Origin of the sequence: Nocardiopsis sp. LOL_012 (assembly GCF_048060475.1) — a bacterium.
In the GTDB taxonomy this organism is placed as follows: Bacteria; Actinomycetota; Actinomycetes; order Streptosporangiales; family Streptosporangiaceae; genus Nocardiopsis.
The window spans coordinates 1-56053 of record NZ_JBHMIV010000021.1 but is presented as its reverse complement, the minus strand read 5'-3'; the positions used below and the strand labels follow the sequence as shown (position 1 = coordinate 56053).

53 protein-coding genes and 1 pseudogene (1 of these 54 cut by a window edge) are annotated in these 56053 nt (G+C 72.1%); 28 read left to right on the top strand and 26 right to left on the bottom strand.

All coding sequences use genetic code 11. From position 1 onward, the window contains the following. On the bottom strand, positions 1-225 hold the 5' end (the start) of the coding sequence (locus tag ACFHWE_RS15150) for a methyltransferase domain-containing protein (protein WP_416602271.1). It extends 876 nt beyond the left edge of the window; only the first 225 of its 1101 coding nucleotides appear in the window; the start codon lies at positions 223-225; its stop codon lies off the left edge, out of view. A 267-nt stretch (positions 226-492) separates the two neighbouring features. Here ACFHWE_RS15150 and ACFHWE_RS15145 point away from each other — a divergent pair, with 267 nt between their 5' ends. Next, a complete protein-coding gene (locus tag ACFHWE_RS15145) occupies positions 493-1284 on the top strand; it encodes a GntR family transcriptional regulator (RefSeq protein ID WP_416602269.1) in 792 nt (263 codons plus the stop codon). A gap of 1 nt (position 1285) precedes the next feature. After that, positions 1286-1807: a GNAT family N-acetyltransferase gene (locus tag ACFHWE_RS15140; RefSeq protein ID WP_416602267.1), complete on the top strand. Its 522-nt coding sequence runs from the start codon at positions 1286-1288 to the stop codon at positions 1805-1807. A 350-nt stretch (positions 1808-2157) separates the two neighbouring features. Here the strand turns inward: ACFHWE_RS15140 and ACFHWE_RS15135 are convergent, their stop codons facing one another. After that, the gene (locus tag ACFHWE_RS15135; protein ID WP_416602265.1) at positions 2158-2931 is read right to left on the bottom strand and encodes an SDR family NAD(P)-dependent oxidoreductase; all 774 of its coding nucleotides are present in this window, start codon (positions 2929-2931) and stop codon (positions 2158-2160) included. Positions 2932-2984: 53 nt separating this feature from the next. Between ACFHWE_RS15135 and ACFHWE_RS15130 the strand changes: the two genes are divergently transcribed. Then, complete coding sequence (locus ACFHWE_RS15130; protein WP_416602262.1) at positions 2985-3350, top strand: ArsR/SmtB family transcription factor; 366 nt, start codon at positions 2985-2987, stop codon at positions 3348-3350. Positions 3351-3698: 348 nt separating this feature from the next. Here ACFHWE_RS15130 and ACFHWE_RS15125 read toward each other — a convergent pair whose 3' ends face one another. Beyond that, the gene (locus ACFHWE_RS15125) at positions 3699-3962 is read right to left on the bottom strand and encodes a hypothetical protein (RefSeq protein ID WP_416602260.1); all 264 of its coding nucleotides are present in this window, start codon (positions 3960-3962) and stop codon (positions 3699-3701) included. Positions 3963-4399: 437 nt separating this feature from the next. Here ACFHWE_RS15125 and ACFHWE_RS15120 point away from each other — a divergent pair, with 437 nt between their 5' ends. The 10 genes from ACFHWE_RS15120 to ACFHWE_RS15075 are packed head-to-tail and all read left to right on the top strand — an operon-like array spanning position 4400 to position 12302. Next, positions 4400-4867, top strand: coding sequence for a hotdog fold thioesterase (locus tag ACFHWE_RS15120; protein WP_416602258.1), 468 nt, complete (start codon positions 4400-4402; stop codon positions 4865-4867). Beyond that, positions 4864-5874 carry an AvrD family protein gene (locus tag ACFHWE_RS15115; protein ID WP_416602256.1) on the top strand — a complete coding sequence of 337 codons (1011 nt, stop codon included), beginning with the start codon at positions 4864-4866 and terminating at the stop codon, positions 5872-5874. The genes ACFHWE_RS15120 and ACFHWE_RS15115 overlap by 4 nt, the downstream gene beginning before the upstream one ends. Positions 5875-5890: 16 nt before the next feature. Further along, positions 5891-6892, top strand: coding sequence for a beta-ketoacyl-ACP synthase III (locus tag ACFHWE_RS15110; protein ID WP_416602254.1), 1002 nt, complete (start codon positions 5891-5893; stop codon positions 6890-6892). A 47-nt stretch (positions 6893-6939) separates the two neighbouring features. Further along, positions 6940-7176: an acyl carrier protein gene (locus ACFHWE_RS15105; protein WP_416602252.1), complete on the top strand. Its 237-nt coding sequence runs from the start codon at positions 6940-6942 to the stop codon at positions 7174-7176. 4 nt (positions 7177-7180) lie between these two features. Continuing rightward, complete coding sequence (locus tag ACFHWE_RS15100; protein ID WP_416602250.1) at positions 7181-7858, top strand: histidine phosphatase family protein; 678 nt, start codon at positions 7181-7183, stop codon at positions 7856-7858. Further along, entirely contained in the window at positions 7855-8148 is a 294-nt protein-coding gene (locus ACFHWE_RS15095; RefSeq protein ID WP_416602248.1) for a putative quinol monooxygenase, read from the top strand. Before ACFHWE_RS15100 ends, ACFHWE_RS15095 begins: the two co-directional genes overlap by 4 nt. Positions 8149-8158: 10 nt before the next feature. Continuing rightward, on the top strand, positions 8159-9748 hold the full coding sequence (locus ACFHWE_RS15090; RefSeq protein WP_416602246.1) for an FAD-dependent monooxygenase: 1590 nt from the start codon (positions 8159-8161) through the stop codon (positions 9746-9748). Positions 9749-9792: 44 nt separating this feature from the next. Beyond that, a complete protein-coding gene (locus ACFHWE_RS15085) occupies positions 9793-10335 on the top strand; it encodes a carboxymuconolactone decarboxylase family protein (protein ID WP_416602243.1) in 543 nt (180 codons plus the stop codon). 9 nt (positions 10336-10344) lie between these two features. After that, a complete protein-coding gene (locus ACFHWE_RS15080; RefSeq protein WP_416602241.1) occupies positions 10345-11325 on the top strand; it encodes an aldo/keto reductase in 981 nt (326 codons plus the stop codon). A gap of 29 nt (positions 11326-11354) precedes the next feature. Next, complete coding sequence (locus tag ACFHWE_RS15075) at positions 11355-12302, top strand: 3-oxoacyl-ACP synthase III family protein (RefSeq protein WP_416602239.1); 948 nt, start codon at positions 11355-11357, stop codon at positions 12300-12302. A 69-nt stretch (positions 12303-12371) separates the two neighbouring features. On the opposite strand, the gene ACFHWE_RS15070 is transcribed toward ACFHWE_RS15075, so the two are convergent. Then, a complete protein-coding gene (locus ACFHWE_RS15070; RefSeq protein WP_416602237.1) occupies positions 12372-13226 on the bottom strand; it encodes a helix-turn-helix transcriptional regulator in 855 nt (284 codons plus the stop codon). 249 nt (positions 13227-13475) lie between these two features. Here ACFHWE_RS15070 and ACFHWE_RS15065 point away from each other — a divergent pair, with 249 nt between their 5' ends. Continuing rightward, entirely contained in the window at positions 13476-14930 is a 1455-nt protein-coding gene (locus ACFHWE_RS15065) for an MFS transporter (protein ID WP_416602235.1), read from the top strand. A 28-nt stretch (positions 14931-14958) separates the two neighbouring features. Beyond that, positions 14959-15936, top strand: coding sequence for an aldo/keto reductase (locus ACFHWE_RS15060; RefSeq protein WP_416602233.1), 978 nt, complete (start codon positions 14959-14961; stop codon positions 15934-15936). A gap of 157 nt (positions 15937-16093) precedes the next feature. Here ACFHWE_RS15060 and ACFHWE_RS15055 read toward each other — a convergent pair whose 3' ends face one another. From ACFHWE_RS15055 to ACFHWE_RS15040, 4 genes are all read right to left on the bottom strand, one after another. Beyond that, entirely contained in the window at positions 16094-16546 is a 453-nt protein-coding gene (locus ACFHWE_RS15055) for a DUF6912 family protein (protein WP_416602231.1), read from the bottom strand. Between the two features lie 76 nt (positions 16547-16622). Next, positions 16623-17285 carry an HAD family hydrolase gene (locus ACFHWE_RS15050; RefSeq protein WP_416602229.1) on the bottom strand — a complete coding sequence of 221 codons (663 nt, stop codon included), beginning with the start codon at positions 17283-17285 and terminating at the stop codon, positions 16623-16625. Between the two features lie 97 nt (positions 17286-17382). Further along, positions 17383-19056, bottom strand: a complete 1674-nt coding sequence (locus ACFHWE_RS15045) for a glycoside hydrolase family 3 protein (protein ID WP_416602226.1) — start codon at positions 19054-19056, stop codon at positions 17383-17385. Between the two features lie 94 nt (positions 19057-19150). Continuing rightward, on the bottom strand, positions 19151-20173 hold the full coding sequence (locus tag ACFHWE_RS15040) for an SIS domain-containing protein (RefSeq protein WP_416602301.1): 1023 nt from the start codon (positions 20171-20173) through the stop codon (positions 19151-19153). A 219-nt stretch (positions 20174-20392) separates the two neighbouring features. On the opposite strand from ACFHWE_RS15040, the gene ACFHWE_RS15035 reads away from it, so the two are divergent. Next, entirely contained in the window at positions 20393-21130 is a 738-nt protein-coding gene (locus ACFHWE_RS15035) for a GntR family transcriptional regulator (protein WP_416602224.1), read from the top strand. A 94-nt stretch (positions 21131-21224) separates the two neighbouring features. Continuing rightward, positions 21225-21824, top strand: a complete 600-nt coding sequence (locus ACFHWE_RS15030) for a DM13 domain-containing protein (RefSeq protein ID WP_416602222.1) — start codon at positions 21225-21227, stop codon at positions 21822-21824. 57 nt (positions 21825-21881) lie between these two features. Here ACFHWE_RS15030 and secA read toward each other — a convergent pair whose 3' ends face one another. Further along, the gene (gene secA, locus ACFHWE_RS15025; RefSeq protein WP_416602220.1) at positions 21882-24725 is read right to left on the bottom strand and encodes a preprotein translocase subunit SecA; all 2844 of its coding nucleotides are present in this window, start codon (positions 24723-24725) and stop codon (positions 21882-21884) included. 386 nt (positions 24726-25111) lie between these two features. Between secA and ACFHWE_RS15020 the strand changes: the two genes are divergently transcribed. Next, the gene (locus ACFHWE_RS15020; RefSeq protein WP_416602218.1) at positions 25112-25666 is read left to right on the top strand and encodes a hypothetical protein; all 555 of its coding nucleotides are present in this window, start codon (positions 25112-25114) and stop codon (positions 25664-25666) included. A gap of 108 nt (positions 25667-25774) precedes the next feature. Here ACFHWE_RS15020 and hpf read toward each other — a convergent pair whose 3' ends face one another. The 5 genes from hpf to mtrA form a co-directional block, all read right to left on the bottom strand. Continuing rightward, positions 25775-26446: a ribosome hibernation-promoting factor, HPF/YfiA family gene (hpf, locus tag ACFHWE_RS15015; RefSeq protein ID WP_416602216.1), complete on the bottom strand. Its 672-nt coding sequence runs from the start codon at positions 26444-26446 to the stop codon at positions 25775-25777. 939 nt (positions 26447-27385) lie between these two features. Next, complete coding sequence (locus tag ACFHWE_RS15010) at positions 27386-28084, bottom strand: ComF family protein (RefSeq protein ID WP_416602214.1); 699 nt, start codon at positions 28082-28084, stop codon at positions 27386-27388. 70 nt (positions 28085-28154) lie between these two features. Continuing rightward, positions 28155-30020 (bottom strand): LpqB family beta-propeller domain-containing protein, encoded by a 1866-nt coding sequence (locus ACFHWE_RS15005; RefSeq protein WP_416602212.1) that lies wholly within the window; start codon positions 30018-30020, stop codon positions 28155-28157. After that, positions 30017-31753: an MtrAB system histidine kinase MtrB gene (gene mtrB, locus ACFHWE_RS15000; protein WP_416602210.1), complete on the bottom strand. Its 1737-nt coding sequence runs from the start codon at positions 31751-31753 to the stop codon at positions 30017-30019. Before mtrB ends, ACFHWE_RS15005 begins: the two co-directional genes overlap by 4 nt. Before the next feature lie 16 nt (positions 31754-31769). After that, complete coding sequence (gene mtrA / locus ACFHWE_RS14995) at positions 31770-32447, bottom strand: MtrAB system response regulator MtrA (protein ID WP_028648442.1); 678 nt, start codon at positions 32445-32447, stop codon at positions 31770-31772. A 434-nt stretch (positions 32448-32881) separates the two neighbouring features. On the opposite strand from mtrA, the gene ACFHWE_RS14990 reads away from it, so the two are divergent. From ACFHWE_RS14990 to ACFHWE_RS14965, 6 genes are all read left to right on the top strand, one after another. Continuing rightward, a complete protein-coding gene (locus ACFHWE_RS14990; protein WP_416602208.1) occupies positions 32882-34306 on the top strand; it encodes a glycerophosphoryl diester phosphodiesterase membrane domain-containing protein in 1425 nt (474 codons plus the stop codon). Beyond that, positions 34303-34923 carry a DUF4129 domain-containing protein gene (locus tag ACFHWE_RS14985; protein ID WP_416602207.1) on the top strand — a complete coding sequence of 207 codons (621 nt, stop codon included), beginning with the start codon at positions 34303-34305 and terminating at the stop codon, positions 34921-34923. The genes ACFHWE_RS14990 and ACFHWE_RS14985 overlap by 4 nt, the downstream gene beginning before the upstream one ends. Continuing rightward, entirely contained in the window at positions 34920-36056 is a 1137-nt protein-coding gene (locus tag ACFHWE_RS14980) for a DUF4350 domain-containing protein (RefSeq protein WP_416602206.1), read from the top strand. The genes ACFHWE_RS14985 and ACFHWE_RS14980 overlap by 4 nt, the downstream gene beginning before the upstream one ends. Positions 36057-36069: 13 nt before the next feature. Beyond that, entirely contained in the window at positions 36070-37044 is a 975-nt protein-coding gene (locus ACFHWE_RS14975; protein ID WP_416602205.1) for an AAA family ATPase, read from the top strand. Continuing rightward, positions 37044-38345, top strand: a complete 1302-nt coding sequence (locus ACFHWE_RS14970) for a DUF58 domain-containing protein (protein WP_416602203.1) — start codon at positions 37044-37046, stop codon at positions 38343-38345. Before ACFHWE_RS14975 ends, ACFHWE_RS14970 begins: the two co-directional genes overlap by 1 nt. A 336-nt stretch (positions 38346-38681) precedes the next feature. After that, complete coding sequence (locus tag ACFHWE_RS14965; protein WP_416602201.1) at positions 38682-38867, top strand: tetratricopeptide repeat protein; 186 nt, start codon at positions 38682-38684, stop codon at positions 38865-38867. 53 nt (positions 38868-38920) lie between these two features. On the opposite strand, the gene ACFHWE_RS14960 is transcribed toward ACFHWE_RS14965, so the two are convergent. Together ACFHWE_RS14960 and ACFHWE_RS14955 are read right to left on the bottom strand one after the other, a co-directional pair. Continuing rightward, complete coding sequence (locus ACFHWE_RS14960; RefSeq protein WP_416602199.1) at positions 38921-39118, bottom strand: DUF397 domain-containing protein; 198 nt, start codon at positions 39116-39118, stop codon at positions 38921-38923. A gap of 41 nt (positions 39119-39159) precedes the next feature. Further along, entirely contained in the window at positions 39160-40152 is a 993-nt protein-coding gene (locus ACFHWE_RS14955) for a stage II sporulation protein M (RefSeq protein WP_416602197.1), read from the bottom strand. Positions 40153-40268: 116 nt separating this feature from the next. On the opposite strand from ACFHWE_RS14955, the gene ACFHWE_RS14950 reads away from it, so the two are divergent. Then, entirely contained in the window at positions 40269-41072 is an 804-nt protein-coding gene (locus tag ACFHWE_RS14950; protein WP_416602195.1) for an RDD family protein, read from the top strand. Between the two features lie 95 nt (positions 41073-41167). Here ACFHWE_RS14950 and ahcY (ACFHWE_RS14945) read toward each other — a convergent pair whose 3' ends face one another. Together ahcY (ACFHWE_RS14945) and ahcY (ACFHWE_RS14940) are read right to left on the bottom strand one after the other, a co-directional pair. Then, positions 41168-42430, bottom strand: a complete 1263-nt coding sequence (gene ahcY / locus ACFHWE_RS14945) for an adenosylhomocysteinase (RefSeq protein WP_416602194.1) — start codon at positions 42428-42430, stop codon at positions 41168-41170. A gap of 3 nt (positions 42431-42433) precedes the next feature. Then, complete coding sequence (ahcY, locus tag ACFHWE_RS14940; RefSeq protein WP_416602193.1) at positions 42434-43870, bottom strand: adenosylhomocysteinase; 1437 nt, start codon at positions 43868-43870, stop codon at positions 42434-42436. A gap of 126 nt (positions 43871-43996) precedes the next feature. On the opposite strand from ahcY (ACFHWE_RS14940), the gene ACFHWE_RS14935 reads away from it, so the two are divergent. Together ACFHWE_RS14935 and ACFHWE_RS14930 are read left to right on the top strand one after the other, a co-directional pair. Further along, a complete protein-coding gene (locus ACFHWE_RS14935; protein WP_416602191.1) occupies positions 43997-44404 on the top strand; it encodes a MerR family transcriptional regulator in 408 nt (135 codons plus the stop codon). 98 nt (positions 44405-44502) lie between these two features. Continuing rightward, positions 44503-45654 carry a hypothetical protein gene (locus tag ACFHWE_RS14930; RefSeq protein WP_416602189.1) on the top strand — a complete coding sequence of 384 codons (1152 nt, stop codon included), beginning with the start codon at positions 44503-44505 and terminating at the stop codon, positions 45652-45654. A gap of 92 nt (positions 45655-45746) precedes the next feature. On the opposite strand, the gene ACFHWE_RS14925 is transcribed toward ACFHWE_RS14930, so the two are convergent. The 4 genes from ACFHWE_RS14925 to ACFHWE_RS14910 form a co-directional block, all read right to left on the bottom strand. After that, positions 45747-47072 (bottom strand): protein kinase domain-containing protein, encoded by a 1326-nt coding sequence (locus ACFHWE_RS14925; RefSeq protein WP_416602188.1) that lies wholly within the window; start codon positions 47070-47072, stop codon positions 45747-45749. 158 nt (positions 47073-47230) lie between these two features. Then, a complete protein-coding gene (locus ACFHWE_RS14920; protein ID WP_081748742.1) occupies positions 47231-47407 on the bottom strand; it encodes a Trm112 family protein in 177 nt (58 codons plus the stop codon). Between the two features lie 200 nt (positions 47408-47607). Next, positions 47608-48960, bottom strand: a complete 1353-nt coding sequence (locus tag ACFHWE_RS14915) for a phosphomannomutase/phosphoglucomutase (protein WP_416602185.1) — start codon at positions 48958-48960, stop codon at positions 47608-47610. A 123-nt stretch (positions 48961-49083) separates the two neighbouring features. After that, positions 49084-49479, bottom strand: a complete 396-nt coding sequence (locus ACFHWE_RS14910; RefSeq protein ID WP_416602183.1) for a DUF3499 domain-containing protein — start codon at positions 49477-49479, stop codon at positions 49084-49086. A gap of 200 nt (positions 49480-49679) precedes the next feature. Here ACFHWE_RS14910 and ACFHWE_RS14905 point away from each other — a divergent pair, with 200 nt between their 5' ends. Next, positions 49680-50072 carry a metallopeptidase family protein gene (locus ACFHWE_RS14905; RefSeq protein WP_028648427.1) on the top strand — a complete coding sequence of 131 codons (393 nt, stop codon included), beginning with the start codon at positions 49680-49682 and terminating at the stop codon, positions 50070-50072. A 6-nt stretch (positions 50073-50078) separates the two neighbouring features. Here ACFHWE_RS14905 and ACFHWE_RS14900 read toward each other — a convergent pair whose 3' ends face one another. The 4 genes and pseudogenes from ACFHWE_RS14900 to ACFHWE_RS14885 all read right to left on the bottom strand — a co-directional run. Then, a complete protein-coding gene (locus tag ACFHWE_RS14900; RefSeq protein WP_416602181.1) occupies positions 50079-51572 on the bottom strand; it encodes a DUF5719 family protein in 1494 nt (497 codons plus the stop codon). Further along, the gene (locus tag ACFHWE_RS14895; RefSeq protein ID WP_416602179.1) at positions 51569-54811 is read right to left on the bottom strand and encodes a glycosyltransferase; all 3243 of its coding nucleotides are present in this window, start codon (positions 54809-54811) and stop codon (positions 51569-51571) included. Before ACFHWE_RS14895 ends, ACFHWE_RS14900 begins: the two co-directional genes overlap by 4 nt. A gap of 290 nt (positions 54812-55101) precedes the next feature. After that, on the bottom strand, positions 55102-55389 hold the full coding sequence (locus ACFHWE_RS14890; RefSeq protein ID WP_028648425.1) for a WhiB family transcriptional regulator: 288 nt from the start codon (positions 55387-55389) through the stop codon (positions 55102-55104). A gap of 237 nt (positions 55390-55626) precedes the next feature. Then, positions 55627-56053: pseudogene (locus tag ACFHWE_RS14885) on the bottom strand (hypothetical protein); the annotation flags it as partial.

Below are 56053 nucleotides of genomic sequence, written 5' to 3'. Positions count from 1 at the left end.
GTTCCCTCCGTCGTTGGCCTGGGTGACCACCGAATCGCCGTCGTAGACGTAGGCGGCCCACCGTTCGGGGTCGGCCGTCCGGACCAGCGGCAGCCCCTGGGGGGTGGGCCACACCAGGTCCGGGATGAACAGGTGGCGGGGGTGGTCGGCGAAGGCCGCCCGGATCGCGTCCGTGGTGTCCAGACGGCTCACGAGATCGGCGTGCCTACCGCCGAGGTCTGTCATCGACGCACCTTCCCGAGCCCACCACACTCCTGGCAGGTGTGGATCTCCTTGTCCTTCCCCCAACCCTTCTTCTGCCCGTCCGAGGTGGTCACGAAGCTTCCGGTACCACCACACGCCGCGCAGTCGACCTCATCAGCCATGAGAGCCCCTTTCATACTCACCATCCACGGCTGGTCACCGTCCGCCACCGTGGTGGCCCACCCCAGAGAACATCACTGGCTTAAGCCAGTCAAGACCCTGGCTCAAGCCAGTTCGTAGACTGGGGCCATGGATGAGGACACCGACAGATCCCGCCTCCCCAGTCGACGTATCGCTGACGAGCTGCGCGCGGCGATCGTCTCCGGGGAGCTGGGGGAAGGCGAGAGGCTGGTCTCGGAGAGGGAACTGGCCAGGCGGTACGGCACCGCGCGGAACACAGCGCGGGAAGCCGTCCGGATTCTCACCGAGGAGGGGCTCGTCGATCCCCAGCACGGGCGAGGCGTCTTCGTCCGCAGGAGGCGGCGCCTACTGAGATTCGGCGGGGAGCGGTACCCCCGGCGGCTGCGGCAGGAGACCGAGCTGTCTCCGTACCGCGCCGAACTCGCGAAGCAGGGCCTCACACCCCGCGTGGACTGCGTGTCCATCGAACGGGTCACCCCGCCGAGCGACATCGCCGAAAGGCTGGGGCTTCCTCAGGAGGATTCGGCGGTGGTGCGCCGGGAGAACTGGTACTACGCCGGTGACGATTCAGGGGAGGAACCGGTGCGGGTCGGCATCACCTACATACCCTGGGGCATCGCCGCCGGCGGGGTCCTGGCGACCTCCGCCCGCTTGGGGAACGGAAGCCTGTACGCACGTTTCGAGGAACTGGGCCACCGCATCAGCCGGAGCCGGGAGGAGATCACCGCTCGGATGCCGACCCCCCGCGAAGCGAAAGGTCTGCGCGTCCCCGGCGGCGTCCCGGTCATCGACATCCTGCACACGGGAATCGATCAGGAGGGGCGCCCCTTCGAGGTGACACGCTTCGTGATGCGTGCCGACCTCGGGGGACTCGACTACGACATGCCGGTGGAGGACTGACATGCCCCGAGAGGCACGGATACGCCCACGCACCGACGCCGACCTGCCCGCACTCGCGTCCGCGCTGGTGGAGGTCCACGCCAGGGGCGGCTATCCCGTGGAGGGTGTGGCCGACCCGTGTGCCTGGCTGGACTTCCCGGGACTCCGGCACTCCTGGGTCGCCGAAGTGGGAGGCTGCGCGGTCGGCCAGATCGGCCTCGGCGGTCCCGACGGCGAGGACGCCGTCCGGATGTGGGCCGCGTACACCGGCGGCGACCCCACACGGGTCGCGGTGCTGGCCCGCTTGTACGTCCTCCCCGAAGCACGCGGGGCGGGCCTGGGCGAACGGCTGACCCGGACGGCCATGGACCACGCCCGCGACCACGGCCTCTCCCTCGTCCTGGACGTGATGGCCAAGGACCGGGCCGCGATCCGCCTGTACGAGCGCCTGGACTGGACACGGCTCGGCGAAGCGGCACACCACGTCGAGGGGGCCGCGCCCGTACCCGCGTACTGCTACGCCTGGCAGCCCTCGACGGGGTAGCACGCCCCCTGGACCGGATGGACGCCTACGCGGCCGACAGCGGCGTCTGGCTGCGGGTGCTCGACGGGGCGGCACCGGGACCGGCCTGCCCGAGGGCGCGGTGCTCATCGACGCCAAACGGGTGAGCTACGGGATCCGCTGACCCCGTATCCGCGCCATTGGGCGACGCCACTGCTCCCCTGCCCGTGGCGCCGCCCATCCGCACGGCCACCGGTTCACCGGGGCCGCGTCCGTACCCGCGTACCGCCGCTCTCGACGGGGCGGCGCGGGGTCTGGCGTCGAGGTTCGTCCTGGGGCGAACCTCGACCCGAAAAACCGTCGTGGGGCGAACCTCGACGGCGATCCCGGGTTCAGGTGAGTTCGAGGCCGCCGTCGATGGTGAGGACCTGCCCGGTGAGCCAGGTGGTGCCCGGGTCGGCGAGCCGCAGCACCCACTGGGCGACCTCGTCGGGCTCACCGCGGCGGCCCAGCGGGACCCGCGCGGCCTCGGCCTCCTTGACCTGGGCGACGGCGGCCTCGGGGAGCCCGGCCGCCGACAGGGCCTCGCTCTCGGTGGGGCCCGGCGCCAGGGCGTTGACCCGCACGCCCTCAGGGGCCAGTTCCAGCGCCCAACTGCGCGTCAACTGCTCGATCGCGGCCTTGGAGGCCGCGTAGTGGGCGGCGCCGGGCAGCGGCCGGTGTCCGTAGGTGCTGGAGACGTTGACGATCGTGCCGCTCGCCTCGCGCAGGTGCGGCAGGGCCACGGCGGCCAGGAGGCTGGGGGCGGTGACGTTGAGCGCGAACAGCGCGGTGACGCGGTCGGCGCCGGTCTCGGCCAGCGGCATCATCGCGGTGGCGCCGGCGTTGTTGACGAGGACGTCGACGCGGCCCCACCGCTCCGTCGCGGCTTCGACCACCCCGGCGGGGGCGTCGGGGTCGCGCAGGTCGGCGGGGTGGACGGCGATGCCGGGGTGCTGGTCGGCGGTGGCCTGAAGCGCCTCCCGGCGGCGGCCGACCCCCAGGACGCGGGCTCCGGCGCGCGCCAGGGCGATCGCGGTGGCGCGGCCGATACCCGATCCGGCACCGGTGACGATGGCGGCCCGCCCGTTGAGGTCAATGTGCTGGTGGTGCTCTGGCCCGGTCAACCCGACTCCCTTGTTCGTTGTTCGTCGAACATCGAACAAGCTAGCATGGGCGCATGAGAAACGCACACCATCCGGCGACCGAGGAACTGTCGCTGCCCGACGTGATGGCGGCGCTGAGCGACCCGCTGCGCATCGGGCTCGTGCGGCTGCTCGCCGACGGCGCCGAGCGCGGGTGGGGCGAGCTGCGGGCACCGGTGGCCAAGTCCACGCTCAGCCACCACCTGCGGGTACTGCGCGACGCGGGGGTGACCCGCACCCGCCAGGAGGGCACCCGCTGCTTCGTCACGCTGCGCCGCCAGGACCTGGACGAACGCTTCCCCGGGCTGGTCGGGGCTCTGCTGGGGGCCGCGGACGCCGAGGGCGTGGGTGGCGACATCCACCTCGCACCCGGCGCCGCCCCCGCGCCCGCCCCCCGCTGACGGCGCCCTGCCCCGTCGGCTCCGAGCGTGCGGGCCACGGGAGCTCCCGGCTCCGTGCCCGCTCCGCTGGGCGGCACCGCTCCCCCGCGCCGCGCCGCCGCCATCCACGCGGCCGTAGAGCGAGGCACCGGATCCCCCGGACGCGCCGCGCCACCCGAGCACGCGGCCGCGGAGCAGTGGCCGACGGCACGGGAAGCCATCGGGTCGGCGCGTCCGCGCCGACCCGAAGTCATCGCTGCCCCCACACGAAGGACGTCCCAGACGCCGCGTCCGCGCCGTCGGGAGAAACCGCGGAGCGGGTCAAGGCCCCCGCGGAACGGGGCCGGTCCGTGTCCCGACCCTGGACGGCTAGGGTCTGGCCGATCCCACGAGCGCCTTGTCGGCGCCTTCGCGGTAGGCGACCAGGTCGAGGCTGGACACGGCGATGCCCAGCGCGTAGCGGTTGTTGACGGAGAGCAGGGCCATGATCCTGGCGATCCTGCGGCGTACCGTCCGCACACTCATGAGCGCGCGACGGGCGATCTGCTCGTCGCTGGTGCACTCGGCCAGAAGGACGAGAAGGTCGCGGTCCTCTTGGGTGAGCAGGTGCGCTCCACCCATCGAGCTGTTCACGATATCCCCCTGCGAAGAATTTCGCCGCTTCGTTAACTGAAAAATAAAATTAAGTTACGCACGGAGATCGGCCGTCCCTTCCAACACAACCGTACTTCCCGAACCAATGTTTGTGATCTGCGCCACTTTCTCGCCACGGCGAAAAGCAACACGTCTGACCGCGCAGAGGATCGGACAAAGCATGTCTACACGAAGCGACCGGAAGACACAAGACGACCTTGGGTCCGATGAAAATTTGGCAGCATTGTGCCAAGCGCGACCGCTTCCTTGACACTCGCCCAGAGCGCTTGCTGTACTGAGATCCAAGCATTCGGGGAATTACCGGGAACCAGGATATGCATCGCCAATAGATGCGAAGCGAATAAGGGACCCCCCTCCCCTCCTCACCAAGATCCTTTTCCTCACCCATACCCTCGCGGGTCAAGAATGGGGATGAAGTGACGCAAGCAACACTGGAATCCTTCCTTCCGGAACACGGCACCGAGCCGGAGCAACTGGTCCACCGCATGGGGATCGAGATCGCGGCCTGCCGGCCCGGCCGGGTCGTCGGTTCGATGCCGATCCGGGGCAACCACCAACCCCTGGGCATCCTGCACGGCGGAGCCAACGCCGTCCTGGCGGAGACGCTGGGCTCCCTCGCGGCCTTCCTGCACGCCGGCGAGGGCGGCAACGCCGTCGGCACCGAACTGTCGTGCACGCACCACCGGTGGGCCTCGTCGGGAACGGTGACCGGGATCTGCACCCCACTCCACGAGAGCGGTTCGACCGCCAGCTACGAGATCGTCATCACCGACCACACCGGACGCCGGACGTGCACCGCCCGACTCACCTGCGCGATCAGGCCCCGGCTCCGAAGAAACGGCGAAAGAACAGCAATAGCAAGCGCGAACGGGGCTGACCAGTGAATTCTGCACCGACCCCGACCTTCCTCTCCTCCGTGGACGACCAGCTCGGCCCGAGTGAAAAGAGATTCTTCGGAAAAGGTTTCCGAAGGGTCTCCTACGAACACACCGATATCCGAGTCACACGGACCACAGATGTCACAAACGACGTCCGAGTCACCTCCAGCCTGGCGGTTCGTTACCCGGACGACTGGTCGAAGAAAGGCGCGAAAGGGCAACTGCCCCCGCACTTCAGCACGATCGACGGACTGGTGACGGCCGCTGAACTGAGCGAACTCTGCATCGCCGGAGACGGACCGGCGGGTACGGAGCGGGCGTGGCTGCGCTCCGTCAGGATCTCGGCCGGAACCACACCGATGGAGGACCTGGGGGACCTCCGCGCACACGCCGTACGGCGCAGCCGCGAGCCCTCGCGGGCCGACCCCTCCCTGTGGGTCTCCCTCGTGGACTGCACCGTCGGAACGATGCGGACCAGGTGCGAGGTGGTGCACCCGGCGACCGACCCCGTACCGGGCGAACACGTCCACGCCTCCCCCGACGCCCTTCTCGGCCCCGCCGAACAGCGGTACTTCGGGCAGGGGTTCCGGTCCCGGCGCCAGGAGATCCGCAATGTGTCCGTCGACCCCGGCGGGCTGCGCGCCGAGGCCGACCTCGCCCTCGCGGGCGATGGCCCGCACCCCTGGCCGACCAGCGGTCTCGAAGCAGCGCACCAGCCGTCGGTGACCATGGTCGACGCCTTCGTCACCGCCCTCCAACTGGCACAGGTGATGCTCTACGACCTGGACGGGATGCGGCGCGCGGACAGCGACACCCTGTGGATGCGCCGGACCGCCATGTCGGCCGCACGCCCGGACCGCCCCACCGGACACGGGGTCCGTGTGGACACCGCCATCGAACACCCCCTGCTCCTGGAGACGGACGACGCCGTCTGGCGCACGGCGGACATCGTCGGCGACCTCGGAGGAGTGCACGTGGACTGCGCCGTCGCACACCGGCTGCGCACCGCCTGACAACGTAGGGAGAACCATGGGACCCACAGCGGTCGTCACCGGCGTGGGCGGCGCCCTGCCGCCCCGAGTCGTCACCAACCACGAACTGGCACAACGCCTCGACACCTCCGACGAATGGATCCGTACCCGTACCGGTATCCGCCAGCGCCACGTCGTGGAGGCCGGAACCTCCACAGGGGACCTGGCCACCGAAGCCGGGTCCCGGGCCATGAAGCAGGCCGGCCTGGACTCGGTCGACCTGGTCGTGGTCGCGACCACCACACCCGACCGGCTCTGTCCCGCCACCGCGCCGACCGTAGCCAGCCGCATGGGGCTGGTCGGCGCCTCCGCCTTCGATGTCTCCGCGGTCTGCTCCGGGTTCGTCTACGCGCTCCAGACCGCGACGACCGCCATCGCCGCCGGCACGGCCGAGAGCGCCGTCGTGATCGGCGCGGAGTCCTTCAGTACCCTGCTCGACCCCGAGGACCGCTCGACGGTCGCCATCTTCGGCGACGGTGCGGGAGCGCTCGCCCTGCGCGCCGGAGACCGCTCCGAGGACGGTGCGGTCCTGGACTTCGACACCGGCAGCGACGGGAGCCTGCGCGACCTGATCACGGTCCCGGGCGGCGGCGCCGAGCAGCGCGCCTCCGGCCGGCCTCCCGCCATCGGGGACACCTACTTCCGCATGGAGGGCCAGCCGGTGTTCAAGCACGCGGTCCGGCAGATGAGCGAGACCTCTCTCAAGGTCCTCGGCACCAGCGGATGGGCGGTCGAAGAGGTCGACTGGTTCGTCGGCCACCAGGCCAACATGCGCATCCTCCGGGCGGTGGCCGGACGGCTCGGCATCGACTCCGACCGGGCCGTGTCCAACATCGAACGCGTCGGCAACACCGCCGCGGCCTCCATCCCGCTCGCCCTCTCCGACAGTGCCGCCGAAGGACGGCTGGGACGCGGCGACCGCGTCCTGCTGGCCGCGTTCGGAGGCGGCGCCACCTGGGGAGCCGCCACCCTCACCTGGCCCGAACTGCCCCCTCTCTGAGACCTTCCACCACCAGCCCCGGCCACGCGCCGCGAAGGAGCGACACCATGCCCATCACCGAACTCATCTCCGAGATCCTGACGACGAAGTACCAGGTCCCGCCCGAGGAGATCTCCCCGGAGTCCAGGTTCGAAGAGCTCTACCTGGACTCCCTGGCCCTCATGGAGGTCGCCCTCCTGTTGGAGAAGCAGTTGGGGGTCAGCATCGCCGAGGGCGTCATCACCCCTGAGCAGAGCATCGAGGAGACCGCCTCCGCCCTGCTCTCGTTGCGGGCCGGGAGCTGAGCGCGTGCGCGCCGCACTGGTCCGCCACGGCCAGACCCCGCTCAACGCGCAGAACCGCTTCCAGGGCCGAAGCGACGCCCCCCTCGACGAGGAGGGCAGGCTCCAAGCGAAGCGGGTCGCGCGGTCACTGACCCCGGGACGGTGGACCGCCGTCTACTCGTCGCCGATGCTCAGAGCGGTCCAGACCGCACGGGCCGCGGCCCGCCGCCTGGACCTGACGCACACCGTGTTCACCGAACTGGGGGAGCGCGACCTCGGAACGGTGGACGGCCTGGAACGCGGCGAGTTCTCCCGCCGGCACCCGGACGTCCTGCACCGGCTGCGGTCCGACCCGGGGTTCGCGCCCCCGGGCGGTGAGAGCGGACGCGCCGCCCTCGCCCGCTTCTCCCGCGGCCTCGGCCGTGTGGCGGCGTCGGCGCACGGGGGCGGGCCCGTCCTGGTGGTGACCCACGGCGGCGTCCTCGACCTCCTGGCCCGCGCGCTCCGGGGGTCGCGGCACTCCGGGATGGTCGGTACCTGCCGGGCCGCCTGCGTCGACATCGGAACCGACGGGGACGGCCCGCCGACCGTCTCCCTCCTCCAGTGGGACGTCGACCCCCGCTCCTGTGAGGACGCCTCGGCCGACCTGCCCGGTCCACCCGCCGCCGTCCATCTCGTACCGAAGGGAAACGCACTCCTATGAGCATCCAGATCGTCGTGGTCTTCGACGTACGCCCCGAGCACTTCGACACCGCGGTCGCCGCCTTCCGCGACCTGGCCGCGCGGACCATCGAGGAGGAGGGCGCGCTGCGCTTCGACGCCTTCCTCTCCCAGGGCCGCGACAACACCGTCGTCCTGGTCGAGGAGTGGGCCGACCAGGACGCCATCGACCAGCACATGAAGGAGGACTGCGTCCGTGAGTTCCTGGACCGGGTGGAGGGCTGCTTCCGGAGCGAGGCCACCGTCCACCGGCTCGAAGCGGTCGGCGCCTGAGGGGGGACCGATGGACGAGGGCGCGCACCGCCCCCGCGTCCTCATCGTGGGGGCGGGGCCGGTCGGACTCGTGCTGGCGTGCGAGCTCCTGCACGCCGGTGTGGACGTGGAGATCATCTCCAAGACCAAGAGGGAGAGCCCGCACTCGCGTGCCACGATCCTGTGGCCGCGCGTCCTGGAACTGCTCGACCGCGTGGGGGTGGCCGGCCCTCTCGTGGAGGGCGGCCACTACTTCGACCAGATGAACTACTACTCCGAGAAGCGCATGATCGGCCTGGTCAGGTTCGACCGGCTGCGGGGGGCCGGATACCCGTTCGCCATCACGATCCCGCAGTGGCGTACCGAGGCGATCCTGGAGGAGCACCTCGCCTCCCTGGGCGGCTCGGTGGGCTACGACCGCACCTTCGTCGGAGGCGAGCAGTCACCCGACGGCGTGACCTGCCGCATCACCGGTCCGGACGGTCGGACCAGGAGCTGGGCCTACTCCTGGGTGGTCGGCGCCGACGGCTACGGCAGCACGGTGCGTGACGCCTTCGGGTTCGGGTTCGCCGGACGCTCCATGCGCACCCGGCTGGCCATCACCGACGCCGAGATCATCGGCGAGAGCACCAGCAGCGAGGCCGCCTACTACCTGACCCGTTCGGGGAACATGGTGCTCGCCCCGCTGGGCGACGGCGTGTTCCGGGTGGGAGCCAGTGTTCCGGACGGCTACGGGGAGGACACGGTTGACCGCGCCTTCTTCGAACGGCTGCTCCGGGAGCGGGTACCCGGGGAGCGCAGGCTCGGGGGCATGCGCTTCAGCGGGGTCTTCACGGCGCACGTGCGATCCGCCGACACCTACGCCCGGGGCCGGGTGTTCCTCGTGGGCGACGCCGCCCACGCGATGAGTCCGTCCGGGGCGCAGGGACTGAACACCGGCATCCAGGACGCGGTGAACCTGGGGTGGAAGCTGGCGGGGGTGGCCGGGGGACGGTACCGGCCGCACCTGCTGTCCAGCTACGACACCGAGCGCCGCCCCGCCGTGGACCAGGTGGCCGGGCTGTCGACCCGCCTGGCCCGGATCGGACTGTACTCGCGGCGGTCCCAGACACTGGTCCGCGACACCGCGTACCGGCTCGGGACCGCCACCCGCGTGCTGGAGCGCTCCCTGGCGCCCCGGCTGGCCCAACTGGACACCCACTACGGGCGGCGCACCGTCCGGCGCGGGTTCACGCCGGGCGAGCGCCTGCCCCTGGGATGGCGCTCCTCGGACACCGCGCCGGTCCTGGCCGTGGACCGGTACACCGTCCTGCTCTGGCCGGGGCTGGAGTACCGGTTCGGCCGGTGGGCTGCCTTCGTCGACGCGGTGCGCCGGACTGTGGACGGCGTCCAGATCACGGACCTGGGCGGACGGCCGCCGGGGGCCCTGCTGTCCAGGCTCGGCCGACACGCGTCTGCCCTGGTCGTCAGACCCGACGGGCACCTGGACGCCCTCCTGCCGCTGTCGGGCGGCACCTCGACCGACCGTGTGGAAAGGCTCGGACGCCTGATCGCGCGGAACACCCTGCGGTCCCCGGAGACCGCCCCCGTCCCGGCGCCCCTGACCCCGGCCCACGGCTGACCCACCCACCGTCGTTCGCGACACCACAGGAAGAGAGACCGGAGATGTCCGTTCGCGTCACCCTGACCGAGGTTTCCGACATGTCGCCGGAAGAGCTCGCCGTCTATGAGAAGTTCCAGTCCAACCTGACCCGGGCACTGCTGCTCACCAAGGGTTCGGCGGCTCCGCACCTGGCACTGGGCGCCTCCTTCACCGTCGGGCTGCTGAGCGATCTCGTGCGCGAGGTCATCGTGCTGCGTGTGGCCAAGCTGCGCGAGAGCGAGTTCGAGCGGCGGCTGCACCACCCCCTGGCCCTGAAGGCCGGGCTCAGCGAGGAGGAGATCGCGGTCATCGAGGAGGGCGACTTCGCCCGTATGGAGGACGACCGCGCCGCCCTGGTCCACTACGTGGACGAGTGCATCCTCCGGCACCGGGCCGGCGAAGCGGCCTTCCGCGCCCTGAACCGGCACTACACCCAGAACGAGATCGCCGAGGTCACCCACCTGACCGGCCACTGCGCCATGACGGCGATGTACCTCGACAGCCTGGCCATCCCCCTGGACGAGAACATCGCCTCCTGGGGACGCCTCACCGAGATCCAGGACTGAGGGGACGCGGTGGAGTACGCACGACTGGGCTCCTCCGGGCTCAAGGTGTCCCGCCTGGCCCTGGGGTGCATGAGCTACGGGGACCCGAACCTGGGAACCCATCCGTGGTCCCTGCCGGAGAAGGAGGGGTCCCGGTTCATCGCCGAGGCGCTGGACCTGGGCATCAACTTCTTCGACACCGCCAACATCTACTCGCTGGGCACCAGTGAGCGGATCCTCGGCGCGGCGATCGCACGCGAGGCCAGGCGTGAGGACGTCGTCATCGCGACCAAGGTCTACGAGGCGATGCACGACGGCCCGCTCGCCAAGGGGCTGTCCCGGCAGGCCATCATGCGCGAGCTCGACGCCAGCCTGCGCAGGCTCGGCACGGACTACGTCGACCTCTACATCGTCCACCGGTGGGACTACGAGACCCCTGTCGAGGAGACGATGCAGGCGCTCCACGACGTGGTCCGGGCGGGAAAGGTCCGCTACATCGGCGCCTCCTCCATGCACTGCTGGCAGTTCGTCAAAGCGCAGTACGTCGCCGACCTGCACGGGTGGACACGTTTCGTCAGCATGCAGAACCACTACAACCTCATCAACCGCGAGGAGGAGCGGGAGATGCTGCCCTACTGCGCGGAGGAGGGGGTCGGGGTCACCCCGTGGAGCCCGCTGGCCAGGGGGAAGCTGGCCCGCGACTGGGACGCGCGCTCGGCCCGCACCGAGGGCGACCCGATCCAGGAGCGCTTCTACGGTCCCACCGAGCGTGCCGACCGCGCCGTGGCCCGTGCGGTGGCCGACGTCGCCGAGCGCCGCGGGGTCCCGCCCGCCCGGATCGCCCTGGCCTGGCTGCTCCAGCAGCCCGCCGTGACCGCTCCGGTCGTCGGCGCCACCAAGAGCGGCCACCTCCGCGACGCCGTGGCCGCACTGGACGTGGCCCTGGACGAGGGCGAGGTCGCCGAACTGACCAAGCCCTACGTCCCCCATCCCGTCGTGGAGTACGTCTAGCAGCCCCCGCAGAACACATCGGAGCGACCATGGGCATCACCGATTTCACCATCGAGATACCTCACGAGACCCTCGGCGTCGAGGAGATGAGCCGGAGGTCCGGCATCGGCGTCGACAAGATCCGCGAGATCGTTCCCAGCGGGAGCGTCTCCGTCCTCTCCCCGGAGCAGAGCGCGTGGAGCATCGGACGCGACGCGGCCGCCAAACTCCTGGCGCAGAACCCGGTACCGCTGGAGGACATCGGGCTCGTCGTCTACGCCGGGTCCAGCGAGTGGGGGACGCCGTTCTGGTCCCCCGCCGCCAAGATCGCCCTGGAACTGGGCATCCACCGGGCGCACTGCTATGAGCTGTCCAATTTCTGCAACGCGGGCACCGCAGCCCTGGCCATCGCCGACGAACAGGTCAAAGCGGGCAAGCACCGGGCGGCACTGGTGATCGTCTCCGACCGGCTCAGCCAGTTGGTCGACTACAGCACCGGCTACGTGGAGCTGTTCAACTTCGCCGACGGCGCGGCGGCGGTCCTGCTCTCCCGGGAGGCGCGGTACGAGATCCGCGGCTCCGCCCTGCGCACCGACCCGGCGTGGGTGGACTACTACTACGGCGAGACCACCGCGGGGGGTGTCCGGGTCGAGCGCACCGCCAAACGCGACGGGCTGGGCGACGCCTTCACCGCGAACTTCACGGAGCTGACCGAGTCGGTCCTGGCCGAGATCGGGACTCCGGCGGACGAGGTCGCCTACTACCTGGTCACCCACGGGAACCAGGACCTGCACCGCGACTACCTGAGGGCGATGGGGGCGGCCGCCGACAGAAGCGTGTTCACCTACGACGGGAACGGCCACCTCGGCGGGGTGGACCCCTTCCTCGCCCTGGCGGACCTGGAGCGCGGCGACCGGCTCTCCAGCGGAGACACGGTCGTCATCGCGACCGCCGGGTCCGGGTTCAGTTGGGGGGTCATGGCCGTCCGGGTGGTCTGAGGGCCGCCGGGGCCCCGTGTGCGCCCGCCGGCGGGCGCACACGGGGCCCCGCGGTCTCCGGCCTCCCCTTCAGCGGGGGCCGGGCCGGTCCGCCTCCATGTCCATGCCGAGCAGGCGCAGAGCGGCCTCGTCGGGGGAGCCGGGGTCGGTGAAGTACAGCTTGAGCAGGTGGCCGTCCTGGAGGGCCGCGGTCTGGTACTTCAGCGTGATCCGCCCCACGACCGGGTGGTCGAGGGCCTTCTCCCCGTCGGTGCAGTTGGCCACGTGCTGGCTCGTCCACAGGCGGACGAACTCCGGGCTCTGGATGGCGAGGTCGCCGACCAGCTCCGCGAACCGCGGGTCGCCCCGGTACCCCGCCGCGATGTAGCGCAGGTAGGAGACGTTGTACAGCGACTCCAGGGACCAGTCGGCGTACAGGCCCCGCACGTTCTCGTCCAGGAAGTTGAGCTTGATGACGTTGGGGCGGGTCTCCGGGGATCCGGGGGCCTCCACGTCCAGGTGCGGCGCGATGAGCCGGTGGTAGAGCGGGTTCCACGCCAGGATGTCGCACCTGTGGTTGAGCACCGCGGCGGCGACGTCGCTCAACGACTCGACCAGGACACGGGTGTGCGGGCTGACCTCGTCGGGCACCGGCTCCCTCGGCTGCCTCGACGGGGCGGGCGTACCGATCCTGAGCAGGTAGTCCTGCTCGTCCTGGCTCAGTTCCAGGACGCGGGCGATCGACAGCAGGACCGACGGGGAGGCGTGCGGCACCTGGGACTGCTCCAGGCGGGTGTAGTAGGGCTGGCTGACGCCGGCCAGCGCGGCCACCTCCTCCCGCCGCAGCCCCGGGACCCGGCGCTGCCCACGGGTCGCCAGGCCGATCTCCTCCGGCTGGATCCGCTCGCGCATACGGCGAAGGTAGTTCCCGAGATCCACGTTCATGTGATCGTCCACCCCTTCATGCTCACACACGCCTGTTTCCGCCACCCGCACGGCGGAGGGAAAACGGACGTTTTCCCCGAGGCCCCCGGTGCGTCGCCCCGGGTTCGTCGGAGAGGCCCTCACACCGAACACAACGCCTCCGGCGCTCGGGGGTCAACGGCCGAACCTGACCCTGTCGTGGTCAGCCACGGTGGGGCTACCCACGGCCGGGGGCTGGCTGGACCCGACGTGCCGTACGACGGTGGTGGCATGACCACCGAAAGGGCGACGGAATCGGCGTCGCCACCCAAGATGACCAGCCGTCAAGTCGTCGTCCTCACCGTGCTGCTCGCCTCGCAGTTCCTGATGGCAGCCGACTTCTCCATCCTCAACGTCGCACTTCCACGGGTCGGTGTGGACCTCGGGTTCAGCGCGGGCAACCTGCAATGGATCACTACGGCCTTCGCCCTGTGCGCTGCCGGGTGCACCCTGGTCTTCGGCCGCGTCGGCGACTACCTGGGGCGCCGGCGGATCTTCGTCACCGGGATGCTGATCCTGGCCGTGGCGTCGGTGGTCGGCGGCCTCGCGACGTCGCCGGAGCTGCTGCTCGTGGCGCGGACCCTGCAGGGGCTGGCGACCGCGGCGGTCACCCCGGCGGCCCTGGCACTGCTGACCACCACCTTCACCGAGCCGGGCCTGCGCGCGCGGGCGCTGGGGCTCAACGGCGTGATGATGAGCTCGGGCTTCAGCGTGGGCGCGGTCCTGGGCGGCGTCCTCACCGACACGCTGTCCTGGCGCTGGGCGTTCTTCATCAACATCCCCGTGGCCCTCCTCGCGGTCGTGGTCGTCTCCGCCGTGGTCGCCGAGAGCCGTGCCGAGCGGCGCGGCGCCCTGGACCTCCCCGGGGCCGTGCTCATCACCACCGGCCTGTTCAGCGGGGTCTACGGCATCACGCAGGCGGCCGAGAACGGGCTCGGCACGCTCCCGGTCCTGGCGATGGTCCTGGCCGTGGTGCTCCTGGGCGCCTTCTGGGTCGTGGAGTCGCGTACGGAGGAGGCACTGGTACCGGTCCGCATCCTGCGCCGTCCCGAGGTCGCCTTCAGCAACATGTCCGCCCTGTTCATCTTCGGCGGGGAGACCGCCCTGATCTTCTTCACCGGTCTGTACGTGCAGAACATCCTGGGGTTCTCCCCCCTGGTGGCGGGCCTGGTCCTGCTGGGCATCGGTATCGGGCAGATCCTCGGCGGCATGCTCGGACCGCGCCTGATCGAGCGGATACCGCCCCACGCCCTCCTCGGCCTCTCCCTGGCCGGCCAGGGCGCGTTCATGCTGCCGATGCTCGTGATGCCCCCCACGCCGGAATGGATCCTGCCGCTGATCGCCACCCAGTTCGTCAACGCGGTCTTCTCCATGACGGCGATGCTCGCGTTCATGGTGATCGCGACGTCGGCTGTGGGTACCGACATGCAGGGGATGGCCACCGGCATGGCCACGCAGAGCCAGCAGGTCGGCATCGCGATCGGCATCCCCGTGCTCAGCGCCGTCTTCACCGCGGTGGTGGGCGCGGAGGCGACGGGGAGCGAGCAGATGCCCGGCATCCACACCGCGGTCGCCGTGGACGGGATCCTTCTCGTCGCCGCCGGTGCGCTCCTGTGGCTGGTCCTGCGCCGCCACTCCCCGGCGGGCTCGTCCGCGGGCGAGCCCGCGGCAGACGAGAACCGTTGACCCGTACACCGAGAGAGAGGATCCTGTCGTGCGCACAGCCACACTGGGAGACCTGAAGGTCGGCCGTATCGGCCTGGGTGCCATGTCGATGTCGGACTACTACACCGGGGCCGGCAGCGACGAGGACGAGGCGATCCGGACGGTCCACCGCGCGCTGGACCTGGGCGTGACCATGATCGACACGGCGGAGATCTACGGCCCCTACGCCAACGAGGAGCTTCTCGGCCGTGCTCTGCGCGGTCGGTACGGACACGTAGCGGTCGCGACCAAGTTCGGCCTGGTGTCGCACTCGGGCGGGGGACCCAACGTCCTCGACAGCCGTCCCGCCAACGTACGTGCGGCCGTCGAGGGGTCACTGCGCCGTCTGGGCACCGACCGCATCGACCTGTACTACCAGCACCGGGTCGACCCGGACACGCCGATCGAGGACACGATGGGCGCGCTGTCGGAGCTGGTCTCCGAGGGCAAGGTCGGCCACGTGGGACTGTCGGAGGCGGGGGTGGAGACGGTCCGTCGCGCGCACGCCGTGCACCCCGTCGCAGCGGTGCAGACGGAGTACTCGCTGTGGTCGCGTGAACCCGAGGAGGAGCTGCTGCCCGTCCTGCGGGAGCTGGGCATCGGGTTCGTGCCCTACTCGCCGCTCGGGCGGGGCTTCCTGACCGGTGCCCTGCGCTCCCCCGACCAGTTGGACGAGGGCGACTTCCGCAGGACGACACCCCGGTTCGCCAAGGACAACTTCGAGCGGAACCTGGGTCTGGTGGACGAGGTCGCCGCGGTGGCCAAACAGGCGGGTGCCACCCCCGGCCAGGTGGCGCTGGCCTGGCTCCTGGCCCAGGGCGGCGACATCGCACCGATCCCGGGGACGCGGCGGGTGTCGCGGGTGGAGGAGAACGCGGGGGCCGACGCGGTGGAACTGCCGCCGGAGGCCCTGGCCCGGCTGGACGCGCTCGCACCCGCCGCGGGTGAGCGCTACGCGCCCGCGGACCTCGCGCGCACAGGGCTCTGATCAGTAGGCGGTGCCGTCCGTGCCGGAGCGGGTCCAGGCCGATCCGTCCCCGTTTGGGCCTGGATCTGCTCCCGTGCGGACGGCATTGCCGCGAACACCGGTACCACGGGCGGCGGGGCCGCTTCGCCCACCGGCCGCGGTCGCTGCGGTGCGAACGTCAGGTCCGCTCGTCCCCGACGAGGTAGCGCAACTCCTGGACGGCGAACCACATGAGTTCGCGGTGCTCGGCGGCGCCGGAGGCGGGGTCGGCCGCCGCCTCGGCGATGTCGTCGGCGGCGCGCTCGTCGTCCACGTGGGCCGAGGCCAGGCGCTTGTAGGGCACCGGGCCCCTGAGCCGCACCCGGAGCACGCCGGGGCCGGCACCGCCCGCGGGCTCGACGGCGCGATCGGGCAGGTTCGCGGCGAGCACCACCCGGCGCCGGGGCGCGCCGGGGTCGGCGGCCAGCAGCGCCAGGGACTCCTCGGCGGCCGCGTACATGGCGTCGTAGTCGGCCTCCTCCTCGTCGGCCCCGGGGCCGGGGTCGGCGGTGAAGGCGGGGCCGACCGGCACACTCCCCTCCTCCAGGGCCCGGGCGAGGGCGGGCACGGTGCTGGGCAGGAAGACGTACATGGGCTCTCCGGGAACTCGACGGACACCACGAGTGTCCCAAGGGATCCCGGGTGCCCGCGCCCCGGCCCGGTGCGTGTCAGGCCGCGGGCGTGTCCTCGAAGACGGCGGCGTCGATGGTCAGCAGGCGGCTCAGCTCCCGGCGGGTGGCGCGGGTGTCGGTGTGCAGCAGGCCGACCATGCCGAGTTCCTCGGCGGTGCGCACGTTGTGCTCCAGGTCGTCGATGAACACGCAGTCCTGTGGGGACAGGCCCAGGCGTTCACATGTGTGCAGGTAGATCCGGGGTTCAGGCTTGCGCATGCCCACCTCGCCGGAGATGACCACCTCGTCGAAGGTCCCCGCGAAGTGCTCGCGCGGGTAGCCGTTGCCCCAGGAGTTGGACAGCAGCGCGGTGTTCAGGCCGGTGCGGCGCACCGAGCGCAGCGTGTCGTACATCTCGTGGACCGGGTCGAAGCGGGAGAACATGCGGTGGATGAGGCCCTCGGCGTCGACGGTGCCGCCGTCGGCGAGCCGGAGCAGGGAGGCGATCTCGCGCTCGAACCCGGCGGTGTCGATCTCGCCGCGCTCCAGCGCGTGGACGGGGTTGTCCTCCAGGCTGCCGTCGAAGTAGGGGCGCATGGCCTGCTGGTAGTGGTCGCCGTCGATGCCCTCGGATTCGAGCCAGGCGGCGATGGAGTCGGGGAGCGGTGTGGTGAGCACACCGGCCCAGTCCGAGATGACTGCCTTACGGACGCGGTCCATCCGATCCCTCCGTTCACGTGGGGAAACGTTTTTCCCGTTACGCGCAGATTTCAACCATCTCAGACGTTCTTTTACCGTCCCCGACCCGCGCCGCCGCTCAGAAGGTGAGCCCCGTCCCAGCGTCCACGCCCGCGCCGGGGATGTCCACCGGCAGCGTTCCGGAGGGCTCCACCGCACCGGCGATCACCCGCGCGGCGGCGTAGCGCGACACCTCCACCGAGGAGTAGACCGCCAGGAACGCCTCGGCCTCCGGGAACACCTCAAGGTCGTAGGGGCCGCCCTGGGCGACCACGATGACGGGTTTGCCCTGCGCCCGGGCGGCGGCCACCACGGCCCGCTGCTCGGCCGAGCCCCGGGCTCCGTCGGTGCCCACCACCACGACGTCGGCGCGGGCGTCGGCGTCGGGGCCCAGCCCCACGACGTCCACCCCGGCCTCGCGCAGCGCATCGGTGATCTCGGTACCGCCCTGGCCCCGGACGCTCACGCCCGTCCCCTCGGCGAGCGGCAGCAGTCCGCCGCCGTCGCGCAGCACCGTCACGGAGGCGTCGGCCACGCGCTGGGCGGCCTCGGCGTGCTCGGGGTCCTCCAGAACGGCCTGTGCGGCCGCGGCGTCGGCCGGCTCGGCGTCCAGGACGCCCCGCTCCTCCTTGAGCGTGAGGATGCGCAGCACGGACTCGTCGATGCGCTCCTCGGTCAGCCGCCCCTCCCGCACGGCGGTCCGCAGGGCCTCCAGGACGGCGGCCGGGTCCGGCGGCATGAGGAGCTGGTCCACACCCGCCTCGATGGCGCGGACCGCGATCTCCCCGTCGCTGTGGCTCTGGCGCACACCCTCCATGTTGAGGGCGTCGGTGGTGACGACCCCGTCGTAGCCGAGTTCCTCGCGGAGCACGCCGCCGATGATCTCCGGGGACAGGGTGGCCGGGTTCTCCGCGTCGAGCTGCGGCATGACCACGTGGGCGGTCATGATGGCGTCCACCCCGGCGTCGACCGCGGCCCGGAACGGCGGCAGGTGTTCGGCCTCCCACTCCTCGCGCGGCAGGTCGATGACGGGCAGGCCGGTGTGGCTGTCCACGTCGGTGTCGCCGTGCCCGGGGAAGTGCTTGACGACGGAGGCGACGCCGCCCTCGGCGAACGCCCCGGCCTCGGCCACGGCCATCTCCGCCACCAGGGCGGGGTCGGAGCCGAAGGAGCGGATGCCGATCACCGGGTTGTCGGGGTCGGTGTTGACGTCGGCGACGGGCGCGTAGTCGAGGTTGATGCCCAGGACGGCGAGCTCCTCGGCGGTGGTGGCGGCCAGCAGCTCCGCCATGGCGGGGTCGCGCGTGGCGCCCACGGCCATCGCGTCGGGGAAGCGGGTGCCCACCGGCAGGCGCGAGACGAGCCCCTGCTCCTGGTCGATTCCCAGGAACAGGGGTACCCCGGCGCCCTGCTGCGCGGCCAGCTCCTGGAGGCCGTTGGACATGTGCACGATCTTGCCGGTGCCGGTCAGGTTGGCGGTGAAGTAGATGAGCCCTCCGGGGCGGTAGGCCTCGATCTGCGCGGTGTTCTCCTCCGCCGAGGTGCCCTGGGCGGACAGGACCATGAGCTGGCCGATCTTGTCGTCCAGGTCCATCTCCGCCAGCAGTTCGGGGGCGAGCACCGGCTGCTGCGCGCCTTCCTGTCCGCCGTCCTCGGGCGAGGCCTCGCCCGGTTCCTGGGAGGTGCACGAGGCAGCGGTCAGGGCGAGCAGGGCACAGAGCGGGGCCAGTGCGGCGCGCAGGGAGGGTCTCATGGCGGTCGGCGTCTCCGGGGAGTGCGGGTGGGTGTGGCCGGAGGGTACCGTCTCACGGCCCCCTCCGGCCCCCCGGATCCCGGGAACACGCCGGTCAGGCGGTCTGGGTGACCTTGTTCAGACCGCGCGGCAGGTCGGGGTTGTAGCCCAGGCGGCGGGCCAGGTGCTCGGTGAGCAGTTGCGCCGGGACGATGAGGTTCATCGGCGCGACCCACTCGGGCACGTCGGGCACCGGCACGGACAGGTCGCTGGCGGCGGCGAGGGCCGCTCCGCCGCCGAACCCGAACACGGGGGCTCCGGCGGAGCGCACGCGCTCGGCCAGGGCGACCGTGCCCTCCAGGGTCGGGCCCGTGGGCGCGGCGACGAGCAGCGCGGGGGTGCGCGGGTCGACGACGGCGATGGGGCCGTGCAGCAGGTCGGCGTAGGACAGGCCCATGGCGTGCAGGTAGCACGCCTCCTTGAGTTTGAGGGCGGCCTCCAGCGCGGTGGAGTAGGCCATGCCGCGGCCGGAGACGACCGCGCCCTGGACGGCGACCATCCGCTCGACGATCTCCTCCAGGGCGTCGGTGGGCAGGGCGAGGCTCTCCTCGATCCCGTCCGGGACGCGCGCCAGGTCTCCCTCGTCCAGGTCGGCGCCCAGGCCCAGCGCGAGCACGGCGATGGCGGCGAGCTGGGTGCTGTAGGTCTTGGTGGCGGGCACGGCCTTCTCGTGGCCGGCGCGGGTGAGGAGGGCGACGTCGGCCTCGGCCGCCATGGGCGAGTCCGCGCCGTTGGTCACCGCCACCGTGCGGGCGCCGCAGTCGGCGGCCCAGCGCATGGTCTGGACGATCTCCTCGGTCTTGCCTGACTGGGAGACGGCCACGGCCAGGACCCCGGAGAGGTCCACGCGGGCGCCGTAGGTGGTGGCGATGGAGGGCGATGCCAGGGTGGCCAGGCGGCCGGTGTGTGCCTGGAGCAGGTAGTTGCCGTAGACCGCGGCGTTGTCGGAGGAGCCGCGCGCGATGAACAGGACCTGCCTGCTCTCGCGTGCCAGGGCCGCGATCTCCGGACGCAGGGGCAGCAGCTCCGCGAAGGTGCGGCGCAGGGCTTCGGGCTGTTCGGCGATCTCGGAGCGCATGACGCTGGTCGTCGTGGTGGTCATGGGGGCCTTCCCTCGGGGTCCGGGTGGATTGACACGCGGTCGGGGCTGTGGTCTAGTCCGGACTATACCAGTATGGACCACACCGTTCCGGGGTCCGGCCGCCGTTGAACGCTCTCCGCCCTCCGGGCCCCGACGGGACTCGTACTAGGGTCCCTCTAGCGATCTCGTCCACCGAACCGAGAAGGCGGTCCGCGCATGCCGATCGACCCCGCCAACCCCCTGCCCAAATACGTGCAGCTCCGCGACGCGATCCTGGACTGGATCACCGAGTCGGGGCTGGGCGTGGACGACATGGTCCCCTCCGAGCGCGAGCTCAGCGCCCTCTACGGGCTCTCGCGCATGACCGTGCGCCAGAGCGTCGACCTGCTCGTCACCGAGGGCCGCCTCTACCGGGTCCCGGGCAAGGGGACGTTCGTCGCCCGGCCCAAGATCGAGATGTCGCTGGTCCTGGCCTCCTTCAGTGAGGACATGCGCGCCCGCGGCTACGAGCCCGGCGCCCGCGAGCTCATCCGGCGGACCATCCCGGCCAGCGGGCACACCGCGCGTATGCTCGACATCGCCCCCGGCACCCCGGTCCACCACATCGAACGGATGCGCACCGCCGACGGCGAACCGATGGCCGTGGAGCGCTCCAACATCCCCGCCGCCGAGGTGCCCGGGCTGGAGGGCTTCGACCTCTCCGCCCGCTCCCTGTACGAGGTGCTGGAGCACGAGTACGACATCCTGCTGGACTCGGGCGAGCAGACGATCGAGGCGGGCCTGTGCGATTCCTCCGACTCGCGCCTGCTCGGTTTGCCCGCCGGGAGCCCGGTGCTGGTGATGCAGCGCCGCAGCTTCGCCAAGGGGCGGTGCGTGGAACTGGCGCTGTCCACCTACCGCGCCGACCGCTACCAGTTGCACTCGCGCCTGGACCCGCGGCGGCACGGCGACTGAGCGCCGGGGCGGGAAAATCGCGCGCGGGGGTCGCCCCGCGGCCGTCGGCTCCGAATCACCGGTGGTGACAGTTCCCAGCCCTGGAGGCAGAGCGATGGATTCCCAGTCCCCCCGGCGCCCGTGGTGGCGGCGCCCCCTGATCGCGGTCCCCGCGGCCCTGATCGCCCTGATCGTCGTCGCGGCGGGCCTGTGGGCCTTCCAGCCCTGGCGGGTGCTGACCACCCGCACCACGGACGAGGCGCTGCCGACGGCGTCCGAACCCGCCGCCCCCGGCGCGGACGCCTCGGAGGAGGGTGCCCCGGACGGGGAGCCGACGGAGGAGGCCCCCGAGGAGGAGCCCGCCGACACCGGGCCCGTGATCCTGGCCGAGGGCGACTTCATCACCCAGGAGCACAACACCTCCGGCACCGTCCAGGTCCTGGAACTGGCCGACGGGTCGCGCTACGTCCGCTTCGAGGACCTGGCCACCTCCGACGGCCCCGACCTGCACGTGTGGATCACCGACCAGGAGGCCGGCGGCGACTGGTTCAAGTACCGCGACGGCCGCTACGTGGCCCTGGGCGAGCTGAAGGGCACCCACGGATCGGCCAACTACGAGATCCCCGCCGACGCCGACATCTCCGGCATGACCAGCGTGGTCATCTGGTGCGACCGCTTCTCGGTGGCCTTCGGGTCGGCCCCGGTGGCGCTGTAGGACGCACCGACGCCTGTGGGCCCCCGAGGGGGCCCACAGGCGTCGCACGGCTGCGGCTCAGGTTGCGGCCGGGGCTCCGTGGCACTTCTTGTACTTCTTGCCCGAGTCACAGGGGCACGGCGCGTTGCGCGGCGTACCGGCGTACTCGTCGGCGGACTCGCTGCGGCGCTCCACCGAGCCGTCCTCGCTCGGGGCACTGTACTGGAGCTCGGCGGGGCGGTCGTCGGAGATGCCCGGGATGACCACGTCCTCCTCGGCCTGGGCCTCCTCGTCGGGAGCATCGGCATCAGCGGCCTCGTCGTCGGTGTCCACCGAGGTGGCCACGGCGGTGGCGCCCCCACTCCCTCCGACGGCCGCGGCGGTCGTGGCGGCTGCGGAGGCGGTGAGGGTGGGCTCCTCCTTCTTGCGGACCTGGACCTCGACGTTGAAGAGGTAGCCGACCGACTCCTCCTTGATCGCCTCCAGCATCTGCTGGAACATGTCGAAGCCCTCGCGCTGGAACTCGATCACCGGGTTGCGCTGCGCCATCGCGCGCAGACCGATGCCCTCCTGGAGGTAGTCCATCTCGTAGAGGTGCTCGCGCCACTTGCGGTCCATCACCTGGAGGATGACCCGGCGCTCGACCTCGCGCATGGCCTCCTCTCCCAGCTCGGACTCGCGGTCCTCGTAGGCGGCCTTGGCGTCCTCCACGACCCGGTCGGCGATGAGCTGGCCGGTGACCGAGGCGAGGTCGCCGTTCTCCTCGATGAACTCGTCCGCGGTGAAGCTGACCGGGTAGATCTGCCGGAACGCCCGCCAGAGCTTGTCGAGGTCCCAGTCGCCGGAGTCGCCGGCGGCGGTCTCCTCCACGACGTAGCCGCGGAGCACCTCCTCCAGCATGTCCAGCACCTGGTCGCGCAGGTCCTGGCCCTCCAGGACCTTGCGGCGCTCGGCGTAGATGACCTTGCGCTGGCGGTTGAGGACCTCGTCGTACTTGAGGACGTTCTTGCGGATCTCGAAGTTCTGCGTCTCGACCTGTCCCTGGGCGGAGGCGATCGCCTTGCTGACCATGCCCGACTCGATCGGCTGGTCGTCGGGGATGTTGAGCTGGTTCATGAACGCCTCCAGCCGGCTGCTGTTGAACAGCCGCAGGAGGTCGTCCTGGAGAGAGAGGTAGAAGCGGGACAGACCCGGGTCGCCCTGGCGGCCGGAGCGGCCGCGCAACTGGTTGTCGATGCGCCGGGACTCGTGCCGCTCGGTGCCCAGCACGTACAGGCCGCCGGCCTCGACGACCTTCTCGTGCTCGGACTCGAACTCGGCCGTGGCCTTCTCCAGGGCCTCCGGCCAGGCCGCCTCGTACTCCTCGGGGGTCTCCAGCGGGCTCAGGCCGCGGGCCTGGAGCTCCTCGTCGGCGAGGAAGTCGGGGTTGCCGCCGAGCATGATGTCGGTACCGCGGCCGGCCATGTTGGTGGCGACGGTGACCGCGCCGAGCTTGCCCGCACGGGCGATGATCGAGGCCTCACGGGCGTGGTTCTTGGCGTTGAGGACCTCGTGCGGGACGCCCTCGCGCTTGAGCATCCGCGACAGCCGCTCGGACTTCTCGACGCTGGTCGTACCGACCAGGACGGGCTGTCCGGCCTCGTGGCGCTCGGCGATGTCCTCGGCCAGGGCCTGGAACTTGGCGTCCTCGTGCTTGTAGACGACGTCCTTGACGTCCTGGCGGATCATCGGCTTGTTGGTGGGCACCTGCACCACACCGACGTCGTAGGTCTGGTTGAACTCCGCCGCCTCGGTCTGGGCGGTACCGGTCATGCCGGATAGCTTCTCGTAGAGGCGGAAGTAGTTCTGGAGTGTGACCTTGGCGAGCGTCTGGTTCTCGTCCTTGATCCTGACGCGCTCCTTGGCCTCGACGGCCTGGTGCATCCCCTCGCCGTAGCGGCGCCCCGCCAGTACGCGGCCGGTGAACTCGTCGACGATGAGGACCTCACCGTCCTTGACGATGTACTCTTTGTCCCGCTTGTACAGCTCCTTGGCCTTGAGGGAGTTGTTGAGGAAGCTGATCAGCGGGGTGTTGACGGCCTCGTAGAGGTTGTCGATGCCCAGCCAGTCCTCGACCTTTCCCACACCGGACTCGGTGATGCCGACGGTGCGCTTCTTCTCGTCGACCTCGTAGTCCTCGTCCCGGCGCAGGCGGGGGGCGATCTTGGCGAACTCGGCGTACCAGCGGGAGTTCTGCTCGGAGGGGCCGCTGATGATGAGCGGCGTGCGCGCCTCGTCGATGAGGATGGAGTCGACCTCGTCGACCAGGGCGAAGTAGTGGCCGCGCTGGACGGTGTCCTTCAGGGACAGCGCCATGTTGTCGCGCAGGTAGTCGAAGCCGAACTCGTTGTTCGTGCCGTAGGTGATGTCGGCCTGGTAGGCCTTGCGGCGCGCCTCGGCGGGCATGTTGGGGCCGACGACGTCGACCTCCAGGCCCAGGAAGTGGTAGATGCGGCCCATGTTCTGGGCGTCGCGGCGGGCGAGGTAGTCGTTGGTGGTGACGACGTGGACGCCCTTGCCGGTGAGCGCGTTGAGGTAGACCGCGAGGGTACCGGTCAGGGTCTTGCCCTCACCGGTCTTCATCTCCGCGATATTGCCGAAGTGCAGCGCGGCGCCGCCCATGATCTGGACGTCGAAGTGGCGCTGGCCGAGGGTGCGCTTGGCCGCCTCCCGCACGGTGGCGAAGGCCTCCGGGAGGAGGTCGTCGAGTGACTCCCCGTCCTCGTGGCGCTCCTTGTACTCCTGGGTGAGTTCGCGCAGCTCCTCGTCGGTCAGCTCGGTGAAGTCCTCCTCCAGGGAGTTGACCTGGTCCTTGAGCTTCGTGAGCCGGCGCAGGAGCTTTCCCTCACCCGCGCGCAGGAGCTTGTTGAGTATCCCTGGCACTTCCTATGCGCTCCTCGCAGATCGCGGTCGGCTCCACACACGTGGAGAGTCACACCCGGGCCCTCGGACCGCTCTCCCGTGACCGGGTGTGGACATCGGGGGTTCCTGGACCCTCGGGGCACCATCCTAGAGGACCGCGGGCCCGCGGCCGATCACAGGAATCGGCCACGGTCCGCTTCGGCGTCCTCACCGAGGGAAATCCTGCTGGCCCGCCCCTTTTCTTTCTCTCCTACGAACGTGTGGACAGGGTTCGGATGTTCCCCGGCATTTCGCATGCGTTTGTGAAACCCGTGGTGCGGTAACGGGTAATGGAACCCTAGAGGCCGTGCCTGTGGCCCCGCATCCGTGGTGCCACCGAACGCCACGCGCGGCCCGGGGGGATCGCCATGGAAGAGAGCCAGGAGAGGAAGGGCGCGGTACCGGGGACGGGCCGTCGCGCCCCGACCCCACGCACCCCGTTCGAGGTGATCGAGCGCGTGCTCCGGCAGGAGCGCGCGGAGCCCGACCCCGCCGCTATGGACAGCGACCCGGGGGCCGGCTGGGAGCGGCACGTGCCGACGAAGGAGGAGTTCGGCGACATCCGCGGCTTCCAGCGGCAGGGGGGCGGCATCGCGCCCACCATGCACCACCGAGGGAGGCCGATGTCGTGGGTCTCGGTGGCGCTGGCCTTCGCCGGGTTCGCCCTCGGGGGGCTTTCGGTGGTTCTGGGGTGGTCACTGTGGCCCCTGGTCCTCGCGGCGGTCCTCATCGGGGCCGCCCTCGTGGTGGCCGTGGTGTTCGACATCCTCGCCGACGTGGTGCTCGACCCGCCCCGAACCGAGGCGGAGGAGCGCCACGACACCCCGCTGCACAGGATCAAGCACAACCTGGCCGCGCGCGGCGGGAGGGCCAAGGCCCCTGAGGGACGGGGGGAGCGGGCCGAGGGGGACGTCCCGGCCTGAGGAACACCGCACCGCGCGAGGGGCCCGCCCGGAGGGGGCCCCTCGTCGGACCCCCGCTTCCGGAGCGGTGGTCCGGAACGAGGATCCACACACGGACGGGAGGCGGGATCAGTCCATGAGGCGGAGGACGCCGTAGTTGAACCCCTTGCGGCGGTAGACGACGCTCGGGGCGTCCTTCACCTCGTCGTGGAACAGGTAGAAGTCGTGCCCCACCAGCTCCATCTCCATCAGCGCCTGGTCGATGCTCATCGGCTTGGCCCGGTGGAACTTCTCCCGCACGACGACGGGGTGGTCCCCCTGGGTGTCGAGTTCGACGAACTCGTCGGAGAACCGTTCGGCCGACGTCGTGGCCGTTCCGGGCTCCTCCGCTCCGCTGCGCTGGGCGGGGGGCGCCTTCTCGGCGAGAGCGGTCCCCACGGGTTCCGTGGGCAGGTTCGCCGTCGCGGCGGCGACGGAGACCGGCGTGTGGTTGCCGCGGTGGACCTTGCGGCGGTCCGCGGCCTTGCGGAGGCGGGCCTCGATCTTGTCGAGGGCCAGATCGAGGGCTCCGAACCGGTCCGCGGCCGCAGCCTCGCTGCGGATGACCGGGCCGTTGGAGTGGATGGTCAGTTCAACCCGCTCGCGGACGTCGGCGAGCTTGGGGTTGCGTTCGGTGGACACCTCCACATCGACGCTCATGCCCTTGCGTTCCCACTTCGAGAGCCGTTCGAGCTTGTCCTCGACGTGCTCCCGGAACCTGTCGTTCACACCGGTGCGTCGACCCTTGACGATGATGTCCATAGGACCCCCTTCATCGCGTGACCGCCTAAAGGCGACGGCCAGGCTGGTTCTGCCCCCTCCCGCCTCGGGGCGGAAGGGTGTCGCACGCATACCCCCCTTCCGCTGCTCTCCCGGTCCCGTGAGGACCACGGTTCGGTTGGATGTGCGTATACCCATGGAAAGCACGGTCCTCACGTACACCGGGGGTGCGAATGGGCCACCTGGTGCACAGGGCGGACGGACGACCGACACGGCCGGAGCGCCCGGACCGCGTACGGGGAGACGGCGGTGGGGTGCTGGGACGGCGCGGCCCCGGCTCGGAGGCGCGCGGGGAGGCAGCGCCCTCCCGGACCGGCGCCCTCCGGGGCCCACCGCAGGGGAAGAGCCCTCGGAGGGCATGCCACCCGCCCGGCCGACCTGGTCTTCGTCCCCACATCCGCCTGCTGAGAGTGTCGCCGCTCTTATCCGCGACTACTGCTCTTCTCCCTGTCATGAGGGACATCCGGACCCTCCGCGGGGCAGGGCTTACCTCTAAGGCGCACCGTGATCGGTCGACGAAAAGTCGCCTTACGTGGGCCGTTTCGCCTGCGCCTGGCATCGGCTTGCCGAAGCGACTCCCCGGTCTCCCCGGGAGTTCGACCGCTCCGACGCAACCACGGACCCGGACGGGTGCCATACCTGTGACCGTAACCTGTCCGGGCGCGTATGTCAGGTGCCACCGCCCCGGCCGCCCCGGCCACAGCCCCCGTGACCCCCTGCGCACAGGGGTTTCTCAACCGTTCGCGGATGTTCGTAAAACCTTCACCGCGAACGGTGCGCGGCCCTGCGGCGGGCCTCCCCAGCCCCCGGAGCACCCCATCCGCCCGCGAACCTCCACAGTGGGCGGCGGGGTTGCCTACACGGTCACCGACCGACCGCGACGCCTCCCCGGCGGACCGCGCACGTGCCCCGCCGTGACCCTCACGGCCGGCCCGGGAGCCGCTCCGCGAGGACCAGGGCACCGGCCACGGGCAGGCCCGCGCACCGCAGCGCACGGGCCGCCTCGGCGACCGTGGCGCCCGTGGTCAGCACGTCGTCCACCACCACGGCGCGGCGCGCCGGTCCGGGACCCGGCCACGGGTCCGCCGCGAAGACGCCCACCCGGTTGGCCAGGCGGTCGGCGCGCCCCAGGCCCACCTGGGGAGGCGCCGCGCGCCGGTACCGCAGGAGGGGGGCCACCGTGCCCGCGCCGCTGGCGTGGGCCAGGCAGGACCGCGCCAGGCGCGCCACGGCGCTCCGCGAGGGCTGCGGAGGACCCCGTCCGGGGACCGGGACCAGCAGGGTGTCCGGCGCGGCCCACCCCGAGGCGGCGTAGGCGGACGCCAGGCGGCGGCCGAGGGGGTCGGCCAGCGCGTCGTCCCCGCCGTTCTTGTGGGCGAGCAGGACGCGGCGGTGGTACCCCGCGTAGGGGCCCGCCGCCCACACGGCGGGGCATCCCGCCCGCGGCACGCACGGGTGCGGCCGCCGGTCCAACAGGGCCAGACAGGGGCCGCAGAGCGGGCCGGGGAAGGCGCCGCAGGCGGCGCAGCGCCGCGGTAGGAGCAGGTCCAGCAGGGGTTCGAGGATCGGGGCGAGGACACGTGCGGCCGTGTACGCGCCCCGGCGGAGGGGGCCGTCCATGACCTCAGGATCGGCTCCGGCAGCGCGGCGCGCCAGCCCCGCCTCCGGGCTGTGGACAACCGCGGTCCCCTCAGCCCGGGTAGGTGGGCAGGACCCCCTCGGCCACGATCTGCCAGTTCAGCCGGTCGCTGATCCACACGTTGCCGTCCTCGGCCCCGGCGATCAGCGGCTGTCCCGGAGCGGCGGCGACGGTCTCCATACCGCCCACCGGCGCCCCCGCGCCCGTGGGCGGTGTGCCCCCGTCCACGGAGACCAGGAAGGCCTGGCTGGTACCGCCCTCACGGCTACCGAGGGCGACCAACTGGTCCGAGGAGCGCCAGGCGAAGTCGGTGACGTCGGCCAGTTCCCCGGCCAGGGGGAGGAAGGCATCCACCGTCACCTGGCCGTCGCCGTCCACGACCACGCGCCCCACCTCCAGCGAGCGGCGGCCGTCCAGTTCGGTCAGGGCGGCGATCCGCGTCCCGTCCCTGGAGACGGCGGCGTCGATCACCGAACGGTCCTCCAGTTCGGAGAGGTCGACCCCGACCACCTCGTCGCCGCCGCGCAGCATCCACAGGGCCGTCCCGCCTGGGGCGGGCACGTCCTCGTCGGCGCCCTCGACCACGTCGGTGCCCCCGTCCTCGCCGGGCTCCTCCGGTTCCGTCCCCTCCTCCAGCTCCTCGACCACCCACAGGTTGTCGTCCACGTCCCAGGACAGGCTGGTGAAGACCCCGTCGGAGAGCACCTCCACCGCGTCGGCCCCGGCCTCGACCTCGCTGGTCACGACCGAGTCCCCGCCCGCGGTGACGCCCGCGACGGTGTCCTCGGCCAGGGACACGGCGAAGCGCTCCAGCCGGATGTCACCCGCGCCCAGCGGTCCGGGGACCGGTTGGGCGGTGTCGAAGGTGTCGGCGGTCGGCTGGGGCGTCGACCAGATCTGCCCCTCCTGCATGTAGTAGGCGCCGACCTCGGGGTCCGTCCCGCCGGGGGCGACCCCGGACCAGTGGTCGCTGCCGGGGCGGGGCCGGTAGGCGCTCTCCCCCTCGGCCCGGGGGTAGGCGATCTCCTCGCCGTTGAGCACGACGGTGAACTCCTGGATCTCGGGCAGTTGGCGCAGGGTCCAGGCGATCTGGGCGCCCACCCCGAACTCCTCGATCTCGGGCACCCCGCCGATACGGACGCGCGCGCTCTCCTCGTCCACGTTCAGGGTGAGGGAGGCGCCCTCGGGCAGGGTCGTGGTCACCGCGGGCTCCGACCAGGCGGTGGGGCCCTCGAAGAGCTGCCGCAGGAGGCGTTCGGCGAGGTTGTCGTTGCTGACGGGCAGGTAGACGGGGTCGGGGACGAGCGTGGTCAGCTCGCGGTTGTAGTAGTAGAGGTTGAACGACCGGTGGGTGCGCTCCACGTCGAGCCGGCTGAGGATGAGCTGCTCGGGCAGGCTCCGCACGCGCCACTCCCCCTCAGGGTCGCCGCCCTCCCGGGCGAGGCCGAAGGAGACGTCCAGGAGCGTGCCCTGGTCGCTCGGCAGGTACCTGCCGCTCTCGTCGATGGTGGCCACCAGCCGGGTGCGCATCCGCACGGTGGCGGTGAGCCCGTCTGCCGCGACCTCGGGTTCGAGGCTCACCGTTCCCGGGTCCCCGAACACCTGGACCGTGCCGTCGGGGGTCCACTCCTCGCCTGTGTCCTCCAGCATGTAGCTGCGGGCCGCCTCGTAGTTCTCCTCGAAGCTGCCCATGTCGCGGAGGAAGCCGTCGACCAGGGCCTCGGGGCCCACCCCGGGCTGCGGGCCCGCCGGGAGGAGCCGCACGTATCCGTCGTAGGGGTCGGCGGGCGACCCGCCGCCGTCGCCTGGGACGACCGGCCCGGTGACGGGCACGGTCGCGCAGGAGGCCAGGAGCACGCAGGACAGCGCGGCCGCGGCGGCGGCGCGCACGAGGGGGAACCGATGCGGACCGTTCACAGCGTGCTCTCCTCGCCTTGGTCGGGGCCCCGGTCGGCCGGGGAGGGGCGGTCGGGTCCCTTGGCGGCCGGGACGGCCCTGCCGAGCCCGATCTCCGGGGGCACCAGCGGGAGCGGGGATCCGCGCAGCTCGGCGCCGGAGGTGCGCGGCAGCGACAGGCGGAACTGGGACCCCTCTCCAGGGCGGCCCCAGGCCTGGAGCCAGCCGCCGTGCAACTGGGCGTCCTCCTTGGCGATGGACAGGCCCAGCCCGGTGCCGCCGGTGGTGCGCACGCGCGAGGAGTCGGCCCGCCAGAAGCGGTCGAAGCACAGGTGCTCCTCCCCCTCCTTGAGCCCCACGCCGAAGTCGCGGACGGCCACGGCCACGGCGTCGCGGTCGCCCGCCGCGGTGACCACCACGTCCTTGCCCTCGCTGTGCTCGATGGCGTTGACGACGAGGTTGCGCAGGACGCGGTTGATCCGGCGCGCGTCGAACTCGGCGACGCAGGGTTCGGCGGGCAGGCGCAGGACGACCTTGATCCCCCTCCGCTCGGCGATCTGCTCGGCGTCGCCCACGGCCTTCATCACGGTGTCGCGGATGTCCACCGACTCGGCGCCGAGCGTGGCGGCGCCGGCGTCGTGGCGGCTGATCTCCAGCAGGTCGCCCAGGAGCTCCTCGAACCGCATCACCTGGCTCTGGAGCAGTTCGATGGACCGCCCCTGTGTGGCGTCGAACGACTCCCGGTCGTCGAAGAGCACGTCGCTGGCCATTTTGATGGTGGTCAGGGGGGTGCGCAGTTCGTGGGAAACGTCGGAGACGAACTGGCGCTGGAGCTTGGACAGCTCCTCCAGCTCCTGGATCTTCTCCTGGAGGTTGCCCGCCATGTCGTTGAAGGACACGGCCAGTCGCGCGAGTTCGTCCTCGCCGCGTACGGCCATGCGCTCGGCGAGGTCTCCGGCGGCCAGCCGCTCGGCGGAGTGCGCGGCGGAGCGGACCGGGCTGACCACCTGCCGGGTGACGACGTAGGCGATCAGGCCGAGGAGCACCACGAGGAGGACGCCGACGAGGCCGACTGTGCCCTGGACGAGTCCGAGGATCTCCTGCTCGTGCTGGAGCGGGAAGATGTAGTACAGCTCGTAGGCGTAGGTCATCTGGGCGCCGACCACGAGCGCCGGTTCGGCGGATCCGTCCTGGTCGATGCTGGTGTAGGTGTGGTACTGCTGCTCGGTGCGCTCGGAGCGGCCGACCTGTTCGGTGAGGCGCTCGGGGATGCTCTCGCGGTCCCCGGTGGCGTATCCGCTCTCGTCGCCCACCGACGGCAGGATGACGACGCCGTACAGGCCGGTGTCGCCGCTGCGGCTGGTCAGCTCGCTGGTGATGTTGTACAGGAGCCGGTCGCGGTCGCCCGCCTCGTTGCCCTGGAGTTCGGCGATCGCGTAGTCGAGCCCGGCCCTGTGGTCGTTGACCGCCGTGGCGATCTTGGCGTCCAGCAGGCCGCCGCGCACCTGGGAGACCAGGACGTAGCCCAGTCCCAGCATGACCACCAGCGACAGCACCAGCGTCGTCGAGATCACCCGCAGGTGCAGCGACCGGCGCCAGTTGGCCTGGACCACGCGCACCAGGGCGCGCGCGGCCCGCTGGGAGAGCAGGTAGACCCGGGTCAGGCCACTGCTCTGGTCCGTCCCGCCGTCGGCGGGCGCCGACGGCGTGCGGACGAGCCGGGCCCGGTCGTCCTCGGAAGCGGCTGGCGTCATGTGCGGCGGGCCCCGATCAGGCGGTGCCGGCCTTGTACCCGACACCGCGGACGGTCACGACGACCTCGGGGTGTTCGGGGTCCTTCTCGATCTTGGCGCGCAGGCGCTGCACGTGGACGTTGACCAGGCGGGTGTCGGCCGCGTGGCGGTAGCCCCAGACCTGTTCCAGCAGCACCTCGCGGGTGAACACCTGGCGCGGCTTGCGGGCCAGGGCGACCAGGAGGTCGAACTCCAGCGGGGTGAGGCTGATCTGCGCGCCGTCGCGGCGCACGGCGTGCCCGGCGACGTCGATGGTGATGTCCCCGATCTGGAGGACCTCGGGCGCGGGCTCCTCGGTACGGCGCAGCCGCACGCGGATGCGGGCCACGAGTTCCTTGGGCTTGAAGGGCTTGACGATGTAGTCGTCCGCGCCGGACTCCAGTCCCAGGACGACGTCGATCGTGTCGCTCTTGGCGGTGAGCATGACGATCGGGACGCCGGACTCGGCACGGATCTGGCGGCACACGTCGATCCCGTCGGCGCCCGGGAGCATGAGGTCCAGGAGCACGAGATCGGGCTTGGTCTCCCGGAACATCTCCAGGGCCTTGTCCCCGTCGTGGACGAACGAGGGCTCGAAGCCCTCTCCGCGCAGGACGATGCCCAGCATCTCGGCGAGAGCGAGGTCATCGTCGACAACCAGTACTCGTCCCTTCATAGGTGGTACGGCGCCGACCGTCCGGTGGACGGACCACACAGCGCCTACTCCTCTCTCCTGGAACAGTCAAGCGTCGGATGCGGGCGGTGCCCGTGGCCCCCATGCGGTGGAAGGCCGCGTTCGTCCCCCAACTCTGCCAGTTCCGGCCGGTGTTGGGAGAATGGTCGATCGTATTCGGTTGCCCGTTCGGTCCCTTTCCGGATGCGGCTGCTCTCGGCGCTCCACCTGTGCTGAGCTGCGCCGGAGGCCTCACCTTGTGGACCGGTGGGTAACAGAAAGCATACAAAAGGAATGAAGTGCATCGGTTGTGCTTCGATCTGCTCCTACCCGACCGAACCCCGGTACCACCGGCCGGTAGGTTGGTGGCCGAGTACACGCATCAAGCGGGGTTTCGGACACCGAAAGTGACCGTCACCCCACGGAAGGTGGGGAAGATGAGCCAGGAGGACGACCGCCGGGGCACGCCGGGCGGCACCCCGGACGGCCCTGAGGCCCAGCCGTCCTCCGGTTCCGGCGGCCCGGAGCAGGCGGGCGGCGGCTGGGCGGCCCCCGGGCAGGAGGCGGGCACGCCCCCGGACAGACCGGACTTCGCACCCCCGCAGGCCCCTCAGGCCCCGGCGGGCCCCCCGCCCGGTCAAGTGCCCCCGGGTCCCGGGCCGCAGGCCTACGGGCCCCCACCGGGTTACGGGCCCCCGCCCGGCTACGGGCCCCCGCCCGGCTACGGGCCGCAGGCCCAGGGGGCGCCCGGGTACGCGCCTCCCGGATACGGGCCGCCACCCGGTTACGGACCCCCGCCCGGCCCCCAGGCCCACGGCCACCCCGGGTACGGGCCGACCCGGGCCCTCAAACCGGGCGTCGTCGCCCTGCGGCCGATGAACCTCGGCGACCTGCTCAACGGCGCGTTCACGCTCATCCGGCACAACCCGAAGACCACCGTCGGCCTCTCCGCCGTCATCATGGCGGTCGCGAGCATCGTCACCGCGATCGGCTTCGGCGGCTACATGGCCGACTACGGCGTGTTCATGGACCAGATCGCGAACGACCCGTACTCGGTCGGCCCCGACGACCCCTTCCCGTTCTCCGTCTGGTCCCTGCTGGCCACCTACGGCGGCGCCCTCCTCTCCCAGGCCGGTGTCGTGGTGGCGACCGGCCTGCTCACCGCCGTGATCGGGATGGCGGTACTGGGACACAAGCTCAGCCCCGGGCAGGCGTGGGCGGCGGTGCGCGACCGGATGGGGGCCGTCATCGGCCTGGCCGCCGTCCAGTTGGTCATCTACTTCGCGCTGAGCTTCGTCATCATGCTGCTGCTGATCGGCGGTTTCGCCCTCGGCATCGCGCTCATCGCCGAGGGGGGCGCATCCGGGGCCGGTGCCCTGGTGATGGTCGGCGGAGTGATCGGGGCACTCGCCGGCGCCTGCGCGGCCGTGTGGATCGGCATCCGCATCTTCTTCGCCATGCCGGCCGTCATCCTCGAACGCGTCGGCGTGTTCGCCTCCCTGGCCCGCTCCTGGCAACTGACCCAGGGCAGTTGGTGGCGCCTCTTCGGGATCGTCCTGTTGACCATGGTCCTCATCCAGCTCGTCGTCGGCATCCTCTCCACACCCTTCGGCTTCGCCGCCGGGATCATGGTGGCCGTCTGGCCCACCGCGCCCTGGGTGGCCGTCGCCTCCGGTGCGGCCATGTACGTCGGCTCGGTGCTCGCCAGCGCCATCTCCACCCCCTTCACCGCCGGTGTGACGACCCTGCTCTACATCGACCTGCGCATGCGCCGCGAGGGCCTGGACCTGAAGCTGCACACCGCCGCGCAGGCCGGACACGACGTGGGCCCGGAGATCTACCTTCCGGAGCCGCGGACGTGATCCACTCGGCCGCGGAGGTGACGCGGGAGGAGGGCCGGCGGCGTGCGCTGGAGGAACTGTCCGACCCGCTGTACGGGGAACGGGTGCCCACGCTGCTGGACCGGTTCATGGAGTGGCTGCGCGAACTCCTGAACGGGGTGGTCGGCTCCGGCGTCTTCGGCGGCTGGGCCGTCCTGGGGCCCGTCCTGGCGGTCCTCGCCGTGCTGCTCGTCTGGCTGATCGTCTACCTGCGGCCGTCGGCGAGCCGGCGGCGGGGCGCGGTCGTGCACGAGGAGGACGCCCGCTCCGTGGCCGACCACCGCGCCGCCGCCGAGGCGTGCGAGCGCGCCGGGGACTTCGCGGGCGCCGTCACCGAGCGGATGCGCGCCATCAGCGTCTCCCTGGAGGAACGGGCGGTCATCACCCCCCGCGCGGGCCGCACGGCCACCGAACTGGCCGACGAGGCCTCCGCCGTGCTGCCGCACCAGCGCGGAGGCCTGGCGGAGGGCGCACGGCTGTTCAACGACGTGGCCTACGGCGACCGCCCCGCCACCGCCGACGCCGCCCGGACCCTGCGCGAGCTGGACGCGGCCCTGGAGGCCGCCCGGCCCGTGCCCGCCGGTGAGGGGGTCGCGTGAGCGCACCCGCAAGCGACGCCGCCCGCGTGTGGCGGGCGATCCGGGGCCCGCTCGTCCTGGTGGCCAGCCTCGTGACGGTGGGGGTTCTGCTCTCCCTCGGCTCGGAGACCTTCCCCGAAGGCCACCTGGAGCCGGAGAGCCCCGCCCCGGAGGGCACACGCGCCCTGGTCACCCTGCTGCGTGAGGAGGGTGACGTGGCGGTCGTCCGCTCCTCCGAGGCGGCGGCGGAGGCCGTGTCCGGAGCCGGTGACGCGGTCCTGTTCGTCTCCCTCGACCACCGCCTCCTGCCCGAGGAGCTGGACGATCTGGCCGGACTCGGCGTCGACACCGTGCTCGTCCGGCCCACCCTGGCCTCCCTAGAGGCGTTCGCCCCCGGGACCGACGTCACCGGCCGGACCGAGGACGGCGACCCCCTCTCCCCCTCGTGCGGCCTGCCCGCTGCCACCACCGCGGAGGACGCCTCCCTGGGCGGCGAGCTCTACACAGCACCCGCGGGCTCGGTGTCCTGCTACCCCTCGGCCACCGGCGACGCCCTGGTCCGGGTGGAGCGCGGGGAGGCCGCCACCACGGTGCTGGGCACCGGCCACCCCCTGACCAACGCCGCGCTCGGCGCCCGCGGCAACGCCGCGCTGGCGCTCAACCTGCTGGCCGCGGACCAGGTCGTGTGGCTGCGACCCGACCCGCCCCGGGAGGCGGGCCAGACCTCCCTGTGGGAGCTGATCCCGGAAGGGGTCCGCTGGAGTCCGCTCGCGCTGCTCGCCGCGCTCGCCCTCCTGGCACTGTGGCGGGGCCGCCGCATGGGCGCCCTCGTCCCCGAGTCGCTGCCCGTGGTGGTGCGCGCCTCGGAGACCACCGAGGGGCGGGCCAGGCTGTACCGGTCCCGGCGCGCCCGGGACCGCACGGCCGCGGCCCTGCGCACCGGCTTCCTCGAACGGAGCGTGCCAGGACTCGGACTCGCCCCGGACTCCTCCCCCGAGGCCGTGGTGGCGGCCGTGGCCGCACGCACCGGCGACCGGCCCGAACGGCTGCGGCCCCTGCTCTACGGGGCCGCACCGGACCCGCACGCGGCTAACGACGCGGCCCTGGTCGCCCTGGCGGACGCACTGGACGAACGCTCCGAGAAACTCCGGTAGAGAGAGGTAGCACGTGACATCCGAGGTACTGCCCTCCGCCGACGAGGCGCGGGCGGCCCTGACAGCCCTGCGCCGTGAGGTCGGCAAGGCGGTCGTGGGCCAGGACGAGACGGTGACCGCGCTGGTCGTGGCACTGCTGTGCCGTGGCCACGTACTCATGGAAGGCGTGCCGGGTGTGGCCAAGACCCTCCTGGTGCGCACCGTCTCGGCGGCCCTGTCGCTGGACCACAAGCGGGTGCAGTTCACCCCGGACCTGATGCCGGGCGACGTGACGGGCTCACTCGTCTACGACCAGCACACCGCCAAGTTCGAGTTCCTCAAGGGCCCGGTCTTCACCAACCTGCTGCTGGCGGACGAGATCAACCGGACGCCGCCCAAGACCCAGGCCTCCCTCCTGGAGGCGATGGAGGAGCGGCAGGTCACGGTGGAGGGCGTGCCCACGCCCCTGCCCGACCCGTTCATGGTCGCCGCCACCCAGAACCCTGTGGAGTACGAGGGCACCTACCCGCTGCCCGAGGCGCAACTGGACCGGTTCCTGCTCAAGGTCACCGTCCCGCTTCCCGAGCGCGCGGCCGAGGTGGACATGCTGGGCCGCCACGCCGCCGGGTTCGACCCGGGCGACCTGGCCGCCGCCGGGGTCGTGCCCGTCGCCGGGGCCGCCGAACTCAGGGCCGCTCGGCTGGCCGTGGAGAAGGTCAGGGTGGCACCCGAGGTGCTCGGCTACATCGTCGACCTGTGCCGGGCCACCCGGCTCTCCCCCTCCCTCCAACTGGGGGCCTCGCCCCGCGGCGCCACCGCGCTGCTGCGCACCAGCCGCGCGTGGTCGTGGCTGACCGGCCGCGACTACGTCACCCCCGACGACGTGAAGGCGCTGGCCAAGAGCACGCTGCGGCACCGGATCTCGCTGCGCCCCGAGGCGGAGCTGGAGGGAGCGACCACCGACGGAATCCTGGACGGCGTGCTCGCCTCCGTCCCGGTGCCGCGCTGATGGCGGTCACCGGACGGGCGGCCCTCCTCGGCTTCCTCGCGGTGGCGGCGGTGGCGATCTCGGGCTCCCTGGCCCCCCTGGTCACCGCCGTCGCGCTGGGCCTGATCGTCGTCCTGATCGTGGTGGACCTCGTGCTGGCCGCGAGCCCGAAGGGGATGGCGCTGTCCCGCGAAGGGGACACGGCCCTGCGCCTGGGCGAGGAGGCGACGGTACACCTGACGCTGTCCAACCCGACCGGGCGGAGGCTGCGCGGAACGGTCCGGGACGCCTGGCCGCCCAGCGCCCACGCGGGCCCGCGCACGGCACCGGTTCGGGTGGACGCCGGGGAGCGCCGCCGCCTCGCCACGACCCTGACGCCGACCCGGCGCGGCGACGCGCACGCGGCGGGCGTCACCGTGCGCAGCATCGGCCCGCTGGGGGTCGCGGGGCGGCAGCGGACCCTGTCGGCGCCGTGGACGGTGCGGGTCCTGCCGCCCTTCCACAGCCGCCGCCACCTGCCGGGCAAGCTGTCGCGACTGCGGGAGCTGGAGGGCCAGCACACCGCGATGGTGCGCGGCCAGGGCAGCGAGTTCGACTCGCTGCGGGACTACGTGCCCGGCGACGACGTGCGCTCCATCGACTGGCGCGCCACCGCCCGGGGCGACGGCGTGGTCGTGCGCACCTGGCGGCCCGAGCGGGACCGGCGGATCCTGATCGTGCTGGACACGGGCCGCACCGCCGCCGGACGGGTGGGCGACACCCCGCGCCTGGACCACGCCATGGACGCCGCGCTGCTCCTGGCGGCCCTGGCGGGCAAGGCGGGCGACCGGGTGGACTTCCTGGCCTACGACCGCCGGATCCGCGCGCAGGTGCGCTCGTCGGGCAAGGGCACACAGATCGGGCGACTGGTCGAGGCGATGGCGCCGCTGGAGGCGGAGCTGGTGGAGTCCGACCCGGCAGGCATGGTGGGTGCCGTCCTGGGGACCCAGGGACGGGCGCGCCGCCTGGTGGTGCTGCTGACCGACCTGAACGCGGCGGCGCTGGAGGAGGGCCTCCTGCCGCGCCTTCCGGCCCTGACCTCGCGGCACCTGCTGATGGTGGCCTCGGTGTCGGACCCGGCCGTGACGGAGATGGCGGCCGAGCGCGGAGGCGCGGAGGCGCTGTACCGGGCGGCCGCGGCGGAACGCACCCTGGGCGAGCGCCGCCGGGTGCGGGCCGAGCTGCGCCGGATGGGTGTGGAGGTCGTGGACGCCGACCCCGAGCACATCGCCCCGGCGCTGGCGGACGCCTACATCAACCTCAAGGCCCAGGGCCGCCTGTGAGCCCCGGGGCGGGGCCGGGCGGCCACCACGCGTCCGACGAGGCGGAGCACGAGTACCTCGACCTGCTTTCCCTCAACAGGGAGCACCACGGTTTCGACCACGAGAACACCCTCGACGCACGTTTCCAGCTCGCTCTCATAGCCGCCCGCCGGGAGAGGTGGGAAGCAGCCGCCGAAACCTTCCGAGCGCTGCGGGATGACTGGCAGCGGGTGTCCGGGGCATACGCTCCACAGGCTCTGGCCGCGTGGGAGAACCTGGCCTACGCGGTGATGTGCCAGGGCGACCCGGCCGGCGCCGAACACGAGTTCCGAGAGATCCGGCTGATCCGCGCGCACCATGGGCGAACAGCATCCGTTGACCGCCCAGGCCGACTACTGCCTGGGCCGCGCCGCCTTCGAACGCGGAGACCTCGCCACCGCCCGGAGCCGGTTCGAGTCCTGTCTGGAGGTACGTGAGAAGGCCCTGGGGGCGGACCATCCGGACACCGAACGAACCCGCGTATGGCTGGAGCGGACCGTGTAGGAGCCGCGCGAGAACCGGTGAAGGACCGACGGTCGCCCAACGGTCTCACACGGTCAACCCGATGATGCGCCCACCGACCGGACCAGGAAGGACCACTCACATGGATCAACCTGGAGGCGGCCCGTCCGGGGACTGAGGGAATCGCGCATCCACACCACACCCTCGGAAGCTCCGAAAGCCACTTCCACACAGTGATGGCTCTCGGCGGAACTGTAGGAGCTCTTGAACCAGCGGGGGGCGTTCCCGTCCATACGGGCGATGCTGCCACAGAGGGCACCGCGCCCCACCGGCCCTACGCCACGGGAACGGCCTGCGGGGCATCCCTCAGGTCGCCCGTCTCGCCCTCACGGTGCGCCCTCCGGCCGAGGGTGAACACATACGCCAGGAACAGGGCCTCGGCGACCGCGCCGATCCCGATGCGCAGCCACGTGGTGTGCACGTACCCCGTCACGAACCCCTCGATGAGCCCGGACAGGAACAGCACCACGACCAGCCCCAGCACCACCGCGACCGCCGCGCGGCCCTCCTCGCCGAGCGCCCGCAGCCGCGTCCGGTCCCCAGGGGAGATGATCGTCCACCCGAGCTTGAGCCCCACGCCGCCGGCCACGAACACCGCCGTGAGCTCCAGTAGGCCGTGCGGCAGGATCAGTCCGAAGAACTCCGGCCCCCGGCCGTGCGCGATCATCAGCCCCGCCACCTGGCCGATCGCGACCGCGTTGCTCGCCAGCACCCACAGTGTGTACAGGCCGAGGAAGGCACCGCCGACGATGGCCTGCGCCGCGATCCACGCGTTGTTGGTCCACACCTGGGCGGCGAACGACCCGGACGGGTTCTCCACGTAGTAGTTGCCGAAGTCGTGCTCGACGTACTGCGCCATCGACTCCGGGGTGCCCAGCGAGTGCAGGACCTGCGGGTCGCCGACGATCCACGCCGCCGTCGCCGAGGCCAGCAGGAGCATCCCGGCGGTTGTCCCGATCCACCACCAGCGCATCCGGTACAGCACCGCGGGGAACACCCGGGTGAAGAAACCGGCCACGTCCCGCCAGGCCGAGGTGTGCGCACCGGTCACGGCCGACCGCGCACGCGCCACCAGCGCCGACAGGCGCCCCACCAGGGCGGGATCCTGTCCCGAGGAGCGCACCACCGACAGGTGGGTGGAGACGCGCTGGTACAGCTCGACCAGTTCATCGATCTCCTCGCCCTCCAGGCGCCGGCGCCCGCGCACCAGACGGTCCAGCCGGTCCCACTCCTGGGCGTGTGCCTGTGCGAACACGTCGATATCCACGCATGAGACCCTACTGGGTCCGGTCGTCGGCGCCACGGCCGCCGGGAGCGTTCCCGCCGGTCGGCGGTAGTGTGCAACACGTACGGTTCGTACCTTCCACGAGGGAGCGTGTGCAGGTGTCCCATCCCGGTACACAGGCCCATGGGGACGTCTACGCGGCGTCGCCCCTGGTGACGGGTGACGCGGTGGTCCTCGACCTGCGTCCGGCCGGTTTCGCCTCCCGGGCGGCGGCCGCCCTCATCGACGTCCCGCTCCAGTTCGTCGCGCTGGTCCTGTTCAACACGCTCACGATACGGATCGCCGACGGTGTGGACCCGGCCGCCACCGCCGCGATCGCCATCACGGGGACGGTCCTCATCATCGTCGGGTACCCGGCCGCCTTCGAGGCGCTCTCGCGCGGACGGTCGCTGGGCAAGATGGCCCTGGGGCTGCGCGTGGTGGGCACGGACGGGTCACCGGTCCGCTTCCGCCAGGCCCTGGCCCGTGCGCTCGCCGCCTTCCTGGAGATCTGGGTGACCGGCGGTGTGATCGCGCTGTTCACCTCGATGATCAACCGCGACGGCCGCCGCGTGGGCGACTTCGTGGGCGGGACCCTGGTCGTCTCCGAGCGCGCGGGGGGCCGCCGGGACGAGTTCGTACCGATGCCGCGCCACCTCGCCGACTGGGCCGCCGCCACCGAGCTGTCCAGGCTCTCCCCCGAGACCGCCGCGGCCGCGCGCCAGTACGTCCTGCGGTTCTGGGAGCTGACCGACCGGGCACGGCACGAGATGGGCGCCCGGCTCGCCTCCGAGATGGCCGCGCAGATCAGCCCGCCCCCGCCGCCCGGCACGGCCCCGCCGGAGTACCTGGCCGCCGTGCTGGCCGAGCGCCGCCGCCGACACGAGGCACAGATGCGCCCCGGCGGCCCCTTCCCCGGCTGAAACAGGCGTGCAGCACATGGAGGCGGACATGAGCACCTTCGCGGTCATCATCGAGCGGGCCGAGGACCGCGGGTACGCGGCCTGACCGTTGGGCCTCAGGGGCGCCAGGAGCTCAGGTAGCCCTCCTGCTCCCCGGTGAGCGCGTCGATGGCCACACCGAGCTCCGCGAGTTCGAGCCGGGCCACCTCGGTGTCGGTCTCCTCCGGCACCTCCACCACCCCGGGCTCCAGTTCGGCGTGGTGGCGGGCGAGCCAGGCGGTGGTCAGCGCCTGCACCGAGAACGACATGTCCATCACCGCCGCCGGGTGGCCCTCCGCGGCCCCCAGGTTCACCAGACGCCCCTCCGAGAGCAGCAGCACGCGCCGACCGTCGGCGAACACGTACTCGTCGGCCTGCTCCCGCACGCCCCGGTTGACCTCGACCGCCCTGCTCTCCAGCGCCACCAGGTCGATCTCCAGGTCGAAGTGGCCCGAGTTGGCGAGGATCGCGCCGTCGCGCATCCGGTCCAGGTGCTCGCCCCGGACCACGTCCCGGTTGCCGGTCACCGTCACGAACACGTCGCCGAGCCGGGCCGCCTCGGCCATGGTGGTGACCGTGTACCCCTGCATGACCGCGTCCAGCGCCTTGACCGGGTCGACCTCGGTGACCACGACCCGGGCGCCCATGCCGCGCGCCCGCTCGGCCAGGCCGCGGCCGCAGTAGCCGAACCCGGCCACGACCACGGTCCGCCCCGCCAGCATCGCGTTGGTGGCCCGCAAGATCCCGTCGATCGTGGACTGCCCGGTGCCGTAGCGGTTGTCGAACATGCGCTTGGTGGCGGTGTCGTTGACCGCCACCATCGGCAGCCGCAACTGCCCCTCGGCGCTCATCCGGCGGAGCCGGATCACCCCGGTGGTGGTCTGCTCGCAACCGCCCAGCACGCCCTCCATGAGGTCGGGCCGGTCGGTGTGCACCGTGTTGACCAGGTCGCAGCCGTCGTCGAGCAGCAGGTGCGGCTGGGACTCCAGGACGGCGACGAGGTTGCGGTCGTAGGCGGCCGGGTCCATGCCCGCCCAGGCGTGCACCGCCACGCCGTACTCGCCCACCAGCGCGGCGGCCGTGTCGTCCTGGGTGGAGACCGGGTTGGAGGCGGCCAGCCAGACGTCGGCGCCGCCCGCCCTGAGGGCCCGCAGCAGGTTGGCGGTCTCCGCGGTCACGTGCAGGCACGCGGCGACCCGCAGGCCTTCCAAGGGCCGCTCGCGCTCGAAGCGCTCGCGCACCTTGCCCAGCACGGGCATCGACCGCTCGGCCCAGGCGATCCGGCGGACCCCGGCCCCGGCGAGGCCGAGGTCCGCGACCTCGTGTGAGGGTTCGGACATGGCCTAGTACCGGTAGTGGCCGGACTTGTAGGGGCCCTCGACGTCCACGCCGATGTAGGCGGCCTGCTCCTTGGTGAGCCGGGTCAGCTTGACACCGAGCGCGTCCAGGTGCAGGCGGGCCACCTTCTCGTCGAGGATCTTCGGCAGCGTGTACACGTCCGTCGGGTACTCGTCGGGCTTGGTGAACAGCTCGATCTGCGCGATGACCTGGTTGGTGAAGCTGTTGGACATCACGAAGCTGGGGTGGCCGGTGGCGTTGCCCAGGTTGAGCAGGCGGCCCTCGGAGAGCACGAGGACGGACCGGCCGTCGGGGCGGGTCCACTCGTGGACCTGCGGCTTGATCTCCTTCTTGGCGATGCCGGGGACCTTCGCGAGCCCGGCCATGTCGATCTCGTTGTCGAAGTGGCCGACGTTGCCGACGATCGCCTGGTGCTTCATCCGCATGATCTGGTCGGCCATGATCACGTTGAAGTTGCCGGTGGTGGTGATGAAGATGTCGCCGGTCTCCAGGACGTCCTCCAGGGTGGTGACCTGGAAGCCGTCCATCGCCGCCTGGAGGGCGTTGATCGGGTCGATCTCGGTGACGACGACGCGGGCTCCCTGGCCGCGCAGCGCCTCGGCGGAGCCCTTGCCGACGTCGCCGTAGCCGCACACCACGGCGACCTTGCCGCCGATGAGGACGTCGGTGGCGCGCATGATGCCGTCGGGCAGCGAGTGGCGGATGCCGTACTTGTTGTCGAACTTGCTCTTGGTGACGGAGTCGTTGACGTTGATCGCCGGGAAGGCGAGGACGCCCTCGCGCTGCATCTCGTACAGGCGGAGCACGCCGGTGGTGGTCTCCTCGGTGACGCCCTGGATGCCCTCGGCGATCCGCGTCCACTTCCGCGGGTCCTCAGACAGGCTCCGCTGGAGCAGGGTGAGGACGACCGCGAACTCCTCGCTGTCGGCGGTGGAGGGGTCGGGGACCGCACCGGCCTTCTCGTACTCGGCGCCCTTGTGGACGAGCATGGTGGCGTCGCCGCCGTCGTCGAGGATCATGTTGGGACCCTCGGCTCCCGGCCAGGTGAGCGCCTGCTCGGTGCACCACCAGTACTCCTCCAGCGTCTCGCCCTTCCAGGCGAACACCGGGACGCCCCGGGGGTCCTCGGGGGTGCCGTCGGGGCCCACCACGACGGCCGCCGCGGCGTGGTCCTGGGTGGAGAAGATGTTGCAGCTCACCCAGCGCACCTCGGCGCCCAGGGCGACCAGGGTCTCGATGAGCACGGCGGTCTGCACGGTCATGTGCAGGGAGCCCATGATGCGGGCGCCGCGCAGGGGCTTGCTGTCGCCGTACTCGGCCCGCGTGGCCATGAGGCCGGGCATCTCGTGCTCGGCGAGCCGGATCTCATCGCGGCCGAACGCGGCCGAAGAAAGATCGGCGACCTTGAAGTCGAAAGCCATGGATTCCTCAACTCTGATCGTGGTGGCGCCCCTGATTGTAGGGCTGTTCCACCAGCGGAGAGGAAAAATTGACATTGTATCGGCAGATTTTCCCTGGCCCCCGGAGAAGTTCGTTAGGCTCGACCCATGGCCGCCCTCGACGACACCCCGCCCGCACCCGCCCGGACGACCGGCGCCGTCCCGATCTCCGCGGCGGCCGAGCGGGTCGGCACCACGGCGCGCATGCTCCGCTACCGGGAGGCGCTGGGCCTGCTGCCCCGCACCCAGGAACAGCCCACGGGACGCGGCCACCGGCACCGGCGCTTCACCGAGGAGGACCTGCACACCATAGCGGTGGGGCTGCGGATGGAGCGCGAGTTCGACATCCCTCCCGCCGCTTTGGCGTTCGCGCTGCGCGTCCTGGCCGAACCCGAGGTCCTGGCGCGGGTGCGCGCACACGGGGAACGGCTCGGCCGCCTCGCCCCGGCTCCGGCCCGCGCGATGGACTTCGACAAGCAGAAGGCGATGCGTCTGCTCCGCCGGAACGGCCCGTGAGCGACGCGCACGTCCACCGGAGGTTGTCCCGCGCACGCGTCCGGTAACGGCCATCCCGAGAGGTTTCACCGCTCGGTCCACCGGCTACGCATCACAACGTGGACACCCTGCGCAGCGACGCTGCCTCACATCCTCTTCCCGCCCGTGTCCGTGACGAACTCACGGACGTCGACCGGCTCCGGACCATCTGGGCGGGCCAGCGCGACGGGCGACCCCGGGACGCCCGCGCGGCCGCGCGGCAGGAGCTGGTGCACCGGCGCGTCCGCGAGCTGGGCGGCGGACCCGACCTGGTGGACGCGGTGCTCTCCGTCTCCAGAGAGGGGATGGCGGGACAGCCGGTCTGCGCGGACTACGTCATGGAGCTGTCGGCCCGCGCCACCGCCTTGCCCGCCGACCGGGCCTGCCGGGTTCCGGAGCGCCGACTGGACTGGAACGAGTCGCGGCGCCTGGCGGAGGCCGCGGAGCTGCCCGCCCACCCCGTGGTGCGCGCCGCCCACGTCCTCGCCGAGTGCGCCGACCTCCTCGGCGCCACGGGCACGGACCCCGACGACGACCTTCCGTGGGTGCTGCCCTGGATGCTCGCCTCGGCTGTGCTCCAACGCGCCTGCTACCCGCCGCTCCTGCCCGACCCGCTGGCCCTGCGGCCCCCGGTCACCGTCCGGGATCCCGGCGAACGGCTCGCCGGGCTGGTCCACCACGTCGCCCGCCTGGCCACCGGTACGCTGCGCGACGAGCTCTGCTGGGTGCCCGCGGGGGTACCCGAACCCCGCGGGAGCCGACCGCCGCTGGCCTCGGTGACGTGTCGACGGATCGAGGCCTACGTCCGCTTGCGGGGGGAGGCACTGGACCTCATGCTGCGGGCCATGGACCCGCAGGCGGGCACGACGGTGCGTTCGGGGGGCTCCGGCGACGCCCCGAAGCAGGACCCGGGCAGCGCGCCCGCCTCGCGCACGGTCCTCACCCCGGGCGCCGCGCACTGGTGGACCTCGCTGGAGCTGGTGGTGGGCGACGCCTCGCTGACCCTGTTCGTGGTGGTCCAGGAGGTCGGACGCCCCGAGACCGGGGTGCTGGCGGTCACCGCCGACGGCAGGCTCACCACGCCCGAGGGCGTCAGGGACACCCTGGACATGTCCCGGGCCGACAGCGTGACGGTGATCCCCACCGACTCCGTCGACGAGCGCTGGCCGGAGATCCGCGACCTCGTGGACGAGGCGGTCTCCCGCTCCATGAACGCCCTGACCCGGGTGTGATGACCGGTTCCCGGCGCACGATCGGGCGATACGGTCGGGGCCGTCGTTTGAGGGCGGTGGAGGGTGACGGACAGGAGGGCTGCCGTCGCGGGCTACTGGCTGACCGCGATCAGCACCAGCAGCAGAACCAGGATGACGATGGTGATCAGGACGGCCGGGATCACCCAGCTCTGCTGGAGCGGCGAGGGCGGCTGCGCCGGGCGCGGCATCGGGCCGGGGCGCGCATAGGTCTGGTTGGGGTTGGCACCTCCTGCCATCGGCATGCCGGGCGGCACGGGCCGCTGCTGGGGGTGGGGCGGCCCGGGGTTCGGGTACATCCCCGGCATCCCGGGCCGGGGGTTGGAGGTGCCGGGGTGGCCGCCGAACCCGGGACGCGGGTTGGAGTTCACGGGATGGCCCACGGTGCCCGGCCGCGGCTCGGATGTGGTGGGGCCGCGCCCGGGGTCGGACACGTGCGGCGGGTAGCCTCCGAAACCCTGTTGGGGGCCGGTGCGCGGCGGCTGCTGCACCGCGGGCGGAACCTGCGCGCCGGTGGGCAGGATGCCCGTCTGGGCGATCTGCTCGCCCTGACGGAAGGCCTCGTCGGTGGAGGCGGCCGCGTCCTCGGCGCTCTCGTGGCCGAGCAGGCGCATGAGCAGGCTCTGCGCGTTGGGGCGGCGGTCGGGGTTCTTGTCCAGGCAGGCCTCGACGACGGGGCGCAGGGTCTCGTCCATACCGTCCAGGGCGGGCGGAGCGCTGACCACGCGGTGCACCACCGCGGGCACGGTGTCGGAGCCGAACGGGGCGTTGCCGGTGGCGGCGAAGGCGATGACGCAGCCCCAGGCGAAGATGTCGCACTTGTCGGTTATCCCGCGGCCCTCGATCTGTTCGGGCGCCATGTACGAGGGCGTTCCGACGATCGAGTTGGTCATGGTGGCGGTGCCGTCGTCCATGCGGGCGATACCGAAGTCGATGACCCGCGGTCCGTCCGGGCCGAGCAGGACGTTGCCGGGCTTGAAGTCGCGGTGGACGATCCCCGCCTTGTGGATGGCCACCAGGGCGGTGGCCGTGGACACCGCCAGCCGCTGGAGTTTGGACCCCTTGAGCGGCGCGCCCTTGGCCACCGTGTCCTGGAGGTCCTTGCCGGGCACGAACTCGCTGACCACGTAGGGCGGGTCGTCGTCGAGCTGGGCGTCGAGGATCGCCGCCGTACAGAACGAGGCGACCTTCTGAGCGGCGCGGACCTCCTTGGCGAAACGCTTGCGCAGGTCGCTGTCGGCGGACCACTGGTCGTTGAGGACCTTGACGGCCACCTGGTCGCCGTCGGTGTCCTCGGCGAGGTAGACGATGCCCTGGCCTCCCTTGCCCAGGCGTCCGGTCACTCGGTACTCGCCGAACTCCGCGGGGTCGCTCGCCTGCAGCGGTTCAGGACCGGGCATCGGTGTCCTCCAGGGCATTGGTGATGAGCGGGGCGCGCAGCAACAGGTTACGGGTTACCGGGCACACGTGATCATGGCCGCACACACCCGGCGGCACCGGGTCCGGTGTGCCGTCACCGTTTTGACCGTCGCGGCGGCCGAAGCGTTCCCTTCCGGCCTCAGTCGATCCTGCGGGCCTCATCGACGAGCAGCACCGGGATGCCGTCTCTGATGGGGTAGGCCAGACCGCTCTCGTCGCAGACCAGTTCGTCGGTCTCGGGGTCGTGGCGCAGCGGGGCCTGGCTCTGCGGGCAGACCAGGATGTCCAGCAGCCATCCGTCGATCGTCGTGCTCATCGGTGTTCCGGGCGCGCGGGCCCGGCCCTTCGGGGCCGGGAGGGCACGCCCTCCTCCTTCTGTGTGGTGTGGCCGCGGCCGTCCGCTCCGGGGCGGACGCGGGTGTCGCCGATGCTGTGGACCGTTCCGCGGCCGGTGGTGCTGTCGAAGCTACCGGAGGTGCGGGGCCCGGAGCACACGCCCCGGGCCCGGACCACGGGTCAGGCGCGGACGATGCCGAGGACCTCGTCGCGCAGTTTGGCGACGGTGACGTCGTCGGGCGCCTCCACGTTGAGCCGCAGCAGCGGCTCGGTGTTGGAGGCGCGCAGGTTGAACCAGGACCCGTCGGGCAGGGTGACGCTCAGCCCGTCGAGTTCGTCGACGGTGACGCCGTCCCCGCCGGCGAAGGCCTCGCGCACCTGTGCCATCCGCGCTCCGGCGTCGGTGACGGTGGAGTTGATCTCGCCCGAGGCCGCGTAGCGCGAGTACTCCGCGGTGATCTCCGAGAGGGGCCGCTCCTGGGCGCCCAGGACGCGCAGGACGTGCATGGCCGCGAGCATGCCGGTGTCGGCCCGCCAGAAGTCGCGGAAGTAGTAGTGGGCGGAGTGCTCGCCGCCGAAGATCGCTCCGGTCTCGGCCATGGTGGCCTTGATGAAGGAGTGGCCGACCCGGGTGCGCACGGGGACCCCGCCCCTCTCGCGCACGATCTCGGGGACGGCCGCGGAGGTGATGAGGTTGTGGATGACCGTGGCCCCGGGCTCGCGCTCCAGCTCCTGGGCGGCGACCAGCGCGGTGACGGCCGACGGGGGGACGGCCTCGCCGCGCTCGTCGACGACGAAGCAGCGGTCGGCGTCGCCGTCGAAGGCCAGGCCGAGGTCGGCTCCGGACTCGCGCACCTTCGCCTGGAGGTCGACCAGGTTGGCCGGGTCGAGCGGGTTGGCGGGGTGGTTGGGGAAGGTCCCGTCCAGTTCGAAGTAGAGGGGGACGATGTCCAGCGGCAGCCCCTGGCCCAGGACGGCGGGGACGGTGTGGCCGCCCATGCCGTTGCCCGCGTCCACGGCGACCTTCAGGGGGCGGATGCCCGACAGGTCGACGAGGCCGCGCAGGTGCTCGGCGTAGCCCGGCAGCAGGTCGCGCTCGGTGACGGTGCCCGCGGGCCCGTCGAAGGCGGGGACGCCCTCCTCGGCCAGGCGGCGGATCTCGTCCAGCCCGGTCTCGCCGCTGATGGGCGCGGCGCCGGACCGGCACATCTTGATGCCGTTGTACTGGGCCGGGTTGTGGCTGGCGGTGAACATGGCACCGGGCAGGTCCAGGTGGCCCGAACCGTAGTACAGCAGGTCGGTGGAGCCCAGACCCGCGTGCACGACGTCGACCCCCTGGGAGGTGACCCCCTCGGCGAAGGCCGCGGTGAGTTCCGGTGAGGAGGGGCGCATGTCGTGTGCGACCACGACGGCCGCTCCGCCGACCACCCGGGCGAAGGCCGCCCCGATCGCGCGGGCGACGTCCGCGTTGAGGGTGTCCGGTATCACACCGCGTACATCGTATGCCTTGAAGATGCTTCCGAGATCAGCCACGTCTTCTCCGGCCCGTCGGGTCCTGCACCTGGTTCGGTGGCGCGGGGGCTTTCCGCGCGGTACAAAACTAGCAAGGCGCGGCGGACGGCCCCAGAGGCGCCGCCGCGGCTGTGGACGGCGGGCTCAGTTCCGGCGGCGCGGGTCCCGGTCGCCCGTGCCGGGGTCGGAGCGGACCACACGCAGGTGGCCGCGGCGCAGAGTCTCGGTGCCCTCGCCGACGGCGCCGGAGGGACGGGCGCCCGAGGGCGGGCGGGCCGCCTCGCGCACGGCGTCGGCCAGGGCCTCCAGGTCGTCGCTGCCGGGACCGCCCCCGGCGGTCTCCACGGGCAGCCGTACGACCTCCCAGCCCCGGGGAGCGGTCAGGCGGTCGGCGTGGACGGCGCACAGGTCGTAGCAGTGCGGCTCCACATAGGCGGCGAGAGGCCCCAGGACGGCGGTGGAATCGGCGTACACGTACGTGAGCGTGAAGACGGCGGGCTGCCTGCACGCGGTACGGGAGCAGCGGCGAACATGGCTCACAGCGTTCGACTGTATGCCCTCAGGGAGGGACACGCCAGCACGCCCCGTGAGAACGGTGGGTTTCGTCCCGAAAGGAGGCGGGGCCTACCGGTTTCGTGCGGTCCCCTGTTTCCCCCGCATCCGGACTACGCCGGAGGCCTCCGATGGCTTAGTCTCGAAGTGTGCGACGAGTGCGCCTTTCCAGTGGCCAACCAGACCGAGTGCGGCGCCGGGACCGCCGCGGCCGAGGTGTCCGCGGTCCTCTGGTGCCCTCCGACCTGCCGGTGTTCCGCAGCCGAGCACAGGCGTTCGACGACCTTGTGCTGGACGCCGTCGAACGCCTGGAGCGGCTGTGGGCGCGCGAGCTGGCGAACGTGGACTTCCTCGTCGAGGACGTCCCCCCGATCCCGGCAGGCGTCCCCATGACCGAGACGATCCCCTTCTCCCGCCTGGAGACCGACCCCGCGGGCAAGCCCCGCATCGTGGTGTACCGCCGTCCGGTGGAGATCCGGACGAAGGACCCCGAGGAGATGGCGCTCCTGGTGCACGAGGCGGTCGTGGAGGAAGTGGCCAACCTGCTGGGCGTGGAACCGGAGTCCGTCGACCCGGAGTAGGCCGCCTCAGGGCACCACGCCCACCATGGTGTCCCGGACGACCGGCAGCTCCACCTCCACGGGTGCCGGGTGGACCGGCAGCACGCTCCAGCCCTCCGGCGTGCTGAGCCGCCGTGCGGCGTACACCGGACCGGAGCCCTCCAGGAGCTCCAACCGCAGCGCGTAGCCTCCTGCCGCCGCTGGAGCCGTCCAGCCTCCGGCCCCGCTGCCGAACACGTGCGTGGTGCCCGGGGCCAGGTCCACGCGCACCGCGTCGCCCTGTGTCCCGTCGGCCCCGATCGGGGTCACCACCACGTGCGCCTCACCGTCCAGGGCCGCCATGGCCACCTCTGCCGCCACACCGCCGGGGACGTCGGGGATGACCGCGGTGGTGTCCAGCGGGGCGCTCAGCGGCTCTACGGCGGCCGCGTAGGCGGTGTCCAGAACCGTCGCGGACCCGTCCTCGGCGTACTCGGTGTACTCGGAGTGGACCCCGGCGACCACGGGGGCGTCGGCCTCCACCACGACCGTCCCGGTCCGACCGCGCAGGCCCGATTCCAGGGTGAGCCAGGCGGACGCGGCCGGGGGCACGTGCACGACCAGCGGTTCGCCCTCGCCGTCCGCGCCCTCCGGGAGCAGGCGGACCCTGGCCTCGACGGGTTCGTCCCCGGGCGCGGCCACGAGCAGGCGGCGCGAGCCGTCGCCCCCCGGCACCCCGGGGATCACGTGCTCCTCCGCGGGCGCCCGGGTGGGCGGGACCCAGCCGGTGGCGCCGGAGGAGTGCTCTGCGAGCAGGGACGCGGCCACCCGGCCGGTGCTGGTGCGCACGTGCACCCCGAGGGCGGCCGTCTCCTGGGCCAGCCCGGTCAGGTCCAGTTCGGTCGACGCACCGGCGGGGAGGGGGATCCCGCGGCTCTCGGCGGAGTAGGCCGGGCCGTTCTGGGTGTAGAGGTCCACGCTCACGGTGGTCCGCGTCTCCGTGGGGTTGGCCAGGTGGGCGGTCAGGGACGCGACCTCCACGGCCTCGGGGTCGGTGCCGCCCGGAAGGGCGAACCACAGGTCGGTCGAGGGCTCCTCGCAGCGGACCTCCGTCACGCCCGTGTCGGACACGGTGGTCTGCGCGGAGTCCAGTCCGGCGGCCAGGGCACCCTCGGCCCGCAGCGCGGTGGGCCGGAGGGCCTGCCCGGTGTCGGCGCGCCAGACGCCGCCCGGTTCGGTCCGCTCCTCCCCGAGAGCGGAGGCGTCGCCGCCGCCCGGAACCGGCACGGCCCACAACCGGCCGGTGTCGTCGCGGCCCACCCTGGGGGCGAACGCCGCGACGGTGCTCTCGGCTCCGTGCCCGGCCGTCTCGTGCGGGGCGGGGCACACCCGGGTCGCGCGTTCGGGGCGGAAGGTCCCGGGTTCGGAGACGCCGATCCCGATACCCGCCGAGCGGCTCGCGAACGCCAGGCCCAGCAGCAGTGCCAGGGCCAGTGAGACCGCCCCGAGCAGCGCGAGCCGGCTCTCCATGATCAGTCTCACGGCTGTTCTCCCTCCTCGGCCGGCCCCTCGCCGGGGGCGGGGTGCCCCGCCCTGCGGCGGCCGCGCCTACGGGGCCCCCGCCTGGCCCGGCGCCCCGGTGCGCTCGGGAGGACCTTCCACCGCGGCACACGTGGGCTGGGCGCCTCGGCGGACTCGATCAGCCGGGTCTCCTCCTCGGTCCGCACCGCGGGGGCGGCGAGCACCGCGACGACGAGCAGCAGGACGCCCTGGGCGACCGCCCAGCCGGTGTGGACGCGGTCGGTGTGCCACACTCGCAGCGCGCCGCCGCCGGGGGGCAGCTCCCAGGCCTGGGTGCCGTGCTCCGTGGCGGCCGGAGCCAGTTCCGCGCCGTCGAGGGCGGCCCGCCAGCCTCCGTCGGCCGACTCGGCGAGGGCGAGCACGCGGCCGGGGCCGCCCTCGGGCAGCCGGGCGGTCAGCTCCCCGTCCCCGGAGAGGGCCAGTGCCTCGGCCCCGCCCCCCTCGTCGACCACGCGCAGGCGCCCGCTGGAGCCGTCCACGCGCCAGAGCCCGTAGCGGTCCGACAGGGCCTCGCGCATCAGCCCGGGGGTGCCGTCCAGAGTGGTGGCCAGGGAGGCGTCGTGCGGGCCGCCCGTCTCCGGGCGGGGGTAGAGCACGTACCGGATGCCGAAGTCGGCGAGGACCTGCGGGTTGGCGTCGCCGCGGCCGCCCGCCATCTCGGCGACGACCCGGTCCATGGCCTGCCGCGCCGCCTCGGCCGGGACGAGGCGTTCCTCACCCAGCCGCGGCTCGCGCCCGCGGGCCACGACGTAGTCGACACCGCCGTCCGGGCCGGGGGTGATGACGAGGGTGCTCGGCCGGGTGCCGTCGCTGCGGACGGCGGCCAGGGCGCCGGGGATCACGGAGGAGTCGCGGGTGGTGAGGGGGCCGTCCGCCCCCTCCCAGGCCCAGAGGGCGGCGGCGGAGAGCGGGGTGGTGACGGCGAGCAGGGCCACCGCCACCGCGCAGATCCGCCGAAGCCAGCCCTCGGCGGCCATGCGCACGAACGAGCGCACCGCGGTCGCCGCGCACAGGAGCACCATCAAGGCGGCGAAGGACAGCGCCGTCCCGGGCCAGACGGGCGCCGGGGGCCCGCCGAAGTACGGTTCGACGACCAGGCGGCTGGTGAGGACGGCCAGGGCCAGGCCGAACAGGGCCAGTGCCCAGCCCGCGGCGACGAGCAGCCGGTTGCGCAGGAGCAGCAGGGCGCACAGTGCGGCGGCGAGGAGCCCGGCCGTGACCCAGTACGGAGGGCTGCCCGGCCCGCCCGGGGAGAACAGGACCATCTGCCGTGCGGTGGCGGCGGGGTCGGAGAGTCCGGGACGGTGCAGCCCGGCCTCCAGCAGCCACAGCGTGGGGTGGGCCAGCAGGCGCAGCGTCCACGGCAGGAGCAGCACCAGGGGGACGGCGAGCCCGATGGCGAGGTCGGTGTACAGGCGGCGCCCCATGTAGCCGAAGGCGGCCCCGACCAGGGCGGCGGCGGCCAGGGCCAGCAGCCAGGCGATCGGGACGAACGCGGTGGCCGCGGTCAGGACCAGGCCGAGCCCCCACGCGGCCCGGCGCGCCGGGCGGGGCGGCATGGACACCACGCGCATGAGCAGCAGCGCCGCCACCGGCAGCAGCACGTGGACCAGGGCCGTGCCCACCCGGCCCTGGGCGATGGCTCCGGTGGCCACGGGCAGCAGCGCGTAGGTGGCCGCCACCCACACCCGTGCGGGCCGAAAGCCCAGGACCTGGCAGGCGAGCAGGTAGGAGGTGAGGCCGGACAGCGGCACGCAGCCCAGCAGGACCAGGCCGACCGCGATCCAGGGCTGGCCCAGGGTGAGGGTGGAGAGCAGGGCGAGGAACCCGACGTAGGGGGGTGCGGACCCGTCCGAGCCGAGTCCGCTGTCCGGGGCCGCCGACAGGTACAGGTCCCACAGGTCCCACGCCGCGCCCGAGACGGGCGGCAGGGCCCCGCCCGCGAGGAGGTCGCCGAAGAGCAGGGAGCGCTCGGCGACGAGGGCGAGGGCGGCCAGGGAGAGCACCAGCAGCACACCGGGCCTGCGCAGGGTGCGGCGCACGAGGCCGGTCCGGTCGGTGAGCGCCTCGTCCTCCTCGTCGGTGCCGGAGGCCGCCTGGTGGCGCCCGGGGGCGTCCATGACCGGTTCCCCGGCCAGGAAGCCGCCGATGGCGTCCGTGGCCTGGCGGAGGAAGATCCCGCGCGCGAGGTAGGGCCGGATCGCGCTGTAGGTGCGCTTGCGGTCGCGGCGGCGCCGGAACCGCGCGCGGATCAGCCGGAAGGGGCGCAGGTACACGAGGATGATGGCCGCGGCCTCGTCCAGGGCGTCCGCGGGCTGCTTCATGAACAGGTACGCCGCCACGCGCAGCAGGGACGCGACCGAGTTGCGCGCCAGGGCCGCCACCATGCCCCCGGTGGGCAGGTTGGCCAGGAGGACGAACACGGCGTGCCTGCGGTCGATCCTGCGCGGGTGGTTGCGGGTGACGGTGATCGTGCGCCGTCGGCGGGCCGAGGCTTCCGCGTGGTAGGCCACCGCGTCCGTGACGACGCGGGTGTGCAGGCCGGCGCCGCCCACGCGCCAGCAGAAGTCGATGTCGTCGCGGAAGAGGGGGAGCGCCGGGTCGAACCCGCCGAGCCGATCCCACACGTCGCGCCGGACGAGCATGCCCGCGCTGGACACGGCGAGCACCCGGCGGTCGCCGTCGTGCTGCCCGTGGTCGAACTCGCGCTGTTCGAGCCCGGTCTCGCGGCGGCCCGCCCCGTCGATGGTGACGCCGACCTCGATCAGGCGGCGGCGGTCGAACCAGTCGCGGAGCTTGGGGCCGAGCACGGCTGTGCGCGGGTCCTGCTCGGCGGCCCGCAGGAGGCGTTCGAGGGTGTCGCGCTCCGGGGTGAGGTCGTCGTGGAGGAGCCAGATCCACTCGGTGGCGGCGTCGTCGAAGCCGTGGACTGCCGAGGTGGAGCGCCGAAGTTCCAACGCACCGCGGACGGCATCGCCGTAACCGGTGCCGGCGGGCAGGTCGACGACGGCGTCGGGGGGCAGGTACCCGGCGAGGAGTTCGGTGCTCTCGTCGGTGCTGCCGGTGTCGGCGGCCACGACCCTCTGGACGGGCCGTGACTGGCCTTTGAGGGCCGCCAGCGTCTCCGGCAGCCAGCGGGCTCCGTCGTGGGTGACGATGACCGCGGTGACGATGTGTCGGGCGGATTCCTGGGCAAGCACGGCTGTGGGGGTTCTCTTCCGGGAGAGCGGGGGCAGGCCCCGGGCCGCGGCGCGGACGGCGCCGATGCGCCCGGCGTCCACGGCGCGCCTCAGGGCATGGCGCGGGACATCACGATACGCCACCATGGGCCGTTACGGGGCTATTCGCCGGCATCCGTGGACCCACTCATATCCCCCTATTCGCGACAGTATTCATATACGGAATGATTCAGATGCGTGCCTCTGGGTGACACGAAGCACAGAAAAGGCGCACCCGGACCCGTGGTCCGAGCGCGCCTCACGCGTGCGCTCTAGAGCACCTCCGAGAGGAAATCGAAATCCCCTCCGGCGGCTTTCTTCAGCCTCCGGCGCTCGCGCTCGGAGAGTCCTCCCCAGATGCCGAAGCGCTCGTCGTGCTCCAGCGCGTACTCCAGGCACTCCGCGCGCACCTCACACGACTGGCAGACCTTCTTCGCCTCCCGGGTCGAACCGCCCTTCTCCGGGAAGAACGCCTCCGGGTCGGTCTGCGCACACAGGGCGCGTTCCTGCCAGCCCAGCTCCTCGTCCGAGCCGTGCGCCAGCGGGATGACCTCGCTCATGCGCACCTCCTGTTGCCCCCCATAGATGTCCCGGCCCTTTTCGTCCCCCGGGCCGGGTGGAATCCCACCCTCGAATTACACGAGGGCACCTCACTAAGAGTCAAGCACCCCACGTGGCAATCCACTGAATATCATGCACGGAACCGCTGGTGGCAGCCCTGCTGTGTCCGTTCTGTGAATTCCGCGCAATTCGCGCGGCCCACGAGAGCGGCGGGGGACGGTGGTGTGCAACGCGCTTCAGCGCCGCTCCTCCCCGCCGTACCAGCCCTGCTGGCCGCCGGAACCGTCCTGGTTGTGCTGGTCCGTACCGTAGCCCGCGTTCGGGTCGTACTGGCCGCCGTAGGGGGCGCCGCCCTGCCCGGAGGCGTCGGTGCCCGCGTTCTCCCCGGAGCCGGAGCCCTGGTACCAGCCGTACTGGATGGCCTCCTGCGCGGCCTGCTCCCCGGTGGTCGGCTGCTGGGCCTGCTCCGCGGCCGGCTGCTGCGGGTCGTAGCCCTGCGGTGCGTACTGCGAGGCGTCGTAGCCCTGCCCGTAACCGCCCTGCTGGGCCGCGCCCTGGCCGTACTGCTGGCCGTAGCCCTGCTGGGCCCCCGTCCCGTACGAGTACGCCTGCTGCTGGCCGTACGCCTGCTGCGCGGAGGGGTCGTAGGCCTGCTGCTGGCCC

Coding starts and splice junctions, on each gene's coding strand:
- ACFHWE_RS14920 (WP_081748742.1), bottom strand. CDS start 47,407: ATGAGCACGACGATCGACGGATGGCTGCTGGACATCCTGGTCTGCCCG.
- ACFHWE_RS15140 (WP_416602267.1), top strand. CDS start 1,286: ATGCCCCGAGAGGCACGGATACGCCCACGCACCGACGCCGACCTGCCC.
- ACFHWE_RS15010 (WP_416602214.1), bottom strand. CDS start 28,084: ATGGACGGCCCCCTCCGCCGGGGCGCGTACACGGCCGCACGTGTCCTC.
- ACFHWE_RS15090 (WP_416602246.1), top strand. CDS start 8,159: ATGGACGAGGGCGCGCACCGCCCCCGCGTCCTCATCGTGGGGGCGGGG.
- ACFHWE_RS14960 (WP_416602199.1), bottom strand. CDS start 39,118: ATGGACGGGAACGCCCCCCGCTGGTTCAAGAGCTCCTACAGTTCCGCC.
- ACFHWE_RS15130 (WP_416602262.1), top strand. CDS start 2,985: ATGAGAAACGCACACCATCCGGCGACCGAGGAACTGTCGCTGCCCGAC.
- hpf (WP_416602216.1), bottom strand. CDS start 26,446: ATGGACATCATCGTCAAGGGTCGACGCACCGGTGTGAACGACAGGTTC.
- ACFHWE_RS15075 (WP_416602239.1), top strand. CDS start 11,355: ATGGGCATCACCGATTTCACCATCGAGATACCTCACGAGACCCTCGGC.
- ACFHWE_RS15050 (WP_416602229.1), bottom strand. CDS start 17,285: ATGGACCGCGTCCGTAAGGCAGTCATCTCGGACTGGGCCGGTGTGCTC.
- ACFHWE_RS15095 (WP_416602248.1), top strand. CDS start 7,855: ATGAGCATCCAGATCGTCGTGGTCTTCGACGTACGCCCCGAGCACTTC.
- ACFHWE_RS15040 (WP_416602301.1), bottom strand. CDS start 20,173: ATGCGCTCCGAGATCGCCGAACAGCCCGAAGCCCTGCGCCGCACCTTC.
- ACFHWE_RS15070 (WP_416602237.1), bottom strand. CDS start 13,226: ATGAACGTGGATCTCGGGAACTACCTTCGCCGTATGCGCGAGCGGATC.
- ACFHWE_RS14925 (WP_416602188.1), bottom strand. CDS start 47,072: ATGCCCGGTCCTGAACCGCTGCAGGCGAGCGACCCCGCGGAGTTCGGC.
- mtrA (WP_028648442.1), bottom strand. CDS start 32,447: ATGAAGGGACGAGTACTGGTTGTCGACGATGACCTCGCTCTCGCCGAG.
- ACFHWE_RS14990 (WP_416602208.1), top strand. CDS start 32,882: ATGAGCCAGGAGGACGACCGCCGGGGCACGCCGGGCGGCACCCCGGAC.
- ACFHWE_RS15030 (WP_416602222.1), top strand. CDS start 21,225: ATGGATTCCCAGTCCCCCCGGCGCCCGTGGTGGCGGCGCCCCCTGATC.
- ACFHWE_RS15110 (WP_416602254.1), top strand. CDS start 5,891: ATGGGACCCACAGCGGTCGTCACCGGCGTGGGCGGCGCCCTGCCGCCC.
- ACFHWE_RS15065 (WP_416602235.1), top strand. CDS start 13,476: ATGACCACCGAAAGGGCGACGGAATCGGCGTCGCCACCCAAGATGACC.
- ACFHWE_RS15085 (WP_416602243.1), top strand. CDS start 9,793: ATGTCCGTTCGCGTCACCCTGACCGAGGTTTCCGACATGTCGCCGGAA.
- ACFHWE_RS14935 (WP_416602191.1), top strand. CDS start 43,997: ATGGCCGCCCTCGACGACACCCCGCCCGCACCCGCCCGGACGACCGGC.
- ACFHWE_RS15045 (WP_416602226.1), bottom strand. CDS start 19,056: ATGAGACCCTCCCTGCGCGCCGCACTGGCCCCGCTCTGTGCCCTGCTC.
- ACFHWE_RS15035 (WP_416602224.1), top strand. CDS start 20,393: ATGCCGATCGACCCCGCCAACCCCCTGCCCAAATACGTGCAGCTCCGC.
- ACFHWE_RS14890 (WP_028648425.1), bottom strand. CDS start 55,389: ATGAGCGAGGTCATCCCGCTGGCGCACGGCTCGGACGAGGAGCTGGGC.
- ACFHWE_RS14970 (WP_416602203.1), top strand. CDS start 37,044: ATGGCGGTCACCGGACGGGCGGCCCTCCTCGGCTTCCTCGCGGTGGCG.
- ACFHWE_RS15055 (WP_416602231.1), bottom strand. CDS start 16,546: ATGTACGTCTTCCTGCCCAGCACCGTGCCCGCCCTCGCCCGGGCCCTG.
- ACFHWE_RS15105 (WP_416602252.1), top strand. CDS start 6,940: ATGCCCATCACCGAACTCATCTCCGAGATCCTGACGACGAAGTACCAG.
- ACFHWE_RS14965 (WP_416602201.1), top strand. CDS start 38,682: ATGGGCGAACAGCATCCGTTGACCGCCCAGGCCGACTACTGCCTGGGC.
- ACFHWE_RS15145 (WP_416602269.1), top strand. CDS start 493: ATGGATGAGGACACCGACAGATCCCGCCTCCCCAGTCGACGTATCGCT.
- ahcY (WP_416602194.1), bottom strand. CDS start 42,430: ATGTCCGAACCCTCACACGAGGTCGCGGACCTCGGCCTCGCCGGGGCC.
- ahcY (WP_416602193.1), bottom strand. CDS start 43,870: ATGGCTTTCGACTTCAAGGTCGCCGATCTTTCTTCGGCCGCGTTCGGC.
- ACFHWE_RS15020 (WP_416602218.1), top strand. CDS start 25,112: ATGGAAGAGAGCCAGGAGAGGAAGGGCGCGGTACCGGGGACGGGCCGT.
- mtrB (WP_416602210.1), bottom strand. CDS start 31,753: ATGACGCCAGCCGCTTCCGAGGACGACCGGGCCCGGCTCGTCCGCACG.